The 57671-nt window shown below is 30.3% G+C and carries 51 protein-coding genes and 1 riboswitch (1 of these 52 running past the window's edge); of the genes, 14 read left to right on the top strand and 37 right to left on the bottom strand.

The genetic code is table 11. The annotated features are described in order from the left end of the window. The 8 genes from JMO20_RS11260 to JMO20_RS11225 all read right to left on the bottom strand — a co-directional run. On the bottom strand, window positions 1–518 hold the 5' portion of the coding sequence (locus JMO20_RS11260) for a zinc dependent phospholipase C family protein (protein WP_202709769.1). 193 nt of this gene lie to the left of the window's left edge; 518 of the gene's 711 nt are visible here — the first part of the coding sequence; its start codon is at window positions 516–518; the stop codon falls past the left edge of the window. Between the two features lie 391 nt (window positions 519–909). Next, window positions 910–1518, bottom strand: a complete 609-nt coding sequence (locus JMO20_RS11255; RefSeq protein ID WP_202709768.1) for an FMN-dependent NADH-azoreductase — start codon at window positions 1516–1518, stop codon at window positions 910–912. A 245-nt stretch (window positions 1519–1763) separates the two neighbouring features. After that, on the bottom strand, window positions 1764–2132 hold the full coding sequence (locus JMO20_RS11250) for a winged helix-turn-helix transcriptional regulator (protein WP_279380109.1): 369 nt from the start codon (window positions 2130–2132) through the stop codon (window positions 1764–1766). Between the two features lie 233 nt (window positions 2133–2365). Then, window positions 2366–3613 carry a DUF1015 domain-containing protein gene (locus JMO20_RS11245; RefSeq protein ID WP_202709767.1) on the bottom strand — a complete coding sequence of 416 codons (1248 nt, stop codon included), beginning with the start codon at window positions 3611–3613 and terminating at the stop codon, window positions 2366–2368. 11 nt (window positions 3614–3624) lie between these two features. Further along, window positions 3625–4536, bottom strand: a complete 912-nt coding sequence (locus JMO20_RS11240) for a D-2-hydroxyacid dehydrogenase (protein WP_202709766.1) — start codon at window positions 4534–4536, stop codon at window positions 3625–3627. Between the two features lie 15 nt (window positions 4537–4551). Beyond that, entirely contained in the window at window positions 4552–5625 is a 1074-nt protein-coding gene (locus tag JMO20_RS11235) for a pyridoxal-phosphate-dependent aminotransferase family protein (protein ID WP_202709765.1), read from the bottom strand. A 372-nt stretch (window positions 5626–5997) separates the two neighbouring features. Continuing rightward, window positions 5998–6567, bottom strand: a complete 570-nt coding sequence (locus JMO20_RS11230) for a hypothetical protein (RefSeq protein WP_202709764.1) — start codon at window positions 6565–6567, stop codon at window positions 5998–6000. A gap of 25 nt (window positions 6568–6592) precedes the next feature. Continuing rightward, entirely contained in the window at window positions 6593–7033 is a 441-nt protein-coding gene (locus JMO20_RS11225) for a cell wall hydrolase (protein ID WP_202709763.1), read from the bottom strand. 214 nt (window positions 7034–7247) lie between these two features. On the opposite strand from JMO20_RS11225, the gene lplA reads away from it, so the two are divergent. Beyond that, complete coding sequence (lplA, locus tag JMO20_RS11220; protein ID WP_202709762.1) at window positions 7248–8240, top strand: lipoate--protein ligase; 993 nt, start codon at window positions 7248–7250, stop codon at window positions 8238–8240. A gap of 106 nt (window positions 8241–8346) precedes the next feature. Here the strand turns inward: lplA and lpdA are convergent, their stop codons facing one another. Genes lpdA through pdhA form a run of 4 tightly spaced genes read right to left on the bottom strand, consistent with a single transcriptional unit; the run spans window position 8347 to window position 13182 of the window. Further along, window positions 8347–9741, bottom strand: a complete 1395-nt coding sequence (gene lpdA, locus JMO20_RS11215) for a dihydrolipoyl dehydrogenase (RefSeq protein ID WP_202709761.1) — start codon at window positions 9739–9741, stop codon at window positions 8347–8349. Between the two features lie 12 nt (window positions 9742–9753). Continuing rightward, a complete protein-coding gene (locus JMO20_RS11210; RefSeq protein WP_202709760.1) occupies window positions 9754–11103 on the bottom strand; it encodes a dihydrolipoamide acetyltransferase family protein in 1350 nt (449 codons plus the stop codon). A gap of 15 nt (window positions 11104–11118) precedes the next feature. Next, window positions 11119–12096 (bottom strand): alpha-ketoacid dehydrogenase subunit beta, encoded by a 978-nt coding sequence (locus tag JMO20_RS11205; protein ID WP_202709759.1) that lies wholly within the window; start codon window positions 12094–12096, stop codon window positions 11119–11121. Beyond that, on the bottom strand, window positions 12097–13182 hold the full coding sequence (gene pdhA, locus JMO20_RS11200) for a pyruvate dehydrogenase (acetyl-transferring) E1 component subunit alpha (protein WP_202709758.1): 1086 nt from the start codon (window positions 13180–13182) through the stop codon (window positions 12097–12099). A gap of 222 nt (window positions 13183–13404) precedes the next feature. Between pdhA and JMO20_RS11195 the strand changes: the two genes are divergently transcribed. Both JMO20_RS11195 and JMO20_RS11190 read left to right on the top strand, forming a co-directional pair. Next, on the top strand, window positions 13405–13836 hold the full coding sequence (locus tag JMO20_RS11195) for a PspC domain-containing protein (protein WP_202709757.1): 432 nt from the start codon (window positions 13405–13407) through the stop codon (window positions 13834–13836). 95 nt (window positions 13837–13931) lie between these two features. Then, the gene (locus JMO20_RS11190; RefSeq protein WP_202709756.1) at window positions 13932–14570 is read left to right on the top strand and encodes an undecaprenyl diphosphate synthase family protein; all 639 of its coding nucleotides are present in this window, start codon (window positions 13932–13934) and stop codon (window positions 14568–14570) included. Between the two features lie 33 nt (window positions 14571–14603). On the opposite strand, the gene JMO20_RS11185 is transcribed toward JMO20_RS11190, so the two are convergent. Continuing rightward, complete coding sequence (locus JMO20_RS11185; RefSeq protein ID WP_202709755.1) at window positions 14604–15416, bottom strand: metallophosphoesterase; 813 nt, start codon at window positions 15414–15416, stop codon at window positions 14604–14606. A gap of 355 nt (window positions 15417–15771) precedes the next feature. On the opposite strand from JMO20_RS11185, the gene JMO20_RS11180 reads away from it, so the two are divergent. From JMO20_RS11180 to JMO20_RS11165, 4 genes are all read left to right on the top strand, one after another. Next, on the top strand, window positions 15772–20667 hold the full coding sequence (locus tag JMO20_RS11180; protein ID WP_202709754.1) for a nicotinate-nicotinamide nucleotide adenylyltransferase: 4896 nt from the start codon (window positions 15772–15774) through the stop codon (window positions 20665–20667). Beyond that, on the top strand, window positions 20664–21935 hold the full coding sequence (locus JMO20_RS11175; RefSeq protein ID WP_341534022.1) for a lactate/malate family dehydrogenase: 1272 nt from the start codon (window positions 20664–20666) through the stop codon (window positions 21933–21935). The genes JMO20_RS11180 and JMO20_RS11175 overlap by 4 nt, the downstream gene beginning before the upstream one ends. After that, a complete protein-coding gene (locus JMO20_RS11170; RefSeq protein ID WP_202709753.1) occupies window positions 21932–22993 on the top strand; it encodes a flavodoxin family protein in 1062 nt (353 codons plus the stop codon). The genes JMO20_RS11175 and JMO20_RS11170 overlap by 4 nt, the downstream gene beginning before the upstream one ends. 301 nt (window positions 22994–23294) lie before the next feature. After that, window positions 23295–24956 carry a flavin monoamine oxidase family protein gene (locus JMO20_RS11165; protein WP_279380108.1) on the top strand — a complete coding sequence of 554 codons (1662 nt, stop codon included), beginning with the start codon at window positions 23295–23297 and terminating at the stop codon, window positions 24954–24956. 139 nt (window positions 24957–25095) lie between these two features. On the opposite strand, the gene yjbM is transcribed toward JMO20_RS11165, so the two are convergent. Further along, entirely contained in the window at window positions 25096–25902 is an 807-nt protein-coding gene (gene yjbM, locus JMO20_RS11160; protein ID WP_202709751.1) for a GTP diphosphokinase, read from the bottom strand. Between the two features lie 688 nt (window positions 25903–26590). Between yjbM and JMO20_RS11155 the strand changes: the two genes are divergently transcribed. Beyond that, window positions 26591–29809, top strand: a complete 3219-nt coding sequence (locus tag JMO20_RS11155; RefSeq protein ID WP_202709750.1) for an SNF2-related protein — start codon at window positions 26591–26593, stop codon at window positions 29807–29809. A gap of 14 nt (window positions 29810–29823) precedes the next feature. Here JMO20_RS11155 and JMO20_RS11150 read toward each other — a convergent pair whose 3' ends face one another. The 14 genes from JMO20_RS11150 to JMO20_RS11085 form a co-directional block, all read right to left on the bottom strand. Then, window positions 29824–31548, bottom strand: a complete 1725-nt coding sequence (locus JMO20_RS11150) for a phospho-sugar mutase (protein ID WP_202709749.1) — start codon at window positions 31546–31548, stop codon at window positions 29824–29826. Between the two features lie 142 nt (window positions 31549–31690). Next, window positions 31691–33709, bottom strand: coding sequence for a complex I subunit 5 family protein (locus tag JMO20_RS11145; protein ID WP_202709748.1), 2019 nt, complete (start codon window positions 33707–33709; stop codon window positions 31691–31693). Between the two features lie 20 nt (window positions 33710–33729). Then, window positions 33730–35184, bottom strand: a complete 1455-nt coding sequence (locus JMO20_RS11140) for a proton-conducting transporter transmembrane domain-containing protein (protein WP_202709747.1) — start codon at window positions 35182–35184, stop codon at window positions 33730–33732. A gap of 11 nt (window positions 35185–35195) precedes the next feature. Further along, window positions 35196–36662, bottom strand: a complete 1467-nt coding sequence (locus tag JMO20_RS11135) for a complex I subunit 5 family protein (RefSeq protein WP_202709746.1) — start codon at window positions 36660–36662, stop codon at window positions 35196–35198. A 3-nt stretch (window positions 36663–36665) separates the two neighbouring features. Then, window positions 36666–37028: a sodium:proton antiporter gene (locus JMO20_RS11130; RefSeq protein WP_202709745.1), complete on the bottom strand. Its 363-nt coding sequence runs from the start codon at window positions 37026–37028 to the stop codon at window positions 36666–36668. Beyond that, entirely contained in the window at window positions 37028–37447 is a 420-nt protein-coding gene (locus JMO20_RS11125) for an MnhB domain-containing protein (protein WP_202709744.1), read from the bottom strand. The genes JMO20_RS11130 and JMO20_RS11125 overlap by 1 nt, the downstream gene beginning before the upstream one ends. Before the next feature lie 4 nt (window positions 37448–37451). Next, a complete protein-coding gene (gene mbhE / locus JMO20_RS11120) occupies window positions 37452–37727 on the bottom strand; it encodes a hydrogen gas-evolving membrane-bound hydrogenase subunit E (protein ID WP_202709743.1) in 276 nt (91 codons plus the stop codon). Then, the gene (locus JMO20_RS11115; protein WP_202709742.1) at window positions 37724–37963 is read right to left on the bottom strand and encodes a hydrogenase subunit MbhD domain-containing protein; all 240 of its coding nucleotides are present in this window, start codon (window positions 37961–37963) and stop codon (window positions 37724–37726) included. The genes mbhE and JMO20_RS11115 overlap by 4 nt, the downstream gene beginning before the upstream one ends. Window positions 37964–37968: 5 nt before the next feature. Next, window positions 37969–38265, bottom strand: a complete 297-nt coding sequence (gene mnhG / locus JMO20_RS11110) for a monovalent cation/H(+) antiporter subunit G (RefSeq protein ID WP_202709741.1) — start codon at window positions 38263–38265, stop codon at window positions 37969–37971. 4 nt (window positions 38266–38269) lie between these two features. Further along, entirely contained in the window at window positions 38270–38533 is a 264-nt protein-coding gene (locus JMO20_RS11105) for an MrpF/PhaF family protein (RefSeq protein ID WP_202709740.1), read from the bottom strand. Beyond that, complete coding sequence (locus JMO20_RS11100) at window positions 38530–39015, bottom strand: Na+/H+ antiporter subunit E (RefSeq protein WP_202709739.1); 486 nt, start codon at window positions 39013–39015, stop codon at window positions 38530–38532. The genes JMO20_RS11105 and JMO20_RS11100 overlap by 4 nt, the downstream gene beginning before the upstream one ends. A gap of 231 nt (window positions 39016–39246) precedes the next feature. Then, entirely contained in the window at window positions 39247–39831 is a 585-nt protein-coding gene (locus tag JMO20_RS11095) for a zinc dependent phospholipase C family protein (RefSeq protein WP_202709738.1), read from the bottom strand. A 102-nt stretch (window positions 39832–39933) separates the two neighbouring features. Further along, window positions 39934–40443, bottom strand: a complete 510-nt coding sequence (locus tag JMO20_RS11090; protein WP_202709737.1) for a hypothetical protein — start codon at window positions 40441–40443, stop codon at window positions 39934–39936. Window positions 40444–40593: 150 nt separating this feature from the next. Then, a complete protein-coding gene (locus tag JMO20_RS11085; protein WP_202709736.1) occupies window positions 40594–41775 on the bottom strand; it encodes a MalY/PatB family protein in 1182 nt (393 codons plus the stop codon). Between the two features lie 526 nt (window positions 41776–42301). Here JMO20_RS11085 and JMO20_RS11080 point away from each other — a divergent pair. Both JMO20_RS11080 and JMO20_RS11075 read left to right on the top strand, forming a co-directional pair. Further along, window positions 42302–42907 (top strand): DNA-3-methyladenine glycosylase, encoded by a 606-nt coding sequence (locus tag JMO20_RS11080; protein ID WP_202709735.1) that lies wholly within the window; start codon window positions 42302–42304, stop codon window positions 42905–42907. Window positions 42908–42926: 19 nt separating this feature from the next. Next, window positions 42927–44036 (top strand): DUF3810 domain-containing protein, encoded by a 1110-nt coding sequence (locus tag JMO20_RS11075; protein WP_202709770.1) that lies wholly within the window; start codon window positions 42927–42929, stop codon window positions 44034–44036. A 14-nt stretch (window positions 44037–44050) separates the two neighbouring features. Here JMO20_RS11075 and aroF read toward each other — a convergent pair whose 3' ends face one another. The 6 genes from aroF to JMO20_RS11045 form a co-directional block, all read right to left on the bottom strand. Further along, on the bottom strand, window positions 44051–44854 hold the full coding sequence (gene aroF, locus JMO20_RS11070; protein WP_202709734.1) for a 3-deoxy-7-phosphoheptulonate synthase: 804 nt from the start codon (window positions 44852–44854) through the stop codon (window positions 44051–44053). Window positions 44855–45019: 165 nt separating this feature from the next. Beyond that, window positions 45020–46309, bottom strand: coding sequence for a beta-N-acetylhexosaminidase (gene nagZ, locus JMO20_RS11065; RefSeq protein ID WP_202709733.1), 1290 nt, complete (start codon window positions 46307–46309; stop codon window positions 45020–45022). Between the two features lie 148 nt (window positions 46310–46457). Further along, a complete protein-coding gene (locus tag JMO20_RS11060) occupies window positions 46458–47354 on the bottom strand; it encodes a DMT family transporter (RefSeq protein WP_202709732.1) in 897 nt (298 codons plus the stop codon). Window positions 47355–47539: 185 nt separating this feature from the next. Next, on the bottom strand, window positions 47540–47707 hold the full coding sequence (locus tag JMO20_RS11055; protein ID WP_202709731.1) for a S41 family peptidase: 168 nt from the start codon (window positions 47705–47707) through the stop codon (window positions 47540–47542). Between the two features lie 31 nt (window positions 47708–47738). Then, the gene (gene msrB, locus JMO20_RS11050; RefSeq protein WP_202709730.1) at window positions 47739–48203 is read right to left on the bottom strand and encodes a peptide-methionine (R)-S-oxide reductase MsrB; all 465 of its coding nucleotides are present in this window, start codon (window positions 48201–48203) and stop codon (window positions 47739–47741) included. A 140-nt stretch (window positions 48204–48343) separates the two neighbouring features. Then, the gene (locus JMO20_RS11045) at window positions 48344–50092 is read right to left on the bottom strand and encodes a putative bifunctional diguanylate cyclase/phosphodiesterase (RefSeq protein ID WP_202709729.1); all 1749 of its coding nucleotides are present in this window, start codon (window positions 50090–50092) and stop codon (window positions 48344–48346) included. A gap of 466 nt (window positions 50093–50558) precedes the next feature. On the opposite strand from JMO20_RS11045, the gene JMO20_RS11040 reads away from it, so the two are divergent. Beyond that, window positions 50559–50816: a helix-turn-helix transcriptional regulator gene (locus tag JMO20_RS11040; RefSeq protein ID WP_202709728.1), complete on the top strand. Its 258-nt coding sequence runs from the start codon at window positions 50559–50561 to the stop codon at window positions 50814–50816. A gap of 15 nt (window positions 50817–50831) precedes the next feature. Here JMO20_RS11040 and JMO20_RS11035 read toward each other — a convergent pair whose 3' ends face one another. The 3 genes from JMO20_RS11035 to JMO20_RS11025 all read right to left on the bottom strand — a co-directional run bounded on the left by JMO20_RS11035 (window position 50832) and on the right by JMO20_RS11025 (window position 53818). Further along, window positions 50832–51314 (bottom strand): hypothetical protein, encoded by a 483-nt coding sequence (locus JMO20_RS11035; protein ID WP_202709727.1) that lies wholly within the window; start codon window positions 51312–51314, stop codon window positions 50832–50834. Window positions 51315–51378: 64 nt separating this feature from the next. Further along, window positions 51379–52005 (bottom strand): RecX family transcriptional regulator, encoded by a 627-nt coding sequence (locus JMO20_RS11030; RefSeq protein ID WP_202709726.1) that lies wholly within the window; start codon window positions 52003–52005, stop codon window positions 51379–51381. 205 nt (window positions 52006–52210) lie between these two features. Beyond that, a complete protein-coding gene (locus JMO20_RS11025) occupies window positions 52211–53818 on the bottom strand; it encodes a sensor domain-containing diguanylate cyclase (protein WP_202709725.1) in 1608 nt (535 codons plus the stop codon). Window positions 53819–54059: 241 nt separating this feature from the next. Next, window positions 54060–54194: riboswitch (cyclic di-AMP (ydaO/yuaA leader) on the top strand. Window positions 54195–54202: 8 nt separating this feature from the next. Between JMO20_RS11025 and JMO20_RS20385 the strand changes: the two genes are divergently transcribed. The 3 genes from JMO20_RS20385 to speB all read left to right on the top strand — a co-directional run bounded on the left by JMO20_RS20385 (window position 54203) and on the right by speB (window position 57619). Further along, window positions 54203–55126 carry a peptidoglycan-binding protein gene (locus JMO20_RS20385; RefSeq protein ID WP_202709724.1) on the top strand — a complete coding sequence of 308 codons (924 nt, stop codon included), beginning with the start codon at window positions 54203–54205 and terminating at the stop codon, window positions 55124–55126. Between the two features lie 253 nt (window positions 55127–55379). Continuing rightward, window positions 55380–56462 carry an NAD(P)H-dependent flavin oxidoreductase gene (locus JMO20_RS11015; protein ID WP_202709723.1) on the top strand — a complete coding sequence of 361 codons (1083 nt, stop codon included), beginning with the start codon at window positions 55380–55382 and terminating at the stop codon, window positions 56460–56462. 245 nt (window positions 56463–56707) lie between these two features. Beyond that, window positions 56708–57619 carry an agmatinase gene (gene speB / locus JMO20_RS11010; protein ID WP_202709722.1) on the top strand — a complete coding sequence of 304 codons (912 nt, stop codon included), beginning with the start codon at window positions 56708–56710 and terminating at the stop codon, window positions 57617–57619. The last annotated feature ends 52 nt before the right edge of the window (window positions 57620–57671 follow it).

The raw sequence follows: 57671 nt of genomic DNA, 5'->3' as shown, positions 1-57671 counted from the left end.
AATTTAATTGGTTTTTCATAGGATACATATTCTGCAACTATATCATAGGTTACCTTTACAAAATTTTCATATTTTCTATGACTATCTAACAGTCTAATATTCACATGTTGAGGAACTGTTATATCTTGAATAATATGTACACAAGCCCCTAAATAAAACATAGCATTTTCGATATCTTCATTTTTCCAAAATTCTAATGCATTATTGTAGTATTTCATAGTTAATGTTAAAGCATTACTATGACCGTATAAGCCTCTTTTCTTCGATGGGCTATAAAAATGATTTATACTTTTAAAATCTTGATCAGCCCAGACAACTCCTTTATTCAACTCTTCTAAATAATAATTAAATAACTCAAACTCTTTGTCAAAATCAAATTTTTTTAAGAGCTTTATAGATTTATAATTTATGAATCTATGAACTTGACACTCAGTCTCAATTACTTGCTTTTTCAAGGGATTTATCGCCCACAATAATGACTTGAAGACTTTACCATAATACCTTTCAAAGAAAGCCATAAACTTTTCCTCACTTTCTTTACCATATTTAGTTACTTAAATCTTTTAGTTAATGATCTAAATAACTACTTTGTTAATAATCCTATGTTAGTATAATACCCAATATAGCCCTATTTAAATATATAGTTGAAAATTAAGATCTAAAGAACAGGTTTGTTTCTAGAGGAAAAGAATAATTGAAAAATAAGTATAAATTAGAAAGGTTTAAAAACATATACGTAAGAATAAAAACAACTAATAAAACCTTTTAGTGTAAAATATAACTTACCCGTAAACTTATATCCTAAACGTTAAAAGTCTACGGGTATTCTACATTGTTTTAGAAATTCTTTAAAATAGTTTATCAAAACCAATAGTATTCACTAATATATCTCAATTTTAGTATTACTATTTAGAAATTTTCAGCTTTTTCCTCTGCATCCTTAATTGCATCTGTTACAACAGCTTCAACATCAGTATCACTACGATCCATGTTTTCAATAGCAAAGGTATCAACATCGTAAACTCCAAATAGACCAAAGATTGTCCTTACATATTTATCTCCCATCTCGAATTCTGAAAGTGGTGGTGTGGAATATTCCCCACCTCTTGTAACGATATGTATTGCCTTTTTACCTTCTAATAAGCCTGATACTCCGCCACCTGAAACATATTTAAATGTAATTCCTACAACACTTACATAATCAAAGTATAATTTCACAATTCCTGGAAGTCCTAAGTTCCATAATGGTGCAGCAATAATATATTTATCTGCTTCTGCAAATTGATAAGCATATTTTAAAACTGGGTGATTTTTACTATCTTCTGTCTTAGGTCCAAAAACAGTGTCTAAATCATCTCCAGTTAATGGTTTTATGTCTTCTTTATACAAATCTAAAATTACAATTTCATCATCAGGATGGCTTTCTTTGTAGGATTCAACAAAAGCATCTGATATTCTAAAAGTTCTTGATACTCCCTCTGGTTTAGCATTTGCTTTGATATAAAGCACTTTACTCATCTTAAGCATCCCCTTTTATATTAATTTCTTATACAAAATTGTTACATTAATTTCTTATTTAACCCTATGATATAATGTTATCAACATAACAATCTTTCAACAAGTACGCACTTTTTAGTAATATAGTTACTAAAAAGATACTATTAATAAAATCAGTGGTACATTAAACAGAAAAAGCTAAAAACAATATGACATGTTTTTAGCTTATGTTATCTAATACCAATTAGTATTTTATGTTATAATCTTTAAAAACCTTCTAAACTCAAGTGCTCTGTCCCAAAACCATGCATCATCTCTAATATAGGAATTATTTTCTTACCCATATCAGTTAATCCATACTCTACTTTAGGTGGTACAACGGGATATACCTTTCTAAAAATCATTTTATCTTTTTCTAAACTTCTTAATTGCTGTGTAAGCATTTTTTGAGTTACTCCTGGTAGTTTCCTCTTTAATTCACTAAATCTGAGTATATTATAGCTTAAGTACCATAAAATCAGTATTTTCCACTTTCCTGCAACCAAATGCTGTACCCTAAGCATTGGACATATATCATATTTTATACATTGATCTTTCATATGACACTCTTCATGTTTCTTTAATTCTTCATCCATTTTATTCATCTCCTCTTTAGTATTATTATAAATACTATAGTATAAAAAAGTAACTACTAGCCAAAAAGATATTTAGTAACTATTATATAGTATCATAAAATATGAAGAAAATGAATTAAAATACTTAACGAGCCAGTTATAAAACTTATATTTAATTGTATATAAACCTAAAAAAATGAGATATTCCTATTTAAATAGGAATATCTCATTTGGTAAAATACAATTATCTTCTATTAAAATAATCTGTGAACGAATAGCCCACTTCTTAGTTTTGGTTCGAACCAAGTTGACTTAGGTGGCATAACATCTCCAGCATCAGCAACTCCCATTAAATCTTCTATAGTAGTTGGATACATTGAGAAAGCTACCTTCATACCATTCTCAACTCTTTTTTCTAATTCTTTAAGTCCTCTAATTCCTCCAACAAAATCAATTCTTTCATTTGTTCTTGGATTGTCAATTCCTAATAGAGGATTTAATAGATTATTTTGAAGTATAGCTGCATCTAAACTATTAACTGGATGGTCCTTGTCATAAGTTCCTTCCTTAGCATTTATCTTATACCATTTGCCATCTAAGTACATACCAAACTCATGCTTCATTTGTGGTCTGTATTGTCCTTCTTCTTTGTACTCTTCTACATCAAATTTTTCTTTAACCTTTGTCATGAATTCCTCTTCTGACAATCCATTTAAGTCTTGAACAATTCTGTTGTAGTCCATTATAAATAGATCTTCATCTGGGAATATTACTGACATAAAATAGTTAAACTCTTCATCACCTGTGTAGTTTGGATCTTCTTCTCTTCTCTTTAATCCAACCTTAGCTGAAGAAGCTGATCTATGATGTCCATCAGCAATATATAAGTAATCAATTCCATCGAAGATTTCACCAATTCTATTAACTATCTTATCATCATCAATTACCCACGCTATATGAGTAATATCATCTTCACTAATGAAATTGTATACTGGAAGATTGAATTTAATCCAATCATTTATTATTGTGTTAAGCTCATCATTCTTTCTATAAGTTAAGAATATTGGAGCTGTATTTGCGTCGCAATGATCGAAGTTATTGATTCTGTCTTGTTCTTTAGCTGGTCTAGTAAACTCATGCTTCTTGATTGTATTATTCATATACTCATCTATTGAAGTACAAGCAACAAGTCCTGTTTGAACTCTTCCATTCATTAATTGTCTATATATATAGTATTTAGGTTTTTCATCTTGAACTAAGATTTCATCCTTAATCATATTATCAAGATTTTCTCTAGCCTTTTCGTATACTGACTTGTCATATTGGCTTAAGGAATCATCCATATCTATTTCAGATCTTACAACATGTAAGAAAGAATGTTCATTTCCCTTTGCCATTTCCTTTGCTTCTTCTCTGTTCATTACGTCATATGGTAATGAAGCCACCTTTTCAACTAATTCTTTTTTTGGTCTAATGCCTTTAAATGGTCTAACTACTGCCATTATTCAACCTCCTATGCAAAAAAGTTTTTTACTATATCAACTATTTCCTCACCAATTCTAGCTTGAGCTTCCTTAGTAGACGCTCCTATGTGAGGAGTAAGAGATACCTTTTCATGAGTATATAGCTTCTGATTCTTAGTAGGTTCTTCTTCAAAAACATCTACTGCTGCAGCTGCAACCTTACCTGAATCTAAAGCTTCTATTAATGCTTCTTCATCTACAACGCCACCTCTAGCGCAGTTCACAAGATAAACTCCATCCTTCATCATTTCAAATTCCTTAGTACTTAATACAGCACCTGCTTCTTTATTGAAAGGAATATGAAGTGATATAAAGTCTGATTTCTTAAGTAATTCATCCATAGAAACAAAAGTGTATTGATCGTAGCCTTCCTTTGCTCCAGATCTATTTGTATAAAGCACTTTCATTCCTAATGCATGAGCTTTCTTAGCTGTTTCTTTAGCAATTCTACCAAATCCAATTAATCCTAAAGTTTTTCCAGCTAACTCAATACCTTTATATGCTTTCTTGTTCCACTCACCATTTCTCATAGTAACATTAGAAATGTGAATATATCTTGAAATAGCAAACATATGACCAATTGCTAATTCTGCAACTGATGCACTACTTGCATTTGGAGTATTATTTACTTGTATACCATTTTCCATTGCATATGGAACATCAATATTGTCAAGTCCTACTCCTGCTCTTATAATAAGCTTAAGTTGCTTAGTTTCTAAAGCTGCATCTATTATTTCTTGTCTAACCTTTGTAGCAGACCTTACAATTACTGCATCAAAGCTCTTTAACTCTTCTTTAAGTTCTTCAGGTGCATAATGTTGTTCAACAAGCTCATGACCCATTTCCTTAAGCTGAGCAGCAGCTTTTTTATCCATTCCATCAGTAACTAAAATTCTTGCCATTATATATTCACCTCTCTATAAACCTAAGATATCTTCAATATTCTCAAGTAACTCTTTGATTTCTAGTAAAGTAGTTTCACCCATATGAGCAATTCTAAATGTTTTTTCCTTTAATTTGCCATAACCATTAGAGATTGTAAATCCTCTCATAGCTAATTTTTTATTTAAGTCTGAAACACTAATCTCTTTAGTATTTTTAATATTTGTTAAAGTGTTTGAAGCATGCTCTTCAACTGGGAATAATTCAAAATGCTTATTAGCCCAATCTCTAACATATTTAGCCATCTCTTCATGTCTCGCAAAACGATTATCTAAACCTTCTTCAAGAATTCTATCTAATTGATAATCTAATGCAAACATGTGTGGTAATGAAGGTGTTGAAGGATATTGATGATCCTTCTTTTGTATGTAATCATACAGTCTCACTAAGTCTAGATAGAATCCTCTATTTTCTACTTGTCTAGCAGCATCTAGAGCTTTTTGAGAAATAGTACAAATTGCTAATCCTGGAGGTAATGCTAAAGCCTTTTGAGTAGATGTTATACAAACATCAATTCCCCATTCATCTACCTGGATTTTTGCTCCTGCCGCTGAACTAACTGTATCAACACAGAAAACAACCTCTGGGTATTTTTCTTTTAACATCTTTCCTATCTCTCCAACAGGATTCATAATACCAGTAGATGTCTCATTGTGAGTCACCGTAATTAAATCATATTTGCCAGTAGATAGAACTTCGTCTACTTGTTCTGGAGTAGTTGGTGTTCCCCATTCAACTTCAAATAAATCAGCTTCTACATTGTTAGCAACAGCCATTTCATGCCATCTCTTTCCGAAAGCTCCAACTGCAAATACAGCTGCTCTCTTTCTTGTACAAGATCTTATTGCTGCTTCCATTAATCCACTTCCTGATGTTGTGGATAATAAAACTTGATTTTCAGTATAGAAAAGCTTCATCATTTTCTCACTGATATCTCTCTGTAATTTTGATGCCTCTTTAGTTCTGTGTCCTATCATAGGAGTAGCCATTTTTTGTAACACATCTTCCTTTACCTCTACAGGTCCTGGAATAAATAATTTTTTATGCATTAGAAAACCTCCTTTAAATAATTGATTTATTTTTACTACTTTATAAACCTTGAAAACGCTTACATGTGCAAAATATAAAACATGTCCGTATATAGAATAACACATAGAATATTTAACTACAAGATTAATAAAAATATTTAATACAATGGTTGAAAGTAGCATGTTACTAGTTTGTGAAAATATGTCTATTATATGTATTTTTCTTGTATTGTCGATAGATATATTTGATAGAAATACCATTAGGCATAAGTATGCTTAATCTTAATTGTAACTCATTCAAGAACTTTTGGGAACTAATCTCTCATCTGATAGCATTTTTAATACAATGAAAAAGGCACATATCTGTGCCTTTAAAACATTAATAAATTTTACTTAATAGAATATCTTTACAAATTTGATAGAATATAAGTCACATACATCATGGTCATCAGTTTCTGTTTCTCTTAATACTACAAAATCAATACCTACATCTAATAATTCTCCTGCTCTATCAATTAATGTATTTGTGCCAATCAAAAAGTCAATCCTTACGTACCTTCCTATATTTTTAATAAGATAACCTTGTAGATAATTTGGATCAACCATTACTGGAGCTCCTGGTTGTCTTGGCATATCAACCACTGGTATTTGACCTGGCGCTGCTGGAGTCTCTGGCTGACCTGGAACAGATGGAGTCCTTGGTTGTGCTGGAGAAGTTGGCATTTGACCTGGTTGCATTGGTGTTGTCGGCATTTGACCTGGTTGATTAGCCCAAGGTGGAACACCAATAGGATTATATGCAGTACCAGGTGGATACCATCCTGAAGGCATATTATATGGCTGATAAGGCTGCATCGGTCTTTGAGGTACTTGAGGCATTCTCGGTTGTTGTGGATCTGCAATTGGCCTCTTTGGCTTATTAATACTACCGTTATCGGTTTTATCAATATCTTTCTTTTTCACAATATCACTCCTTATTTATATAATTTTAAGTTTCTGCATAATAGGAAGTTGGATCATAAAAACAATGTTCTCGAATCCTATTTTGAATAACTCCAACCTCAGATGGAAAATAAGTTTGGCAGGTTGGTATAAAGGGGTTAAAATACCACAGGGTTTCATCTAAAGTATACAGTTTATTTCCAGCTAAAGCCCAATCAGCAATTTCATAGTGAATACCCTCTGGTGGACTTGCCCATATTGTTTGAGGATTAGTACGTCCTCCTAAGATTGAAGTGGCACAATCAAATTGTCCCTCCTGAAATATTATCTTTCTAAGATCACCTTGACCCACTCTTTGATATTCACCATAAGGTACATGAACTCTATTCATCACTGTTGTTGCTACGGCTTTCATTCCCCTTTCTCCTTCTCCGCCTGCTTCACATTTAATTATTCTCGCCAATAACTCACGAGCACTATAGGCCATAACAACACCTCCTCACATCTATAGCTACTATTAATATATTAATAAAGGGGTAAAACTGATACACTAGATAGATAATATCTGCCTATAATAATCTAAAAAAGTTATAGTAATCCTATTAACTTATAAATAGTAACAATTTATATTAATATTTTTTTGTTTTCTCTCCTTGTTATTAGGTATAATATATATAAATTATATAAAAGAGGTGGTATAGATGATAAGTATTAAAAATAACGCTAAAGATCCTCATTTTAACCTAGCCCTTGAGGAATATGCCTTAAAGCACCTAGAGTTAGACGATGATATTATTATTCTATGGCAAAATGAGCCATCGGTTATTATTGGAAGAAACCAAAATACCATAGAAGAAATTAATTATTCCTATATTAACGAAAACAATATTAACGTTGTTAGAAGACTTTCTGGTGGAGGTGCAGTTTATCATGACTTAGGTAATTTAAACTTCACTTTTATAACTAAAAATAAAAAAGACAATGTTAGTAATTTTAAAAAATTTACTGAACCAGTTATTAATGCATTAAATAAGCTAGGTGTAAAAGCTGAGTTTACTGGAAGAAATGATATAACAATTGACGGTAAGAAATTCTCAGGTAATGCTCAATACTATTACAGAGATAAGCTATTACATCATGGTACTATTCTATTTAACTCTGATTTGTCAGTTGTAAAAGATGCCTTGAATGTTAAAATAGATAAAATTGAGTCTAAGGGTATTAAATCTGTAAGAAGTAGAGTAACAAATGTTTATCCATATTTAAAAGAAAAAGTTTCAATAGATAAGTTTAAAGATTACTTATTGAAATCAATGATAGCGGATAGCAAAACAGAGGAAAGTCAATATGTATTAACTGATAAAGATATGAAAAAAATTAACGAAATGATGGAAAGTAGATACTTAACTTGGGAATGGAACTATGGTGAGTCTCCAGATTTTGATATTCAAAAAGCTAAAAGATTTGAAGGCGGTAATATAGATATTAGGTTAAATGTTAAAAATGGTATAATAAGTGATTGTAAGATTTTCGGTGATTTCTTTGGAAATAGGGATAAGGGAGAACTAGAAAACCTATTAATAAACAAAAGATATGAAGAAAATTCTATTAAAGATGAATTAAATTCTATAGCCTTTGAAGAATATATATTTAAAATTAATATTGATGATTTTATTAATTGTATGTTTTATTAGCTCTAATTTAAAGCATAGTAATAATAATAAAACACTTTAAATATCAGCTAGCTGATATTTAAAGTGTTTTTATTATATTATAATTATCTCTTAGCAATTATAGAGATTATTTATCTCCTACATAAATATGAATTGGTTTATCCACTGCTCCATGGGCTGCTTCCATAACAATTTCTGATAATGTGGGATGAGGATGAATCGCTTTAGCTAATTCATGTACTGTACCCTCTAATTCCATTGTAGTTACTGCTTCAGCAATCATATCAGTAGCATTAGGAGCTAGTATATGGGTTCCTAAAACCTCACCATATTTTTTATCTGCTACAATTTTAATAAATCCATGACTTTCTCCTTCAGCTAATGCTTTGCCATTTGCACTAATAGGAAATGTACTCACGATAACATCATGACCTCTTTCCCTCGCCATTTGTTCAGTTAGTCCTGCCGTTCCTATTTCTGGGAATCCATAAATGCAAGATGGAGCCTTATCATAGTCAATAGTTGTCTCTTTACCCATGATATTCTCAACAGCTACAATACCCTCAGCCGAGGCTACATGGGCTAACATGAATTTACCATTTATATCTCCTATTGCATAAACTCCTTCAATATTAGTCTGTAGCTTTTCATTTGTAATTACGTTTCCCCTTTTATCTAGCTCTATACTTAGCTTATCTAAGCCTTTACTATTAGCTTTTCTACCAATGCTAACTAATACTTTTTCAGCTTTGAATTCTCTTTTTTCTCCATCAACAGTTGCCATTAAACTATTGTCCTGAAACTTTTCTACATCTACATTGTAAATTATTTCAATACCACTCTTTGTTAATATATCAGCCATTGTATCTCTAATATCTATATCTATATTACCTAAAATCTTATCACTTCTTTGGAAAATGGTAACCTTTGATCCTAGAGCATTAAATAGAGTAGCAAATTCAACTCCAACTACACCGCCACCTACGACTATTAAATTCTTAGGAATGTTATCCAAAGCTAATATTTCCTTACTTGTTACTACTAAACCATCTTCATTAGCTTCGTTTATTCCATCTATTGAAGGTAGTTTAGGAGATGAGCCCGTTGCAATAATAAGATTTTTAGTTTTAATAGTTTCACTATTAACCTTAATGGTATTTCTATCAACTATCTCACCATAACCTTTATATACTTTAATACTATTTTTCTTTAAAAGAAATTCAACTCCACCTGTCAACTTCTTAACCACTTTATCCTTTCTTTTTTGCATATTTGGCCAATTCACCGATATTACACTTTTATCGGATATATCTATACCATATTTCTCAGAGTTCATTATATTATCAAATACTTTTGCACTTTTTAAAAGTGTTTTTGTAGGTATACAACCCCAGTTCAAGCAAACTCCACCTATGTCCTCTTTTTCAATTATAGCGGTTTTTGCTCCCATTTGAGCTGCCTTAATTGCAGCCACATAACCTCCTGGACCTGCACCTATTACTGTAATATCATAGTTTTCCATATTCTATACCTCCTAGCTTAAAACCAAGAGCATTGGGTCATTTAATAATTCTTTAAGCCTCATTAAGAACCTTCCTGCATCTCCACCATCTATAACCCTATGATCAATGCAAAGAGTTATTGGCATTATATCTCTAATAGTTATTTCTCCATTCACTACTACAGGTCTTTTTTCTATTGCTCCCACTCCTAGAATAGCTACCTCAGGATATTTAATAACAGGAATACCATATTTAGCTCCAACAGCTCCATAATTAGTAATTGTAAAAGTACCATTTTGAAGCTTATCTAAGGAAATAGTTCTATTTCTGGCTTCTTCTTTAATTTCATCCATTTCTTTAGCTATCTGTAATATCCCCTTCTTATTGGCATCCTTAATGTTCGGTACCATTAATCCGTCAGGAGTATCGACAGCAGTCCCTATGTTATAATACTTTTTCAAGATTATTTCTTCATTTTTATAATCATAGCTTGAATTAAATACAGGATAATCCTGTAAAGCTATGGTTACAGCTTTAACTATAAAAGGCATAAATGTTAAATAAACATCTTGCTTTTCAGCTAAAGGCTTCTGCTCTTTTCTAAATTCAACTAACTTAGTTACATCAATATCATCCATTGTAGAGGCATGGGGAATCATTGATTTAGATAATACCATGTTCTTAGCAATGGTCTTTCTCATCATGGATACTGGAACACGCTCGACTTCTCCACTAATATCTATTTCAGGTATCTTAACTGGTGATGTGTATGCTAATGCATTATCTCGGTTTTCTTGGTTATTTCTAGTCTCAGAGCCTACATCTTTCTCACTAGATTTTTGAGTTTCATTAGCTTTATAGATATCATCCTTCATAACTCTTCCTGCTGGACCAGAACCTTCAATAGCATTTATATCTATACCTAAATCCTTAGCTAGCTTTCTCGCAACAGGTGTTGCTAACACTTTTTTCTTACTACTTTTCTTTGTTTGATGTGTTTCACTGCTACTTTCAATAACCTCAGAAGATACCTCAATTTCACCTACAACTCCAGCTGTTTCTTCTTCATCTTCAGATAAAGATTCCTTCTTATCCTTACTATCCACTTCTCTGCTTTCAGCTTCATTTTCTTCTACTGCTTCTCCACTTCCATCATCTATTTTAGCAATTACTTGCCCAACTTCTATTATATCTCCGACACTAGCCATTTTCTTAACTACCTTACCACTTACAGGTGACGGTATTTCTGCATTCACTTTATCAGTCTCCACTAAAAACAAGTCCTGACCTTCTTTTATTTCATCACCTTCTTCAAAAAACCATTTCAATAATTTACCTTCGTGTATTCCTTCTCCTATATCTGCAAATTTGAATTCAAACAAATTATTCACCTCCAGTTAAAAGCTTACGATTTCTCTAATCTTGTCTGCTATTTGTTTCGGCTCTATTATAAAGTGGTGTTCTCCCTTTGGTAATGGAATAGTAATATCAAATCCAGTAAGTCTTGTTGGCGGTGCTTCTAAATATAAAAATGCACCTTCATTAACTGTAGATATTAACTCTGCTCCTGGTCCAAATGATTTAAATGCTTCATGAACTACTAAAAATCTACCTGTCTTTTGCACTGATTCAATAATAGTCTCTTTATCCAAAGGAGATATAGTCCTTAAATCTATAAGTTCAACACTAATGCCTTCATCTTCTATTTCCTTTATCGCCTTTTGAGCTTCTCTTACTAATGCTCCCCAAACAACTACTGTTATATCTTCACCCTCTTGGACTATCTTAGCTTTTCCAATTGGTAGTGTATAATCTTCCTCTGGTACATCTTGCTTAAATGCTCTATAAATCCTCTTAGGTTCTAAGAAAATTACAGGGTCTGGATCTCTTATTGCTGCCAATAATAATCCTTTAGTATCGTATGGTGTTGATGGTATAACTACCTTTAATCCCGGAGTTTGAGCAAATATATCCTCCATACTCTCTGAATGATGCTCTAGAGCTCTAACACCTCCACCATAAGGCATTCTTATCACCATAGGCAAATTATATCTACCTCTAGTTCTATTTCTATATCTAGCTACATGACCTAATATCTGATTCATAGCTGGTAAAACAAATCCTGAGAATTGCATTTCTACTACTGGTTTCATCCCATTAACAGCCATACCAACTGCTGAACCAACTATTCCAGACTCAGCTAATGGAGTATCAAAGCATCTATCTACACCATGTTTCTTTTGAAGTCCAGCAGTAGCTCTAAATACTCCTCCTTCGAAGCCAACATCCTCACCATAAACTACAACCGATTTATCTCTTTCCATCTCTTTATCTAAGGCATGGTTAATGGCAGAAATATTATTTAGTAATGGCATCTATTTCACTCCCTTTTCTATATAATTCTTATATTCTTCATATTGTTCAATTAATTCAGGCGTCATTTCCTCATAATTATATTTGAAAATTTTTTCTAATGATATTTTTCCAGATTCTTCAACCTTTTTAAAATTACTATTAACTATATTCTCAAATTCTTCTTTTTGTTTTTCATCCTTCTCTTCATCCCAAAGATTTTTATCTATTAAATATTTTCTAAATCTAATTAATGGATCTTTTTCCTTCCACTCTTCCACTTCTACATCTTCACGATAAATTTTAGGATCATCAGAAGTGGTATGAGGCCCAAGTCTATAGGTTACAGTCTCAATAAGAGTTGGGCCTTCACCTTTTCTAGCCCTATCTACAGCCTCTTTAGTAGCTGCATATACAGCTAATACATCATTCCCATCAACCTGTATCCCAGGAATTCCAAAACCTATTGATTTCTGTGCTAAGGTTTTTGCCTTAGTTTGAAATTTCCTTGGAACTGATATAGCAAATTGGTTATTGGAAATTATAAATACTGTTGGTGTATTAAAAACTCCTGCAAAGTTTAAAGCTTCAGAAAATTCTCCTTGAGATGTTCCTCCATCTCCTACATAAGCTAAGGTAACTTCGTCTTCACCCTTAATATTAGTTGCCATCCCTATCCCTACTGCATGATTCAACTGAGATGCAATAGGTACTGATATCGGTAGCATTTTTACATTTTCAGGAAAATCACTTCCTGATTCATTTCCGTACCAATATAAAAATATTTGCTCTAAAGGCACTCCTTTATAAAGCCAAGCTCCCAATTCTCTAAAGGCTGGGACCAACCAATCTTTCTCTTCTGATGCCGCAATTGAACCTACTTGAGTAGCTTCTTGACCTTGATTAGGGGCATAAGTTAACATCCTACCCTGCCTTTGGTATTGTAAGGCTTTAATGTCAGCAACTCTTGTTAATAACATTGTCTTATAAATTTCAATTAATTTCTCATCTTCAATTTTAGGAACTAATTTTTTATCCTTTACATTCCCATCTTTATCTAATATAGATAGCATTTTACCCTCTAAAGGATTAAATTGATCTACTAGCATATTTTACCCTCCTAACTTTTTTGAAAGTGATTCTCATTTAATTATTTTATATATACCCCTATAAGTTTTGTCCATAACAAAAAAATAATTAAACCAAAAGCTTAGAAACAGGACCCTTGAATAATAAATATTAAGACTTTATATTTTTTCAATTATTTATAGAAGGATTTTTGACTTATGCATGTTATAATATTAACTAAGATCTATCAAGGGAGTGATTTCGTGAGCAAACAATTATATCGTTCTGAAAAGGATAATGTTATTAGTGGAGTTTGTGGTGGAATAGGAAAATATCTAAGCATTGATCCTACCCTAATAAGAGTTCTCTGGGTTTTATTAACCTTGTCCGAGTTTGGCATAGGGGTTTTTGCTTATATAGTATGTGCTATAATAATCCCCAGTAAATCTGATGTAGTGACTACTAATAGTGAGGGCTATGATTCACAGAATTTTGATTCTACATATGAATCTACTTCGGATTCACCTAAAAGTAAAAGGCATTCTAATGGGTCATATTCTTTAGGTATTGTTCTCATAGCTATAGGTGCTGTCTTAATACTAAAAAGATTTTATTCTTGGATTAATTTTGATTATCTATGGCCCGTACTCTTCATTATTGCTGGACTTATAATTATTTTTAAAAGAAATAGATAAACTTAGAAACCTTCTACTGTTGAAGGTTTTTCTTTTTGACTATTTTTAATATTATGTGGTTATAATATTAACCATAATCTAATAGGAGGTTGAATATGAGAGTTCCTAATCACATTGGAATAATCCCAGATGGGAACCGTAGATGGGCTTTAGAAAAAGGTTTTAGTAAAGAGAAGGGTTACAAGCACGGGTTATCCCCTGGGATTTCAGCATTTAGAATTTGTAAGAAAATAGGGGTAAAAGAGATTACATATTATGGCTTTACAATGGATAATACTAAAAGGCCAACTATTCAAACTATAGCTTTCACACAAGCTTGTATAGATGCAGTTGAAATGCTTTTAAAAGAAGATGCTTCTTTGCTAGTAATTGGAAATTCTAGTTCACCTATGTTTCCTAAGGAACTTTTACCTTATACAGAAAGAAGAGTCATAGGCAAAGGTGACATTAAGGTTAATTTCTTAGTAAATTATGGTTGGCAATGGGATTTAAAGAATTTTATGGAAAGTAAAAATAAAAGTGATATTTATAATCAACTAAAATCAAACGATATTTCAAGAGTAGATTTGATTATACGTTGGGGTGGAAGGAGAAGACTTAGTGGATTTCTACCAGTACAGTCGGTTTATTCTGATTTCTATGTGGTAGATGATTATTGGCCAGACTTTAAACCACAAAATATCCATGATGCATTAGATTGGTATGATAAGCAAGACATCACTTTAGGAGGATAAAAGCTCTATTTAAGAACTTTTATCCTTTTCTGTCTATCTAGAAATTGTTATCAAACTAATTTGACTTCTATTCCAAAATCTTATTGGTATTGTACTTGTACCTAGACCACTGTCTAGATATAATTTTGTTTCACTTCCTAAATCAAACACGCCTTTATCATATTTAGGAAAAAAACCTTGCCCTGGGGCTACTAAGGCACCTATTATAGGAAGTCTTATTTGTCCACCGTGGGTATGTCCCGATAAGATTAAGTCTACGAAAGAAGTATTTTCCCTACTTATAAGATCAGGAGAATGGGATAATAAAACTGTATATAAATCATTATTAACCCCTTTGATTGCCTCTTCAAAATTATCATGTCTTGTATATGAATCATCTACACCACAAATATTTACTATAAAATTCTCTTTTTTGAATACTTCACTTCTATTATTCAGTACCTTTACACCTTTTCCCTTTAACCCTTCTACCAATTCAGTATTTCTTCCTGTTCTCCATTCGTGATTCCCAGATACAAAGTATATCTGCGGGTTAATCTTTACTAATTTATCAACAAATGAATATATATAAGTAAAATCTTTTGTTTTTCCATCTATAAAATCTCCCGTGATTACAATTAGATCAGCTTCAGATTGTCTTATTAATTTAAAAAGTTTTTTATTAGCATTTGGAAATTTTTTATTATGCATATCAGAAACTTGAAGTATCTTTAGAGATTCGCCTTTCGGTATTTTGTCTGATTCCAGGTTCAAATAGTTTATTTTTGTATAGTTAACATCAAAGAAAATATAACCTATAGTTAAAGCTAATAGTAATAATACAGATATTGCTACTTTTTTAATCATCGTATCTCCCCTAACATTTCTTAATATCAGCATCCACTCTAATATTCTATCAGATTCTATAAACTTAGGTAACACCTTTTATTAATAATAAAAACCTGCAATGCTTTTTTTAGCAAAACAAGTCTACATGTTGTATAGTATCTTGAGCATTAATTTCTTTGCAAAATAAATTGTAAAGGATAAAATTTGGGTATAATTTAATAAAGTATAAACTAATACTAAATTGATATTAGAGGAAATTGAATAGTAAATATGCAATTTCCTAAATAAAATAATGTAGCATATATGTGCTACAACTAAAATTTACTGATATAATGGTAAATGTTATTATAGTTTAAAGAAGGAGGAACTATTTATGGACAACTTGCTCTATTCAAAATTATATAGCAAAATTTTAGCTACTTTAACTGAACCTAATTATCTCAAAAGGTTTAATATTGAAGAATCCTTTATAGTTAGGCATGTGGAGAGTGTGGCATTCTTAGCCAGACTTGAAAGCTTAATTGAAAATGAAGACTTTAGTTGTGATGGTACTTTAAATTTATGTAAGGATATTTTAGACGAGTTGGGTGGAGATGACTCTCCCGATAGTTGGCTTGAATACATATATCAATTTGCACTTAATAATTCTTTTCCCCACGCTGTTAGGATAAATTTCCATGAAAACTTAAATAAAGGTGCTATTATCTATCTTAGTATATTAAGGATCTTTTCATCGATTGAACGTAACACAGAAGATTTCAGGAATCAAGTGAAATATCCTCTTACTTTTTTAACTGGTAAAGAAGAAAAGGATTATAATGCTTCAAATGAGTACAGAAAATTTAAAAGAGTTTTTTATAGAGACTATATATATGAAATGATGAAGCTACACAGAGCAGTTACCGGTCATAATACTATTGACCACATTAGTGGTGTTCATCTTGTAGCCATGCACGTTGGTAAACAATTATATAATACTGGATTACCGGTTGATTTGGGTTGGGTTTCAGGTGCAGCTGCAGGACATGATATAGGTAAATTTGGGTGTGTTGGAAAAGAACTTAAAAGAGTTCCTTATTTTCATTACTACTACACTGAATTATGGTTTAAGAAACATAAAATGACATACATAGGGCATATTGCTGCTAACCACTCTACCTGGGATTTAGAACTTGAAAATCTTCCAATTGAGTCTTTAATACTGATTTACTCTGATTTTAGGGTGAAAAATAGGGTGACTGAAAACAATAAAAAGGATATGTATATCTATTCTTTGGAGGACTCATTTAATATTGTATTAGATAAATTAGACAATCTTGATGAAGCCAAAGAGAAGAGATATCGAAGGGTATATGCCAAGCTTAGAGACTTTGAAAATTATATGATTAGCCTTGGTATTAATGTAGATCCTTTTACAGAAGTAAGTCCTCCAGTTGAGACAAATTATTATCCACTAATGCAGAATCAACAAGTGATAGAGCATCTTAAGTATTTATCCATAAGTCATAATATAGATCTCATGGATAAGCTTAGAAATGAAGCATCACTTAGTTCTATTTTAGAGCTAGCCCGCAGTGAAAATGATTGGAAAGACTTAAGAGCTTATTTAACAATTTTTGAAGAATACTCTACATATTTAACTCAAAAACAGAAACTCATAACCCTAAATTTCTTATATGAATTATTAATTCATAAGGAAGAGGATGTTAGAAAGCAAGCTGCTGATTTAATTGGAATCCTAATAGCCACTTTTGATGAAGAATATAGAAAAGAGATTCCTGAAGGAGCAAAAAGAGAGTCTATCGAAATAACAAGTTTCGATTTATTAGATAAATATATACATTTATTTTTATTTCCTGACCATAAAATTTTAGAGGCCCATAGAGAATGGATAGGTTATAACCTAAGAGGCATGATTTCCTCTCTTTGCAATCGATGTAGTAGCGAAAAAAGAAAAAAATATAGAGATGTTTTATTAAAGTATTATGAAGAAGCTATTGATGGAGAAAAAAACATTCAATTTTACTTAATTCAAACTGTTAAATATGTGCCTTATATAAATCTTGATGATAAAATTTCTCAAAAGCTATTTGCCTTTATGCTAAAAATGTTGAGACATGATGATGTAGATATTCGTTTAGCTGCTTTAGATAGGATCTATAACTTACTTTATAGAATAAATAAAAACAACTCATTAGTGCGAAAGTTAATAGATATGTTTAAAGGAGACGTCTATTATTCAAAGGTTGCTGCCGAAAATTTCTTAAGATTAAAAATTGCAACAAAACTAAATTTAGATGATAATATTCTGAAACAATATAGACAGTTCTTTGAAGAAGATAACAAAAATACTTCTGACATTTTCTTGAAAAATCTTAAAAGTGCAACAAACTGGGTAAGCAAGAAGATTCATATTGAATTATTACTGGAGCAAGTAATTAAAAATCCTAAAAAACAAGGACTTCATACAGCCATGCATTTTTGTAATCTAATAAAAGTTAGTGCTGTAGAAAACGTTAGAAACCATGCTGGAGATGCTTTATTAAAAATATTCCCTATGCTTCCAATGGACCAAAGAAATGATGTAACTGTAGAATTATTAAGGGCTTTAGAGATTCAAGGCTATCATTTTACTAAGTATATTCCTAATTATTTAGGACAATTAATACTTTATTTGCAACCAGTGGAATTAGATGAATTAATTGATGATTTTATTGACAAAATGAAGCATTCAAATACTCAGATCAATTTATTGTTACTTAAAACTACTGGTGTAGCCCTAAAGAATTATCCCAAATATAAAAGCTTTTTTTCAGAACTAGAAGATGAAAATGCCTATAAGGAACGTCAAATTAGAATGCTAGGTATATTATTAAATGGCTTAGTTCATTTTGACACTCAAGTTAAGCAAGAGGCTTTCAGAATCATCGGTAAAGAAATATTTGGTTCCTTTGAATTGAATTTATATGAAAAAAGAGATGTCTTTCATCTAATCGCAAAAAAAATACTAACTTTATTACCTAAAAAAGAAGAGAATGAACTGTTATTCTTAAATGATGCAGCTTCTTTAAATCACATATATAGATTTATATCCGATTATGTGTTTTTTGAGGATGATTTATCACTAGATACAGTGAAAAAAATAGCATTTTTCCCAGGCACCTTCGATCCCTTCTCATTAAGTCATAAGGAAATAGCTAAGGCGATTAGAGATAAAGGATTTGAGGTATACTTAGCAGTAGATGAATTCTCTTGGTCTAAGAGAACTCAACCCCATAAGCTTAGGAGACGTATTATTAGCATGTCAATTGCAAATGAGCTAAATATATACCTTTATCCTCAGGATCTGCAAATTAACATTGCTAATCCTACAGATTTGACAGCCCTTAGAGATAATTTTCCTAATTCTAAGGTTCACATAGTAGTAGGAAGTGATGTTATAGTAAATGCTTCATCATATAAGGCAGATAAATCTGAAAATTCAATACATGACTTTCCTCATATTATCTTTGAAAGAAAAAGCTCTTTCTATTCTACTGAAGATGATATTGACTTTGAGAACGCCTTAAAAAGAATAAATAGAGATTCTATTGTTTTAACACTACCTCTGCAATATGAAGACATTAGTTCGACTCAAATTAGAAATTATATTGATGAAAACAGGGATATTTCACAATTAATTGATCCATTGGCTCAAAACTTCATTTATGAATTTGGCTTATACAGACGAGAACCGCAGTACAAATCCCTAATACAAACTAAATCTATTAATATAGAAATTTATGATGATGTAGATGATTATATTATTAAAGAATTATATGATAACTTTTTTGAAGGCAATGAAAGAGCTATTGAAAAGTTCAAAGAGCTAAAAACCAAACTTAGTCCAAGGGTTTTAATAATTAGAGATATCCATGATACTAATAAAATATTAGCTTTTTCAGCCTTCCATTGGGTAAGATCTAGTATGCTCTTCAATCAATTTAAAGATAATAATGTATCGGAATTCGTTAGGGAAAATGCTGTTGGTAGAATTATTGTTATAGACGGAATCTTTACTAATTCTTCTCCAAGACTGAAGGATTTAGAACAAATTACTTTAACGGAGACATTGGCCTTTTGTTTGGCAAAAGACTATACTTATGCTATCTTCAATGATTTTTTTCAAGAAGGTACTTCATCGTCCTTGCACGAAACCTTAAAATTACAAGGATTTGAACAGTTACCTTATGGAGATGAAAGTGATTCTATTTTCTCAGTTAGTATGACAAATCCATGTACCCTCAATTTAGATATTGAAACTGTTATAAAGGAGCCTTTTAGAAGTAATGAAAATGTTCAGAAAGCATTATTAAGATCAAGAAAAAGATTGCAAAAATCTCTTACTAAATTGTATCCTGGGCAATTGATTATATCCTTTGATAGAGATATATTATATGAAAAGCTCGTTGAAAAGATCTGTGACGTAAATAAAGTATCTACTGAACAAACTTTCCCTAGAAAACTAGGAAATAAAATGTGTGTCCCCTTTGGCTCTATATTAAGCGGCTATACTATTCCGAATACAGTAACTAAGTCAATGCACACAGAAAAAATGTTCGAACCAGATATTAAAAGCTTTGATATAGGTCCATTTCCAAATTATATGAATTTGGAAAACCAAATCAAGATGCTTAAGTCCTTCGGTAAGCCAGTTATCTTAGTTGATGACCTATTAAATAAAGGCTATAGGATTAAAGCCATAGATCCAATTATAAAAAATGAAGATTTAAAAGTTGAGAAAATCATTGTCGGTATTCTAAGTGGACGAGGTAAGGAATTAATGGATATTCAAGGAAGAGACGTAGACAGCGCATATTTTATACCAAATTTAAAGGTATGGTTTAATGAAAATTCACTATACCCTTTTATAGGAGGAGATACTGTATGGAGAGGATATTTTCCTGAAAGAAATCTATTATCCTCAATTAACTTTGTTTTGCCCTATGCTTCTCCAACCTTTATTAAAAATACTAAAAATGATTCAGTATATGAATTGTCAGAAACTTGTTTGAGAAACTCACTAGAAATAATTTCGACATTAGAAAAAGAATATCGTATGATACATGAAAGAAACTTAACACTAAAACACTTAGGTGATGTTTTCACCACACCTAGATGTCCTGATCATGGTAAAAGCATTGATTACGATTTGAACTTAAAACCAACCCAATATCTAAAAAATGATTTAGAGCATCTTAAAAGAATCGAAGATATTATTAGGAGGTGATTAGGATTTATTACTATAAACTTAAGAATAAAATATTATTTTCATTTAATGAATACAAAAATCTAGACTCTATTAATGATAAAGACGCTAAAGAAAATACCAAAGATAATAATATAATATATTTCCTGGGTGAATTAAATCCTGAAAAATCTAGAAGAAGTTTTGCATTGTCAGATCCATCCCTTATATTTCTTGAATATGAAGGAATCAACTTAATTAATAAAAATAAAACATATAAAACTAATATAAACATTATTCCACAATGGATTCAGTCAAAGATTGATGCTAAGGAAGTAACTTTTATTAATACTAATTATCCCAATTGGGAGTCAGCCTTAGATATATATAAACCCAAGAAATGGAAAGTGAATGTCTTAGGTCTTGGTGACGTTGGAACTACTTTGTTAACAGGACTGAGGCTGTTAGGGGATGATTCTATATCTGAAATTGGTATATATGCTAGGTCTAAAAATAAAGTTAAGCGGTGGGTATTAGAGATGAATCAAGTACTTTCGCCCTTTAATTCAAAATCATTCCCAACTGTAGTAGGTGTATCGAAGGAAGAATTATTTGATTGTGACATGTTTGTTTTCTGTGCATCAAAAGGAGTTCCTCCCGTTGGAAGTGATATTGATGATGTTCGAATGTTCCAGTTTAAAGAGAATTCAAAAATCATCACTGAATATGGAAAAATGGCTAGAGAAAAAGACTTTAAAGGAATATTTGCGGTTGTATCCGACCCAGTAGACCTACTATGTAAAGTGTCTTTCTTAGAGAGTAACAGAAATGAATCTGGAGAGCTTGACTTTAAGGGCTTAGCCCCTGAACAAATTAGAGGTTATGGCTTGGGAGTTATGAATGCCCGCGCCTCTTATTATGCACAGCAAGAGGAAGAAACAATTGCCTATCTAAACGAAGGTCGAGCTTTTGGTCCCCATGGTGACGGACTAATTATTGCTAATAGTATTGCAAACTATGATGATGCTATTTCTAATTATTTAACTGAAAAAGCTCAAACAGCAAATCTTGAGGTTAGAGAAATAGGATTCAAGCCATATATAGCTCCTGCTCTTTCCTCTGGTACTTTATCAATTCTTGCAACAATAAGAGGACAATGGCACTACAGTGCTACTTATATGGGTGGTGTTTTCATTGGAGCAAACAATAGATATATAAATTCAGGTATAGAATTAGAACAACTAAAATTACCTGAATTGCTAATAAATAAATTGAAAAATACCTATAGAAAATTGGAGGATATAATATGAAAGAGTTATACCTAATTATTCCTGAAAAACCAAGTAATATTCTTTCTCAGATGGTTGATCAAGCAATTTCTTCTTTAACTTCAGATAATCAAGTTACTATTATTAATAATGAAATAAATCTACCAGATTTAAAAAACAAAAAAATATTATTTGCTATCGAAACTAACGAGGCCGGATATAATATTGGAATTTCCAAGATATTTACAGAATTATATAAACGTGGGAAGGATTCATTGTATGGGTCCCATGGTGGTATACTCATTCATAGTGATAATGAATTATTTACTAAGTCGATATCTCAGGATATATTGTTCCATGCAAATCAATTGGGGTGTCGATTCCCTGGAAGACCTATTATTGAGGCAACAGGGTCATTAGGTAATTTACTCACTCTTCAAAAGGTCATAAAAAAGCCTTTAGAAGAGGTTTGCTTAACTCTTTCAGAAAAGCTTGGTAATACAATAATAAGTGATAATCCAAAATTAATTGAAAATCCAAATATTCTTGTTTTACATGCCAGTAACCGTAAAACATCAAATACTCTCAACCTTTGGGATATGGTGAAAAAGCATTTAAAAGGACATAACATAAAGGAGATACATATTGAGAATGGCACAGTCAGGGACTGTTTTGGATGTCCATATAAAACATGTAAGCACTATGGAGAGCAAACAAGTTGTTTTTATGGTGGAATTATGGTTGAAGAGGTGTATCCTGCTATATTAGAAGCAGACGCTGTAGTTTGGATATGTCCTAATTATAACGATTCTCTATCAGCAAATATGTCCGCAGTTATTAATAGATTAACTGCTTTATTTAGAAAAACTAAATTCTATGATAAGAGTATTTTTGGAGTTATAGTTTCAGGTAACTCTGGAAGTGATGTTTTATCTAAGCAATTAATTAGCGCATTAAATGTAAATAAAACCTTTAGACTTCCACCCTATTTTAGTATAATGGCTACTGCTAATGATAAAGGGGCCATTTTTAGGATTCCAGATATTGAAAGGGAAGCCGAAAGGTTTGCTAAAAATATGATTAGAGAGATTAAAGCATAACAAATAATAAAAAAATAGTAATAAAAAAGCTTGAGAAGTGAACTTTCACTTCTCAAGCTTTTTTATTATTTCAATTCTCTTTCCATTAGATTCTTAGAAGAATATTACTCTCATAACTTAATAAAAATTTATTATGTAATATCCTGAATTACCTAAAATCTATTCTAAATTTATTTTAAAACAATATATTATTAGTAAAGCATATATTACACATTTACTTATTTTAAAATTAATCTTTATTGCTTTGTGCATATTTATAATTTCAATTCGTATTTAAATATTCTAATAGGAGATGATTTTTATGGATAACCTCCCACCCCAACCCAATAATCCTACTAGAGATCAAAGATACAATCTAATTAAATATAGTCTTATGGAGCAAAATAGATTAGAGGATTTCCCCTACATTATTAACAATCTAAGTCCACCAGAAGATATAACTAGAATAGCTAATCCTGGAGAGTTCAAGAATATTAAAATAGGAATCATTGGCGGTGGCATGGCTGGCCTGTCAGCAGCTTTTGAGCTTAGAAAATTAGGTTTTGACATTACTATATTCGAAGCTTTAAAGGATAGAATTGGCGGTAGAATATATACATATTATTTTAATGAAGAAAAAACCTTATATAGTGAACTCGGAGCCATGAGACTACCAGTATGTCATGAGACCACATGGCATTATATCGACCTCTTCAACCTTGATACTCGACCCTTTGTACAGTCCGTTGAAAACGGACTTATTTATGCTAATGATATTAGAGTTAGAAACGACTCATCAGGTATAAATGTAATGGAGAAAATCTATCCTAAGTACAATTTGACCCCTTGGGAACGTATAACTCCTTGGATGGATTTATTAGACTATGGATATAAGATGCAACTTTTTTCAATGCCAACAAGAGTAAGAGCTGAGCTAGTAAAAGTGCTCGCTAAGTATAGTCCTCAAATCTTATATTGGGATTCTCTTAATAATCGACAACTTTATGAGCTAGTGGGTTTGAGTGAAAGTGCAATAATGATGTTATCTAATATATCTAGCTTTGGTAGTTCCTTTAACTATTATAATACAATGGATATCTTATATGAGTATTACACACTTACTTTTACATATCTTTATGAAATAATAGGAGGACTTGTTAAGCTTCCTGAAGCCCTATATGATTCTCTAGTTAATGATACCCCTAGTGAATATCCTAATATACCTAATGAATTATTAGGAAAAGTCAACTGGCAAAGTGGAACTACTGTTAATGGTGTCTTCTATAACTACACTAATGACAAAGTAGTTTTAAGATATAAAAATGATGCAAATACCATTGATGAAATGGAAGAGTTTGATTATATTGTTTGTGCCATACCATTCTCGGTTCTTAGAACTATTGAAATATATCCTCAGTTTAGTAATACTAAAATGCAAGCAATTAAAGAACTAGGATATGCAGGTGCACAAAAAACTCTATTATTATGTAAGGAAAGGTTTTGGGAACAGGGCGGACCAAATGAAAGAATCTTAGGAGGTGGCTCATTTACTGACCTTCCAATATTGTCTATATGGTATCCTTCTGATTTTAAAGAGAATAAACAAAAAGGAGTTCTTATTGCATCATATAACTTTACATCGGATTCACTCAGACTAGGTAATATTCCTAAGCCTACAAGAGTAGATATGATTAAAAATCAAGTGGCAGAGGTACATGGTTTAACCTTTGAATATATAGATTCTATAGTTGAAGATTATGCTTCTATACAATGGTATAATCATCCTCAGTCCTTAGGAGCATTTTCGTATTTTCTACCTGGACAGAAAAGATTATTCTCATACCCAGTTACACAACCAGAATATAATAATAAGGTCTTTTTTGCAGGTGAGCATATTTCTGTATCCCATGGTTGGATTAATGGAGCTGCATTAACAGGAATGAAAGCTGCGAACAGCATAGCTAAGGCAGCTAAATTTAAATAGAAGGTTTAAGTAAAACGCTTCAAAATAGTATATACTATTTTGAAGCGCTCTATTTTTCACTTTAATTTTCCATAAACTTAATTGTTACTTATCCTAAAACTTAATTGTTACTTATCCTACATACTTTCTTACTTTAAATCTAAGAATAATATTTTAGCTCATACCTGGCCATTAATTCATCTAGTTCACGATTCAATTCTCTTAGTTCAGGTACATTACCTTTTTCTTGTAAGATTGTAAACTTCTCTCTTATTCTTTCTACCTGTTGATTTCTACCAATAAAGTATAAGTTCTGCATTTTTTTCACTATATCTTCTACTAATGATGATTTTGCCTGAAAAACTTCTTGAGCTTCCATTACCTCTTCCCTTATTTCTGACATTTCTTTATCTAGTTTGAAAGCCGCCTCTGCAGCATTTCTTAATCTATTCTTTATATTATCAGGTATATTATGTTGGAATTTATAATTTAAAGAATGCTCAATAGTAGCCCAGAAATTCATGGCAAGAGTTCTAATTTGTATCTCAGCAAGTATTTCCTTTTCACCAAAAGCCGTATGTACTGGATATTTAATTATAATATGATAACTTCTATATCCACTGCCTTTATTATTAGTTATGTAATCTCTCTCTTCAACAATAGTTAAGTCCTTACCACTTCTATCTCTTATCAGCTGAGTGACTCTATCTATATCTTCAACGAATTGACACATGATACGTATACCTGCTATATCCTCTATTTTTTCTTCTATCTCATCTAAAGAGATTTCTCTTAACTTTGCTTTATTTATAATACTCGTTATTCTTTTAGTCCTACCTGTAACAAATTCTATAGGAGAATATTCATCCAGTCTTCTAAATTCATTTCTAATACTCTTAAATTTAACCTTAAGCTCTTCTACTGCTTGCTCATAAGGAATTAGTAGGTTTTTCCAGTCTTTTATCATGCTCTACCCCTCCTAAGCTTAATTATATCCATCATTAACTATTCTAGTACATTACAATAATTAAATTATCATCCTAAATTCCCCCCAAGTAATCTACACAAAATATATTATATCATTTTTTCTAAATATTAATAGGGGTATGCAGACTCATAATAATATATTTTTTTAGATTAAATTGGTTATACTCTTTCAAAATCTCTTTTACTTAAAATAGTAGTATTTGATGAACAATAATACATATGAAAACCCTGCTACAGACCTGTAGCAGGGTTTTATATAAGCTATTCTAAATACCAATTTAGCATCCATAATATGGATAGCAGAACAACACAACTAACAACAAGAAGAAAAACAATAATTCACTGCTATATCCGTAACATCCATCAGCCATACTTTTCACCCTTTCATATATCATTTACACTAAACTAAATTCCTACCTTGAGAAATATGGGAAGCACCATATAATAACTAATAGCAAGAAGAAAAATAGTAATGAATCACCTTCATTCTGAGCTCCTCCACCAAACCCATATCCCATGATTTCACCTCACTTTAAAATTCAGATAGGATAATTTCTATCCTACTATAATATATGCTTATCACTATATTTTGTGAAAGTTATGTTTAATAGCTGTATATAAATGATATAATTAGTATATTGACCTTTTATTTTGGAGTTGATTATTTTATGAATATAACAAAACTTGAGAAATATATAAGTAATAAAATGTATAATAGAGGATATGAATACTATGAAGATAATAAAATCATAGGTGCATATTATGATGAAAATAAAAATAGGATTGTAAGTTCTGTTATAGGGACAGATATATATGATGCAATATTTAATTTTGATGACTATAATGAGCTGAAAAGTGTCTCTTGCACTTGTCCATATTTTAAAAAAGAAAAGGATGTTTGTAAGCATTTAGCAGCTTTATATTTCTATCTTTCAAATGGAAATCTCAAGAAAATTGTAAAAAATAGTAATAAATATGAGAATAGCAAGATCACCAGCACCTTTGCTAAGAAAAATATGGAGTCGCTTTTCCTCAATAAATATCTAACTAATAACTCTCCAATTTTTAAAACTCCATTAAAAACATACTATAGAATACATTATCAACCGTATAGCTTTTATAACTTTACTCAACTATCTCTTAAATTAGGTGTTGACCAGTTATATGTAGTAAATAATTTAGAAGATTTACTAACATCTATAGAAAGTAATACTCCTTTATTTTTTGGTAAAAAATTCACTTTTGATCCAAAAATACATAAATTTTCCGATGAAGATAGAAAAATTTTTGATTTTATATTTGATTTATACTCAACACAAAAATTAATATCAATGGGGAGTCACTATTCTCCAGACAAAATAATAACTAATAAAGGTCTAAGTCTGGATAAAAAACTTTTTATAAGATTCCTAAAACTACTAGGCAATTCTCCATTTGAGTTAAAAATTGAAGATACAAAAATTTCCGATGTAACTACAGAATTTAAAAGTACCCCTTTTAATTTAGCTTTAGATTCTATTAAAACTAGAACCGTCGCAAAGATAAATTCTCCTAAACCCTATAATATTTTATCAAATGACGATGATATAATAGTTTATTCTGATAAAAAGTTGTTTGTGATAAATGATAAAAGTGATATTTTTCCTTTTATAAAATTTAGTTTAGATAATAATTCAAAGCAAATATTTTTCTCTAAAGAAAATGAAGAAAAAATAATCAGCTTTATTTCCACAATAAAAGATAAAAATAATGTTTATCTTTCTAAAGAAATTAAAGAAAGGTTTATTCACGAAGAGCTTAAAACATCTTTATATATAGATAAGTTCAAGAGTGGTATTTCGGTTGAGATAAAATTTAACTATGGAGACGAATATATCAATCCCTACTCACAAGAGAAACTAAATCCTTATGTTATAAGAGACTACGACGGAGAAGAAGAAATTCATAACATATTTGAAAGTTCTTATTTTATAGTTTCTAATGGAAAGCTCTATTTATCGGGTACAAATAAAATTTTTAGATTTTTTAAAGAAACTCTTTCTGATCTTAGAGATTTATGTGATGTATACTATACTGATGCTGTGAAGAACTATTATACGCCAAGAATCAATTCAGCCAAAGTAACAATAAACTCACTGCTTAATGGTAATTTATTTGATATTTCAATTGACATGGATGATTTTGACAAAGATGAAATTTATGAAATACTTCAAGCAATCAAAGAGAAAAAGAAATTTCATAAACTAAAGTCTGATAGACTAGTTAATCTTGAAGAAGATGTGCCACAAGAAATTTCTTCTTTATTAGAAAATATAGATACATCAGAAATTAAAGGAAATACAATTAGTCTAGATAAATATAGAATAGTCAATGTATTTAATAATATTGATGAAAATATTAGCTATGATGAAATAGAAAATAGTGATTATATCTTCAACATAGTAGATAAAATTAAGAATTTTAATCCTAAAGATATAAAAATCCCTAACCCTTTCGAGACTATACTAAGAGACTATCAGAAAATTGGTTATAAGTGGCTGAGTAACTTAGCAAATGTTGATTTTGGTGGGATATTAGCCGATGATATGGGACTAGGAAAAACTATCCAAGCAATTACATTTATGTATGCTATTAAGAATCAAGGAACTTCATTAGTAGTAGCTCCTTCATCTCTTTTATATAATTGGAAAGAGGAAATAGAAAAATTTGCTCCTGAACTTAAAACATTAGTAGTAGCTGGTCCAAAATCAACACGTGAGGAGGCAATTGCTGAGTTAAGTAAATATGATGTTTTAATTACATCTTATCCTCTAATTAGAAGGGATGTTGAGTTATATGGGAATTTTAATTTTAATTGTTTTATTTTAGATGAAGCTCAACATATAAAGAATCCTGATTCATTAAATGCAAAGTCTGTAAAATCTATTAAAAGTAATTATAGATTTGCTTTGACCGGTACTCCAATTGAGAATTCCTTAACAGAATTATGGTCTATCTTTGATTTCATACTTCCAGGTTTTCTATTGTCTCAAGGGAAGTTTTCTAATCAATTCGAAAAACCCATTGTCAAGGATAAAAATAGGAAAAGCTTAGATAAACTAACAAATACCATTTCTCCTTTTATTTTAAGGAGAAAAAAGGCAGATGTTCTTAAAGAACTTCCAGAAAAAATTGAAAGTAAATTACTATGTGATTTGACTAAGAAACAAAGGCAGCTTTATGATGCTTATCTTTTTGATATGAAAGTAAAAATTGACCAGAAGATAACAAAGGATGGTTTTGATAAAAGTAGATTTGAAATTTTATCTTATATCACTAGACTTAGACAAATATGTTGTCATCCAAGTGTCTTTATGGACAATTATGAAGGTAAAAGTGGCAAAATAGAACTCTTAAATGAACTGCTAGAAGAGCTTATAGATTCTGGACACAAAATTCTTTTATTTTCTCAGTTCACTTCCCTATTAAGCCTTATTAAATCTGAGTTGGATAGAAGAAATATAAGCTATAGTTATCTAGATGGTCAAACCAAGGTGTCTGAAAGAATGAACTTAGTTAAAGATTTTAATAATAGTGATAAAGATGTTTTTCTTATTTCTTTAAAGGCAGGTGGAACTGGATTAAATCTTACCTCTGCAGATACTGTTATCCATTTTGATCCTTGGTGGAATCCTGCTGTTGAAGACCAAGCTACAGATAGGGCCCATAGAATTGGACAATTGAACTCTGTAAATGTATATAAATTAATTGCTAAAGATACAATTGAAGAGAAGATTTACCAACTTCAATTAAAGAAAAAGGAATTGATAGACTCTGTTATTAAAAAAGGAGAAAGCTTTGTAACAGCATTAAGTGAAAAAGAAATCAGGGAATTATTTGAGATATAATTCCCTGATTTTTTTTATTCTATTGAATTTAATTTCCCCATCACTGCTTCTTCAATATTTTCTATCTTAGATTCAGCTTCTTCTAAACTTTTTCCCTTAGAATAAATATAAATCTTTATTTTAGGTTCAGTTCCTGAAGGCCTAATAGCATACCATGACTCATCATCTAATATAAATTTCATAGCATTTTGTTTTGGAATATCTATTGGCTCTTTATCTCCTGTTTTTATGTCTAATACACTTTCATCTAAGAAATCAATAAATTTAACTAAATTTGATCCTTTAATATCTTTTAAATATCCAACTCTATACTCTTTCATCATTCTTTGTATTCTCTCTTGTCCTTCTATTCCTTCTAATACTAATGAAAAAAGTTTTTCTGAATAATATCCATACTCACTAAATATACTCTCTAATATATCTAATAACGTCTTATTTTTAGTCTTATAATAAGCTGCTGCTTCACATAATAGCATTGATGCACTCACTGCATCTTTATCCCTTACTTCAGTTCCATAAGTATATCCAATGCTTTCCTCGTATCCGAAAATAAAATCATATTCATTTGTTCTTTCAAATTCATTTGCCTTACCACAAATGTTTTTAAACCCAGTTAGTGTATCAACTGTTTCCACATTATAGCTTTTAGCTATAACCTTTCCTAAATCCCCAGTTACAATAGACTTAACGATGGCGCCATTATTTGGTATACTATTTTGTTCTTCACGTGCTTCCAATATATAATTTATTAAGATTGCACCTATTTGATTACCATTTAAAGCCTCATAATTACCATCACCATTCTTAACCATGCATCTAACTCTATCACAATCAGGATCAGTGGCTATTAGTAAGTCTGCATTTTTTTCTTGACCTAATTTAATAGCATATTCAAAGGAATTTAAATCCTCTGGATTTGGATATCCTACAGTTGTAAAATCTGGATCAGGATTTTCTTGCTCAGGAACTACAAATATGTTATTAAATTCTTGTTCTCTTAACACTCTTCTTACAGGCACATTTCCTGTACCATTTAATGGAGTATAAACAATTTTTATATTTTTGTCTACCTCATTACGTAGAGACAGGTTTCTCACCATTTCTATATAGTCATCATCTATATCCTTACCTATTATTTCTAACAATTCCTTATCAAGTGCTTCCTTTTCATCCATTATTTTTACATCAGAATAGTTTTTAATATCTCCTATTTCATCAGTAATCTCATTTGCTATATCAGAAAGTATCTGAGAGCCTTCTTCCCAATAGACCTTATATCCATTGTAGTCCTTTGGATTATGACTTGCAGTTACTACTATTCCAGATATTGCATTAAGCTTTCTTATAGTATATGATAGCTCTGGAGTAGGCCTTATCCCTTCAAAAAGATAAGCTTTAATGCCATTTTGAGCTAAGACTAATGCAGCAGTTTTAGCAAACTCATCTGAATAGTGCCTAACATCATATGCAATGGCTACTCCTCTAGCCATAGCTTCCTTACCTCTTTTTTTGATCACCTCAGCAAGTCCTTGAGTTGTAGTAGAAATTATGTATTTGTTCATTCTATTTGTTCCTGCCCCAATTTTCCCTCTAAGACCAGCAGTCCCAAATGCAAGTTCTTTATAAAACCTGTCCTCAATTTCCTCTTTATCATTCTCAATAGATTTTAGTTCTTCTCTAGTTATTTCATCAAAAAACTCATTATTTAACCATTCTAGGTACTTTTTATTATAATCCAAACTAATCCTCCTCACCAATTTTGTTTGCCATTTATATTTTAACATAATATTATTTTACCATTAAGAATTTCTTAGTAAAAAATACCTACTTTTATTTTACCCTTTAGTATGTAGATTATAATTTGTAAATTTGTTACTAACTTTATCTATTCAATAAAACAAGACTTACCAAAAATATTACTAGAATTAAGGCAAATATAAAGATTGAATAAATAATACTATTCATTTTATTTCTAACGCTAATTAAGAAATTTGTTAATTCTCCCTTAGCTTTCTCACTGCCTTGATCTCTTATATTTCCATAAGCATCTTTTATGCCTTCTATCTTACTCATTCCTACAGATACTTCTTTATTTATCTTTTTATTTTTCTCTTCCTCAAAATCAAACTCGCTTAGCTTTTTTATTCCTATGGTTAAATTTTTAATAACATTAATAGCCGAATTATCTATTATATGAAAAAAATCTGAGCTAGTTCTATAAATTGCTTTAAGAACGGGTAGATATATATCTTTCTCTAGGCTAATCCAATTCAAAGATGGATTAACATACATTTTCTTTCCATCTATTATTTTTAATAAATACTTTTTCACAAATCCAAAATATATAGATAGTCCAATTACTAATACTATCATTGTAGATTTCAAACTATCAAATGAATAAAAGTCAATATGAAAACTACTTGTGACCCCAAAAGTAGATTCTATTCCTGTCATAAATTTTAATACTAAATTAGGATTAATCCCTATATAGAAGACCATTATGCTCAAAATAACCATTGGTAAAATTGCTCTTTTTCTTATATGATCCTTATATTGTCCTATATATTTTTCGCTACTATCAACAAAAACTGCTACAAATATTTTCATTAAATATGCTACTGTTAAACTACTACCCAGAACAAATAGTACTTCTGCTACCACAAACCAATAACTATCGTACTGATGATGTGCTTCAGATAGAGCATCATGTAATATGGTTTTGCTTATAAATCCGTTAGTTCCAGGAATCCCCATTATAGCCAAGGCTCCAACAATAAAAACTGCTTTTAATAGCCCTTTATGCTTTCCAAAGCCTCTAACAACATTAATACTTACATCATGTATTATCATATAAATAATACCCACCACCAAGAATAGTAAAACTTTAAATATGGCGTGATTGAAAATATGCATTACAACACCATATATGGCTATTATCTTATGTTCTTTCAATAAGCCAATTAATCCTATTCCTAATAGTATATATCCTATTTGACTCATACTACTATAAGCTAGAATTCTTTTAATGTTTCTCTGAAATAATGCAAGGAATCCTCCCAATATCATATTCACAAATCCTATCCCCATAATTATGGAAGAAAGAATAAAATCACCATTCATTATTATGTTAACTGTAATAATAATACCAAATATTCCTGTCTTTACTAATATACCCGATAATACAGCACTAGCTGGAGCTGGAGCTGCTGGATGAGCCTTTGGTAACCAAATATGCAATGGCACTATACTGGCCTTTACTCCAAACCCTATAATCATTAATGAACTTATTAAATACTTAATATTCCCAATGTCATTAATGGCATCGGGGATTTCAGATATATTCAAAGTAGCAGTATAATCGAATAATAGAAATAATCCCATTAATAATATTAAACCACCACCTATTGCCATTCCTATGTAAGTCCTACCAGCCTCATGAGTATACCTATCTTCATCATGTATAACAAGAATATACGAGGTTATAGACATAATTTCAAAAAAAGTAAAGAGATTCAAAATATTTTCTGAAATAAATATTCCTATTGTACTGGCGAAAGTCAGAATAAAGAATGTATAATATCTGTTTCTATTTTTATATTTAAGAATATACTGAGTAGAATAAATTGTAGTTAGAAACCATATCAAGCTTGTAATCCATACAAAAACATATCTAAAGACATCAAGTTTAAGATATAGTCCTGTACCCATGATATCTGGAACATATAATTCCATACCACCAGACTGTACCCTTCCCCAAATTAAGGTTAAAAGCAACAGTTCACAGGCTGTTAATATAACGGTAAAAATATCTCTAAGTCTTTCATTGCTCAAGCCTATTAAAAAGCTTATAAGCGCACCAACAAAAGGTAAGATTATAAGCAGTATAAGTACATTTTCCATTATTTCACCTCCATATCCACTTAGACGATGGTTTTTGCTATACTCTCAATATAATTAAGAACATGATTAGGAAATAGTCCTAAGAGTACCACTATTGCTGTTAATAAGATTATTGGAAGGAGCATACTCAAGGGAGGCTCATTTTCGGTATTATTTATATCTTTATCCCCTTGAAAAAATGCTGCTATTACTATAGGTAATAGATATGCAGCTGTAAGAAAAGCACTTACTAAAAGAATAATTACAAATAAAACATTGTTAGAATTCAATCCCCCTGCAGCCAAGTACCATTTGCTTACAAATCCATTGGCAGGAGGAATACCAATGAGAGAAAACGTTGCGATTGCAAAGCACCACATGGTAATAGGCATCTTTTTACCTATCCCCTTAATTTCTCCAATTGTCTTTTTACCAGTAGTAAAATATATTGCACCGGCACAGAAAAATAGTAAAATTTTAATAAATGCATGATTCACTAGATGTAATATGCCACCAATAAGGGCATTCTCATTTAACAATACAACTCCTAATAGAATATATCCTAACTGGCTAACAGTTGAATATGCAAGTCTTTTTTTTAAGTTTTCCTGATGCAATGCAAGTAATGAACCTAGTAATATAGTAAAAATTATTAAGAAACTTATGTAAAGATTTCCGTTAATGTTTTCTAATGTTTTCGATCCAAATATATAATAACTAACCCTAATTATGGCAAAAACTCCTGCTTTAACAACAGCAACAGCATGAAGAAGTGCACTTACTGGCGTAGGAGCTACCATGGCCGAAGGTAACCACGAATGGAATGGTACTAAAGCGGCTTTAACTCCAAAACCAATAAACAAAATCATATATATTGATAATAATAGCTTAGAATTATCTATAAATATATTTCTGAAAACCCCATTTGGAATAAAAGTCATATCTTGACTTATGGAAAACAAAAGAATCATCCCTAATAGGACAAGAGTTGCCCCACCAAAGGAATATATTAAATATTTTTTTCCACTTTCCAATGCTTCTCTAGTCCCTGAATGAATAACTAGCGGAAAGGTAGAGAGAGTTAATAGCTCATAGAATACATAAAAGGTAAAAAGGTTACCAGCAAAGGCTATACTTATGGTGATTCCAAGAGTAAAAGTAAAAAACACAAAAAACCTTTTTTCCTTTCCTTCGTGTGTCATGTATGAAAATGAATAAAACGCTGTAAATATCCACAAAGTAGAAGCTAACATAGCAAATAGTATTCCTAATTTATCAATTTTGAAATATAAATCAAGAAAATTATTAACCATGAATAAATGAACATCAATAGTACCTTTTAAATATATTATTAATAATAAAAATAGAAAATTAGCTATTATAATTGATGCTACAAAAATATTTCTCTTCTCTTTTGTAGCAAATTTTATCATTCCTAACAAAGTCGATGCTAGAAATGGAAAAAACATAGGAATAAGCATAACTGTATTACTCATATATCTACCCCCTAAAACAAGTCTAATCGAATTGCATCTATTATTCCTTTATTAAATATTCCAATTAGAAAAACTAACAAGGTTAAAACTAATACTGGAACTAATTCCTTTAAAGGCTTGTTCTTAGACATATATACTCTACCTTTCAAGTTCTCTTCTCCAAAAAAACTATTTATAACTATTGGGAAGTAATATAATGCATTTAATAAGCTACTGGCTAAAATCACACCTAGATAAAGTAGTTTCCCAGCCTCTATACTAGCCAATGCAAAATACCATTTACTAATAAAACCTGGTAAAATTGGTATTCCGACCATAGAAAATGCACCAATTGTAAAAATAGATAATGTTACTGGCATCTCTTTCCCTACACCTCTAAGATCAGTTAATTTGTGATTCCCGGTTTGTTCAATAATTGAACCAACGGAAAGAAAGAGAGTTGATTTGGTCAAGGCATGACCAATAATATGGTATATAGCCATGGCTAATCCTAGCTCATTACCTAATCCTATCCCATAGAATATATATCCCATTTGAGCCACACTTGAATATGCAATTACTCTTTTTATATTTCTTTGTAAAATAGCAAGGACTGACCCCATTATCATGCCTGCACTGCCTAATATTAGTATCAAATCTAAAAGTGGATATTGACTAATAATTTCAAGTCCAAAAACTCTAAATAATATTTTAATTAACAGAAAAACATATGCCTTTAAGACAAGTCCGGAGAGAATTGCACTTGCCGATGCAGGCGAATTTGAATGGGCATCGGGTAACCATGTATGTAGGGGAAACATTGCACTCTTTACCCCTAAACCAATGGTAAATAAGACGAGAGTTATTAAAACTGTACTTTGATACTGCCCATGTATCTTTATCAACTCATTATGTATAAATGTCATGTTCAAATTTCCCGTTATAGAATAAATAAATGCTATTCCCATTAATACTAGACCTGAGCCTAAAATACTAAGTATGAGATATTTTAATGCAGCCTTTATATTTTCTTTTTTATTTTTTATCACAACAATCCCACATGCTGCTATTGTACTAACCTCGATAAAAACAAACGCATTAAACAGATCATTGGTATAAACTATTCCTAAAAGTGAGCCTATTAAAATATTAATTAAAAGATAGTAAAATCCAATCCTTTCCTTCATAGATCTCTCTAGACTAAACATTGAGTACCAAATGGCCAGAGTAGCCACTGAAGTAAATACCAAGCCAATTATTCCTTCAATAATGCCAACATGAAGTTCTATACCCCACGGAGCATCCCAGTGTCCAACACGATAGTATATTTCACCATTGAACTTTATATAAATAACACTGATTAGTGATATTACTGATGAAATACTTAAAGTTATAAAACTTAATCTCTTACTTATTACATCCTTTTTGAATAAAGGCATAGTAAAGGATGTAATGAAAAGAAATATAATTGTCAATAATGGGAAGCTTTTAATTATCATTTACTAATCACTCCTCATCTTCATTATTTCGTTAAGCTCAATAGTTCCATATTTCTCATATAGCTTTATAGTTAAAGCTAAGGCAAATGCTGTCATACTAACTGCCACTACTATCCCTGTCAGCATTAACCCAGTTGGTAATGGATTTACAAAACCTTCTTTTGTAGCATTAATTTCTTTGACAATTGGAGCTTCTCTACCTTCTATATATCCCTTTGATATAAAAAATAAGAATATAGCTGTATCCATTATATTCATTCCAATTATTTTCTTTATTAAATTATTATGTAGTAGCAAAGTCACAAACCCTACTCCAAATAAGATAATAGCACCTGTTTCAAAATAATTTGTTATAATACCTTGCATTATATTTCTCCTTCATAAAACAATTTAAATAAAAAGTAAATCACTACACTAACCACTATTCCTATACAAATATTAAGAGGTAATATTAATCCACCACTTAATAGTTTTCCAGGTGTTCCAATAGGTATATTAAAGACTTCTAAATGACTTCCACCAGTTATGAAGCTATATCCTTTAAGAATTCCATATGCTATTAAAGAAATACACATTAGTGATAATAGTTTACTATAGGTAAGCCTCTCTTCTGCTTCAGTCTTTCCATAAATAACTCTATATAGTATAAGGCTAGCCCCTATAATTGTGCCTCCAGCAAATCCTCCTCCTGGAGATAGGTGCCCATGTAAAATAACATATGCTCCAAAAACCTGTATGAAAGGGATAACCAACCTACTAACTTCAAAAAGAATTTTACTATTCATATATTCATTCACCTACATTTCTAAGGACAATAATAACTGAAATTATTGCCGTAAATAATACAATAGCCTCAACGAATGTATCAAAAGCCCTATATTCTAATATTATTGCTGATACTATATTTAAGGCTCCTGTCTCCTGTGGTCCTTTTTCAATATATCTTTTAGTTATGTAATTATTTGCTGGATTATCGGATTTTCCAAATTGAGGTAATTCATTCACTCCCAAAAGCAAAATGAAAATTATAAGTACTGTTAATGTAATAGCGAGTATTTTTCTCATTTTTTCACTCCCTTAATTTTTTTAAGGGTAAGAACAAATAATACAGTAGTAATTCCTGCTCCAACAGCCGCTTCAGTTATAGCTAGATCTGGAGCATTTAGTTGTTGCCATAATATAGCCATTATAAGACTATATACCATAAAAACAATAATAGCGCTGAATAAATTTTTAATTGCTGAAACTGAAATTGATAAGCCTATTAGAAACATAAGCATTAGTATACTAAATATTTTCATGTCATTCACTCCATTAGAGTTTTTTTATCCTTTTTTTTATATGAAACCTTTGCTATTAGATGTGTCGCTGTGGGTGCAGTTATCCAAAGAAATATTATTATCAATAATATCTTCAAGGTAGAAGCACTATATCCACTATAAATCATTAGAGCAGTCAAACAAAGAACTGCTCCCAAAGTATCACATTTAGCAGCACTATGTACTCTTGTAATAAAATCGGGAAGTCGTAAAATTCCTATAGTTCCTACTGCAAAGAAAAACAATCCACCAAATAATGTAATTATTATTAATATTTCTTTCATTCAATCACCCCTTACTCTTTTCAATAACATTAGTTATTATCACAGTAGAAATAAAGCTTATAAGAGCATAAACTAGAACAACATCAATAAAAAACTCTTCTTTTAGTATAAATGAAACTAATGAAATCAAAACGACTGTTTTAGTGCTAATAACGTTAACAGCCATTAATCTATCTTCCAAAGTGGGTCCCTTAATTGCTCTAATAATACAAAGAATCATTGTAATAGCTAGGACTATTATTGATATGATTAAAACATTTTCTATCATAAAGATAACTCCTCAACTTTCAAAAGAATCTTCTCAAACCTTAAGTTAAAAACTTCATTTATTCGGTCTTTTTCAAGACAATGAATCTTGAAAATATTCCCCGTATAGGAAACAGTTATTGTACCAGGTGTAAGGGTTATAGAATTTGCAAGTATTGTCTTATTAAGATCTGATTTTAAGTTTGTTTTAAAGGTTATTGTTTCTGGTGAAATGTTCATTTTAGGACTTAGCACTATCTTGGCTACATGAAAGTTAGCTATGAAAATTTCTTTTATTAATATTATTAAATAGATAGATAAATAATATGTCTTTCTTAAAATATGTAATCCATAAGGAGTCTTGGAAATTTTCCTTGGCATGTTAAACCTAAAAACTACATAACAAACAACCAGACCTATAACTAATCGTTCTAAAGTAATTTGCTCAGTGAGTATAAGCCAAAATATAATGAGAATAAATATTTGAATGTATTTTTTTAGCATATATTCCTCCAGACTAAAATGATTTCTTGTATATATTTTAATATGATTATGTTAAACAATTCATAAAGAAGGGAAAATTAAGAAGTGAATTTCCAAAATAAAAAAGTGATGGTGAAATTGACGTACGTTATTGTTATAATTATAACAGAGTTTTCTGAAAATTGATATATTAAATTGTTACAAAAAAATAAAAAACTGACTCTTTATAAGTCAGAACTAAATATTTATAAATCATGCAACTAACTCTCCCTTTAATTTAACCATTAAATTACTAGCCAAATAGGCTGCCATTAAAATTGACGCCTTTAATGCAAAATATATATCCATTTCCATATTCCCTACTGATTCTAAATGTTCTTTTTCCATAGCTAGTATTGTATCTATTATGTTACCAAACATAATATCTGGTACATCTTTACATAGGGTTTCTAATTTTATATTACTTTTTATTTTTTTAAATTTCCTGTGCAAACTAATCTCATACTTTAAATGCTTAAATAAATCTAAAATATTTGTTATATCATTATTATGCACACTACAAAAGAAATCTGATAGAAAGTGATTAATTATCCCTATTTCTAAAGACAGTGATTTAATAGTCATATCATTATTTTGTTGTGATTCTATTGTATCTATCTGTTCTATTATAAAAGTCAAAGCATCAGGCTTTGTATGAGACTGTTTAATTGAAGACTTATCAATATCTGGTTTTATATTTCCATAAGTAAAAGAGCCCTTATCTAATTTAATATTAAACATATTTTCTAATGAATCTAACACTACCTTTGCCATTAATCTATGGGTAAAAACTATCATCAATAACAGCCCCTTTTCTCTATTTAATGATAGTTTACCTCTATATTGTTAAATCCCTAATAAATCAAAGTAAATTTTAAGAAATAAAATAAACTCTGTTTATTAAGAATTTAACTCAGTATATACAAACCTTATTTCTGTATCTAAGAATCTTCTATAGGTTTTTAGCTTTTTGCGTAAATCATTATTGGTAAAGAAAAATAATGAAAAAGCTTCCCATAAAAATACCCATCCACCTATAAACTGGCCTTCAAGTAAGATTGATAGAAAAACATTCATGTTTAACTTCCCTTTTAAAAAGTAAGCTGAAAATAAAAATACAAAGGAAATCAAAATATATAAAAAAGTCCTCTTATTAGTTCTTCTTACCTCTTTCATAATAGTATGAATCATAAAAATAAAGTTGTTTTCTAATCCTGATTTTACTTGTTCCTCTGACCTAGCACTATAACGAGATCTTGGTATATGAAATTCTAAACAAATAGGAAGTTCAAGGGGAATATCTGTAGAACTATCCTCTAAAAATGTTTTCAAATCTGGATCTATGTCCCTATTCTTAAAGGGAGCTGGATCCCATTCATTAAATACATCGCTATACTTATTTAAAGACACCTCTATTATAAGACAATTAGTAATGGGATCCCTTCTATATATTTGAGTTAATAAATTTTTTCTTTTCCTTAGCATACATTCACCTATACTTATTAGATTTTAGTTTTTTATATTATTTAACATATTAGAACAAATATACTTTTATGTAGTTTATATGTTCACATTTTGAGAAATTGCTTCTTCTATCCTTCTTAAGCCTTCCTCAAGAATTCCCCTTGGACAAGCAAAATTTATTCGCATGAATCCTTTCCCTTCTTCTCCAAACCAATACCCATCATCTAGTGCAACCTTAGCTTTATTAATCATAAAGTGACTTAAAAGTTCTGCATTCATTTCGAGATTTCTACAATCAAGCCAAGCTAAGAATGTTCCTTCTGGCCTATGCACTTTTATTTGCGGGATTTTTTCTTCTATATATTTTATTAAAAACTCAACATTACCTTCTAAATAATCTAAAAGCTGTTCTAACCACTCTTCTCCATATTTGTATCCAGCTTCTACTGCAGCTATGCTAAAGCAGTTATTGTTTTTAAAGTGATGCTTATCTAGTGCTTCATTATATCTTACATAGTCCCCTTCATTAGAAAATGAAACGACAGAGGCTTGCAACCCTGCTATATTAAAAGTTTTACTAGGTGCAAAGCAAGTTATTAGATTATCTGATAGATTATTTGGTAATGTTCCAAAAGGTGTATGTTTATATCCTTTAAGTACTAAATCACAATGGATTTCATCTGACACTATACGTACATTATTTTCTCTACATATTTCTCCTAACTTAACTAGCTCTTCCCTTGACCAAACCCTTCCTATAGGATTATGTGGACTACACAAAATTAGCATTTTTACATTTTCATCTATTTTTCTCTCAAGATCATCATAATCCATGACATATTTTCCATTTAAATTTTTAAGGGGATTAAGTACTACTTTTCTATCGTTATTTTCTATAATTGAATAAAATGGATAATATACAGGAGGCTGAACAATAATTTTATCTCCTGGTTCAGTAAATTCTTGTACTATAGTACTTAATGAAAATACTACTCCTGGACTATGAACAAGTAATTCTTCTGGTGGATTCCAATTATGTCTTCTTTCCATCCATTCAGCTATAGTTTTAAAATATGATTCAGTTCTTGTAGTATACCCAAATACTCCATGTAATGCTCTGTTACAAATTGCATCTATGATGGGTTGTGGACTCTTAAAGTCCATATCTGCCACCCACATAGGTAAAATATCATCTCTTCCAAACTTTGAATCTAATTCTAGCCATTTCAAAGAATTGTATTTACTCCTATCAATTATTTCATCAAAATTATATTTCATAATTAATCCCTCCAACTTTAGTTATACTAAATCAATATAACTTATGTAAAAATTAAATATCTTATGACCCTTTTAAAAATATATCGTTTAAAAACCTTTTTTACAGATTGTATAAAATTTTATAAACAATTTTCTGAAATATTAAATATAGAACATAAAATAAAGTAGAAATTTGTTTAAAATTGTATATATATATTATATCACACTAATTATTCCTACTATAATCACTAAAATTTAATTTTAGTATAAATTTAAAATAATATGTATATTATCCTTTAATCCTGTCCATAATAATAGTGTCGGGAACATAACATATACACATCACTGCTATAAGTGGGGACTATCAAGTCATTCTAGTAGGAATAGACTTGTAAAAAGCTCTTTTCAGTGGTGCCAGTGGACTGTTATGTTCTCGATAATTTTTTGTGCTTCAAAATAAATATGTATATTACTTAATGTCATCTATTTTTAATATAATTATACCTTGTACCAATGTTATAATTTATACATAGGAGTGATTAAAAATATGAAGCTTACAAGAGATTTTTATAATCAAGAAACCTTGATTGTTGCTAAAGAATTACTTGGTAAAACACTAGTTCATTATGTTGGCGGAAATAAAATTTCGGGAAGAATCATTGAAGTCGAAGCATACAAAGGTCTAAAAGATAAAGCAGCTCATTCATATGGTGGAAAAATAACTAAGAGAGTTGAAACTATGTATGGTCCTTCAGGCTATGCTTACGTCTATCTTATTTATGGCATGTATAATTGTATGAATGTTGTCACCCGTGAAGAAGGTATACCAGAAGCTATTCTTATTCGCGGAATTGAACCACTGGAAGGTCTAGACTGTATGAGCCTAAATAGATTTAATAAAAATTTCACTTCCCTTACTAAAAGCGAATCAATAAGATTAACCAATGGGCCTGGAAAGCTTTCTATTGCATTTTCTATTAATAGAAGTAATAATGGTCAAGATTTATGTGGTGAAAATTTGTATATAGAAGATTCAAACTATAAACCCAAAAATATTATAGCGTCAAAAAGAATTGGTATAGATTATGCTAAAGAAGCTAAAGACTATCTATGGAGATTTTATATTGAGGGAAACCCTTTTGTATCAAAATAATATTAAGGCTGGTATTTCTATGAAAAAAGTTAAACTCTCAAAAAATAATAAATTATTTCTATTATTTCCAATAGGTATTGTTCTAACCGCGTTAGGATCCCATAATCCAGATTTAATTGAGAAGGTTTATTCTAATGGTATATATAAGTTTATCTCTCAACCCATAAGTAAACTTACTGGATTATTTCCATTCTCTTTAGGAGAATTACTTTTTATATCAACTATTTTTTTCATTATTTTAAAATTATTTGTTTTTGTGAAAAGATTTATTGAGAATCCTAATCAGAGAAAAAAAACTTTTTTTAGATTCTTGCGTAATGTTCTAGCTTTCATAAGTGTTCTCTATTTTATATTTATCACTATTTGGGGAATGAATTATCATAGGCAACCCTTTTGGGAGATTGCTAATCTAGGAAATACTAAGTCTTCAGTTAAAGATTTAGAAAATTTATGTGAGAGCTTAATAAAGGATGGGAATAGGTTAAGATTATTAATTCACGAAGATCCTAATGGAGTAATGTATCTTCCCAAAGGGCATGATGATATTTTAAATAGAGCTTATAAGGGGTATAGGAAAATATCTACTACATATCCTCAATTTAATGGAAGTTATGGCAAACCAAAAAAGGTTTTTATATCAGAATTAATGTCTTATATGGGGATATCAGGTATTTTTTCTCCATTTACTATTGAAGCCAACATAAATACTACTATTTCATCATCTATGTTTCCAGTAACTGTCTGTCATGAAATGGCTCATCAATATGGGTTTGCCAGAGAGGATGAAGCTAATTTTATAGCTTATCTTGCTAGTAAATCTAACCCTGATGCAGATTTTCAATACTCTGGAACCCTGTTGGCTATAATCCATTCAATGAATGTCTTATACGAATATGATAATGATAAGTATTGGGAACTATCTGAGACATATAGCGATGGTGTAAAAAGGGATTTGCTAGATATCTCAGAGCATTGGGATAAATATGAAGGAATCATATCTAGAACCTCTTCAAAGGTTAATGATACATATTTAAAAGCTAATTATCAAGAAGATGGTGTTGCCAGCTATGGAAGAATGGTTGATTTGCTCCTAGCCTATTATAAAAGAACTGAAATAATTACTCAGTAATTATTTCAGTTCTTTTATAGATTGTCTACATTTACATACTTTTTACACCAATCATATATTCTTTTGTATTGCTCAATGGTAATAGATTGTTTACCATCACATAATGCTTTTTCTGGATTCAAATGAACTTCAATCATTAATCCATCTGCACCACATGCTATTCCAGCCTTTGACATGGGTTCAATAAGCCTTCTAATTCCTGTACCATGACTTGGATCCACTATTACTGGTAGTCCCGTTTTTTCTTTAATTAAAGGTACAGCCGATAGATCTAAAGTATTTCTAGTGATATTTTCAAAAGTCCTTATACCTCTTTCACATAAAATGATATTTTTATTTCCATATGCAGCAATGTATTCTGCAGCCATTATCCATTCATTTAATGTTGCACTCATTCCCCTTTTTAACAAAATGGGTTTATCTATTTCTCCTATTACTTTTAGTAAAGAATAATTATACATGTTTCTAGATCCAATTTGAACTATATCGGTATAATTTAAAAACTCATTAATATCACTTTCACCCATCAACTCAGTTACTACAGGTATCCCTGCTTTTTCTCCTGCTTCTTTAAGATACTCCAACCCTTTAAAACCTAGTCCTTGAAATGCATAAGGGCTAGTACGGGGTTTAAAAGCCCCTCCCCTTAGTACATCTACACCTATTTCTTTTAATTCTAATGCAGTTTCTATTATCTGATTTCTAGATTCTATTGAACAAGGTCCCGCCATAATTACTGGTTTATTACTTTCTCCAATATTTAATTTTCCAACCTTAACTGTGATTTTATCTCCATTAAGTATTTTTTCATTTAACATAATATATTCCTCGTTCCTATCAATTGCATCTGAGCTTAATTCTTATTATATTCTCTTACTTTATATACTATACTATAAGCCATTAATCATTTCAATGTATTAGTTTCCTTATATGTTAATTCCTATCTTAAAATTAATTACATCTAACAAATATATTTATTATTACTACTTCATATATGTGTTTAGAAGCTTGTTAATATTGTTGTTTATTGTTTCAATATCAACAGAGACAACTGGTCTATCTTCTAATTTATATTTATTTTTTAACTTTAATATCCTGTAAACACTTTCATCTATACGTTCTTCAGTAATAATTCCATTTACAACTGCTTCTTTTAATGAATCAATTGCAGTAATTTCATTTTCATATTCGTGACAAACTAACACTATATCTCCACCAGCTAGGATAGCCTTTACAGCTGCATCGTTTATTGAATAATTATCCTTTATAGCACCCATTGTCAAGTCATCGGTTATTACTACACCTTTATATCCCATTTCCTTCCTTAATAAATCGGTAACCAATCTTTCAGACAAAGATGCGGGGTAATTTGGATCTAACTCTGGAAATAAAATATGTGCAATCATTATTGTATCAACATCATTTTCAATAGCTTCTTTAAATGGAATTAATTCTAATTGCCTCAAACTACTTAAATCTTTATTTACTTTAGGTAATCCTAAATGGGAATCAACAGAAGTATCTCCGTGACCTGGAAAATGTTTAACAACTGGTATTATACCCTTTTCCTTTATTCCATTCATGATTTCCACACCTAACTCTCCTACTACTTGTGGATTGGAGCTTAATGACCTTACACCAATAACTGGATTATTAGGATTACTATTTACATCTAGCACTGGAGCAAAGTCTAAATTAAAGCCAAAGCTCTGTAATTGTTGACCAAGAATTCTTCCTAAGTTTATAGCAAATTCGTTATTCTTTGATTCACCGACAACGTTACTATTAGGTAAATCAATTAATTCATCTGGCATCCTGCTAACTTTTCCACCTTCTTCATCAACTGCTAAAAATAATGGTATTTTATTATCACTATTGGTTTCTTTAAGACTATTGAGTAGAGATAATAATTGATTTGAATTTTCAACATTTCTCTTGAATAATATAAACCCTCCAACTTTGTATTGATTTATTAATGATTTTACATCTTCATTTAAAGAGTCTCCTTCAAATCCAAGGATAACCATTTGCCCTATTTTTTCATCTAAAGTCATTGTCTTTATAAGCTCAGTGATTGTATCTTTTTCATCCTCTTTATCATTTTCATTGTTTTGACCATTATTTTCTTCATCCTTATTATCATCCTGATTAATTTGGTCCTCATTTTCTCCATCGTTATTATTTTTATCAGCATTTTTATTAATTACTCCACATCCTATAAACATAGGAATAATTAATAATAATAATACTAATATTTTAATTCTTTTGTTCATTTAATTTCACTCCGTTCTTTAGTTCAATAAGTAATAATTTTAACCTTGTAATTTAAAAACTTGTTATCAATATAATTACCCAACATAGCTAGTTTTTATTTCAAAATTACAAATCAATTATTATATGAGAAAATTGTATATTGTAATTTTATATAAATAATAATCCTACACCTAGTACTGTAACGATAGCACCAATTATCTCTTTAGTACTTACCTTTTCTTTAAATATAATTATTGAAGGTATGATAATTAGTACTGGAACGATTGAATTAATGGTTGAAGCAATTCCAGTTGCTGTATATTGAACAGCTAATAATGAAAAAGATACTCCTAAAAATGGTCCAAAAAAGGCACCGATTGAAACTCTCTTCATGGCATAGCTATTTGTAATAGCTTCTTTTAACTTATTCCATCTTTTCATAAATGTAAATACAATTATAAATCCTATGATGCCAAAGATAATTCTAATCTGTGTTGCTGCAAAAGCATTATAGCTTCCCATACCCATTTTACTAAAGATAAGTCCTAGAGATTGACCCAATGCTCCTATGAAAGCAAATAATAACCCCTTAATAGAATGATTAAATTCAAGTTTTTTATCTCCTGACTTTCTTACTAGGATAACCAAAGCTATACCTATTATTGTAACGAACATTCCTATCAATGCTTTAGGTGTCAAGACTTCTCCTAGAAAGAAAAAGCCTAATAAAGCTGTTATCGGTGGAACAGCTGACATAATTAACATTGAAATTCTAGATCCTATCTCAAGAAAAGCCTGAAATAAAAATAAATCCCCAAGTACAAATCCAATAATTCCTGATATGCTTAGCCATAACCAAGCGTTTGGTGTAGCATCAAGGGGTAAGAACATCCCTCTTGTAAAAAGTGTGAAAATACCAAGTAAAAAGAAAGCCATAACTAATCTTATAAAATTCACTGAAAGAGAGCCAATTTTACGGCCGGCCAGTTCAAAGGATATAGCTGTTATTGTCCAGCAAACCGCAGTAACTAGTGCTGCCATTTCTCCTAAATTTGATTGAACCATACTGTACCTCCATTCATTATGTATATTAATTGAAAATTTAGACACTCTAAATATCCATAATTATTATATCATTTTATTTATGTTTATTGCTTTAAGAATTATTAATAGATTAATATTAAATTCATAAAAGCTGCATTGATTAACAACTCAATCAATACAGCTCTCAATCTACCTATTTATTACGTCTAAATAATCTCTATACTATTTGAATCTACATAGATATCTGGAGTAATTCCCATTCCTATGATTGTAGCATTCTCTAAATACTCCTTAAGTTCTAAAGCTACAATTTCAGAACCACTAGCAGAGTGTCCATCTACCAAAACATACATATTTTTAAATTCTGTAAACATCTTATTATAAAAGAAAATCGTAGATATATATCTACGATCCAGTAAATAATCTTAAATACTCTCCGTAACCTTCTTTTTCTAAATCTTTTAATGGTATAAATTTTAGAGCTGCACTATTAATGCAATATCTTAATCCCCCTGATTCCTTTGGACCATCATTAAAAACATGACCAAGATGGGAATCAGAGTCTTTGCTTCTTACTTCTATTCTCTCCATATCATATGAAGTATCTCTTTTTTCTTTAATTATTTTTCTATCTATCGGTTTTGTAAAACTTGGCCATCCACATCCAGGATTATACTTATTTTTTGATGTAAATAAAGGCTTTCCAGTAATAATATCTACATATATTCCTTCTCTATCATTATCCCAATATTCATTATTAAAAGGTGGTTCTGTGCCATTTTCTTGTGTCACATTATATTGAGTGGAAGTCAATCTTTTCTTTAATTCCTCTTTATCTATTTCTTTACTTCTCTTTTTTCCTTCATTCATTATATCCCCTCCAAGGTACTTTATTATTAATATACCATGTTTTAATACTATCATTCATAAAAAAAGACTTCTTAAAGTCTTTTTCATCTAGTAAATATTCAAATATGTATATATAAAAACTTTATTTAATAAAATATGAATTACTTATCTATATAAGTTTTTTTCTCAAGCAAAAGATCATTAACTTCCATTATAGATATTGGCTTACTAAATAGATACCCTTGTAACCTATCACATTTCTCTCCTTTTAGAATCTGCAATTGTTCATTAGTTTCTACTCCTTCTGCAATTACAATCATATCCATAGTGTGGGCAAGGTTCACTATAGATTTAAAGATTTCATGTTCAATACAGTCCTTTGTAATATCATTAATAAAGCTTTTATCTATTTTTACAAAGTCTACAGGTAGCTTTTTTAGGTAATTAAGAGATGAATAGCCTGTACCAAAATCATCAAGAGCAATTTTAATGCCTAATTTTTTAATATTATTAAGAACTTCTATTGTAAAATCTAAATCACCTAAAGCCAGACTCTCAGTTATTTCAAACTCTAAATTTTCAGGATTAATATCTGTTTCTTTAATAATTTTAGATACTTTCTCAACAAAACTCTCATCTTCTAATTGCTTAGCTGAAACATTGACCGAAACTGTATGATTCAGAACATCCATATACTCCCAAAGCTTGATTTGATTGCAGACTTTTCTTAAAATCCATTCTCCTATTTGAATAATTAGTCCCGATTTTTCTGCTATAGGTATGAATTCTATTGGGGAAACCATACCAGCTGAAGGGTTATCCCATCTAATCAAGGCCTCTAATCCAACTATTTTGCCACTTATAGTTGATACCTGAGGCTGATATAATACCTTGAATTCATCATTAGAGACTGCATATCTTAATCTTCTTTCCAAATCTAAGTTCCTAAGAACTTCCTCTTTTATAGAAGGTGAATAAATACAATAGTTATTCTTGCCTAAGTTTTTAGCATAATGCATAGCAGTATTTACATTTTTCAGTAATACTTCGTCATCTTCCCCGTGATCAGGAAAAACAGCTATACCAATACTTGCTGTAACATAAAACTCCAGATTTCTTATTGTCCAGGGCTTTTGAAAAGCTTTATTTATTTCATTAGCTATTTTTTCAATATTATTAACTTGACTTATTTCGTAAATTATTATGGCGAACTCATCTTCACTTATCCTCGTAACCACACCATCATTACCTATTATTTTGATTAGTATATCACTTGAATCCTTAAGTAGATCATCTCCATAAGAATGTCCAAGGCTCTCATTAACAAAACCAAAATCATCTAGGTCGATATGCATCAATACTATCTTATTTGAGTTATTTTTAGCTTCCTTGATAAAATCCTTTAATTGCTTCTTTAGGTAACCTCTATTCGGTAATCCAGTGATTGAGTCATAATATGATATATTATATATCCTATTTTCTATTAAATTGTACTTTTCTTCTCTTTCTTTTAATAAGTCTTGTATTACCTTTAACTCTCTAACTTTAAGATTTAATTTTTCATCTATGTCATTTAATTCTTTATTCTTTTCTTTTATTTCTTCATTACTCTTAATCACCTTCCTTGCTAGCCGTTGATTCTTACTAATACTCTTGTCGATTAATATAAATATCATATAAGAAGTTATTATAATAAAAATACTTCCTTTAACTGTTTGTACCCATGTAAGTTTATCTTTATTAACTATAATTAATTTTAAAATATTATCTGATAAAAATATCCATAAAAAACTAACAATCAGATAAACTAATGTGACCCTGACAGCTATTATTCTAGGTACAAGTCCTTTTACTAAATGTAATTTATCATCTGGATTATGGTTTATTACTTTCTTTATCAATCTACACATTAAATACACCTCGTTATTTGAATATGTTATTTTAAAATTTTCAAGATTTATTTAATAGTAAAAAAACCAACATGACAATGGAGAATCATTGTTATGTTGGCCTTATATCTAGCTAAAAACTGATTTTTGTCCTTCTGTCTAATATTAGTTCTAATATGTCATCAAATTTATATCTTATTACATATTCTATTATCTTTAATTTTATCAAATTATTTACCAAAAATCAACACTTTTTTACATATTTTTTACAAGTTTGTTTTTTTTAGGGTTATTTAGAAAGGTAAAGTAAATATAATTACTTATATGTCGATTAGATAATTTACAAATAGAAATATTTCCAATATATAATATATTTGATGTGCATCATATTTTATATTTGCTATAATATCTATATAGTATTATAATTAGTAAATTTATCATTTTGATTTTATTCAAATAATGATTTTTATAAGTGGGGTGATATGATATGACCATTGGTAATCGCATAAGTTGTATTAGAAAAAATAACAACTTAACTCAAAGTGAATTTGCTCAAACTTTAGGCATATCCCAAGGAACACTCAGTGATCTTGAGAATGATAAATATAGACCTTCAGTCAAAACTATTATAGCACTTAAAGAAAAGTTTCATATTTGTACCACATGGATATTATTTGGTTCAGAGGTAGAGAATGACACTCTAGATGAAAGCTTTATTTTCTGTAAATCAAAAAGACTTGATTAAATGACAAGAAGATATCTATTTTTTCTCTACTCTTCGTATCAATATAGGTCTCAGTAATAACCCCAATACTAGAGTCACACTAATACTTATTATAGGTAAAAAAATGGGACCTATTTTAAATCCCATAAGTTCAAATGTTGAAGAATATATGACTGCTATTGTGCCAATATAAGCTGCCGATACGAAGGGAATAAATAAATATGGTTTATTCTCTTTTAATCTATCTCTATATGCATCCCATATTGCAAATATATAAACGCATGGATAAAACATCAACCACTGATAATTTACCTTTTCAATAGCTTCAGACATATTCCCATAAAAGCTATAAATAATTATAGTGTTTAAATTTGATTTCATATTAATTATAAATTCTAGCAAAATGAACAGAAAGCCTTTGAAATACCTTTTATTTAGTAGTTGACCAAGTCCAGGTAAAGCTACACTCCATAATGCAGATTCTAAAGCTTCATTCTTTTTGTTATTAATTTTATTCATGGAATACATCCTTTTCATTTAACTATTTATATAATTTGCTATTTTTATGGAATTTATGTTAACTTTATAAAACTTCTTCCAAAACTTTTTTTACAATATCAAAATCATATCCTTTTCTTTGTAAGAATCCACCTAGCTTTCTATACTGTGCTCTCTTTTCATCATTTTTATATGATGTTCTCAATTTCTTCTTAGCAATTTCTAAAGCTCTATTATATTCCTCTTCCTTATCTACCAGATTTTCAATTACCTCTCTAATAACTATCTTTTCAATTCCTTTTTTAATTAATTCAATCTCTAATCTCTTCTTGCCAAACTTTTTTAGTTTAACCTTATCTTTTACATATTCTATGGTAAATTGCTTATCATCAATATATCCTTTCTTCTCTAAATTATAAATTACATTATCTATTATGGACTTGTCATATCCTTTTAAATCCATCTTATTCTGTATTTCTTTTTTACTTCTAGACCTATATGATAAAAGCTTTAATGCATAATTATTCCCTTTACTTTGCTCTTTTGCCTTAATAACTTTGTCAATAAATTCGTTATCCAACTCTTTCCCCTTTAACAATTCATATTTTACTAATGTATCTTCATGTACTCCAAAAGCATATTCTCCATTAATGTATATTGAATATCTCTTGTTATTTCTTTTTTGTTTTTCAACCTTAGTTATTTTTTTCATAATTTCATCCCTTCTTCCCTTAATCCTATGATTATTATAGCATCTATTTCTTTTAACTTCATTCTTAATTACTACTATATAATTTTATTTACTTCTCTCTTATAATATTTTCTTCTAACTTAGTATTTAAAAAAAGCGACAAAAAAGTCCCTCAGCTTACCTCCTGAACGACTTTTTTATACATAAATCTATTTTAATTATACCATTATTTATCATTATCTCTTATGACTATATTGTTTTTATTATGATTTTTATAATTATCTTTGTTCTTATACATTCTTTTATCAGCTATCTCAATAAGTGCATCAGCTGATGGTCTCCCATCTTGCTCATATTCCGCTAACCCAATACTTGCACTTACTAAAAATGCTTTTTGATTTTCTTCATTATACTGATCTATTTCACTGTTTATTTTCTCTTTTATCTTCCGTGCACATTGAACAGAACATTCGGGTAGTATAACTAAAAATTCATCTCCTCCTAGTCTAGCTAAAGCATTCTCTTCGCCAATGCTTTTCCTTATAAATTCACATGCGGATATAATTAGCTTGTCTCCTTCTCTATGTCCCAAATAGTCATTTACAGTCTTCAGACCATTGATGTCAATAAACATTATACTAAGAGGAGTTTTATTTATCTGTGATTTTTCAATTTCTTTTTCTAAAAGCTTTATTCCTGCCCTTCTATTTAAAGTATTTGTCAATGTGTCAATGGTAGCATATCTATGAATTTCTTCTTCTCTTTTCTTCACAGCATCTTGCATTTCGTTGAAACTCTCTATTAATATATTAAGTTCATCACTTGTTTTTAAATCTATTTTACTTACATTACTGTTTTCTTTTAGTCTCTTTACAGACTCTACTAATTTGTTTATTGTCCTATATGTACGTCTACTAATAAAATAAGCAAAAATAGTAGTTAGAATACAAACTATTAAAATCAAAATATGAATATATCCAATTAATCTGTCTATTGGTTTAAGCATGTATTTCTCATCAAACTCGACAATAAGACCTACCTCTAACTCATCAATCCACCTATAAGATCCTATTACTTTATTCCCTTTAAAATTCTCGTATTTAGCTACGTTATTTTTTCTTTCTATAACATTTTTAACTCCTTCAGTCATCATATTTTCATGATAAAGGGCTACCTCATCTTTGTTATTTAAATCATATTCATTGCTAGTAATTATATCTCCTTTTTTATCTACAAGAAAGATTTGTTCACCATTCTTAAATTCAATGCTCTCAATTATGCTCTTGATTTCATCGAGTCCTATTACTCCTGCTAATACGTATTCAGGTTTTCCTTCTATTATTACTGGTTGTGAAATGGTCATAATGATAGTACCTCTCCTCTTGCCAGAATAAAGGCCAGTAACTGTCGACTTGCCTAATAGTCCATTTCTAACATAATCACGTTCCATTAGATTAGTCTCTGAAGGTCCTCCTTTTGAATTTACAACATTTCCTTCATTATCTACAAGTAATAAATCAATTAATGTAGAATTATTGCTTACTACCTTTCCTAATAATTTCTTCATCTTTTCAGAATTATAGATATCCAAATTCATATCTTGAAGATATAAAGATTGCGTTTTAATACAACTCTTAATATCTTTAACTTTCTCTCTAATTTCTATATAAATCTGCTTTTGATATTGTTCTACCAAATCCATCGATTGACTCTCTAAAGTTCGCGCTGCCGCCCAATATATTGATAATCCAACCCCTGAAAATATAACAACAATCATAATAATTAAAGCCAAAAACTGTTTTAAAAATATCCTATTTCTAAATAATGTTTTCATTACTTAATTTCCCCCATAATGCCATTAAGCTATCTTCAAAAAAATACCTAGTTGATTTAATAAAATCACTTTTTATTAATCCACTATAGAAAGATTTTTACATCTTTGTTAAATTTACGACATAAGAATTATATCACTTTTCTAATTAAGAGTAAACTATTGTTTGTTAGTTAAAAAAATAACTGTAATAATCTTCTAGTTGACATAATATTGTCAGGATTGTATAATATAATTCATGCATTATGGACACTTGCTGAATCCTAAATAATTAGGTACGGAGGAACCAACTAAGGGGTTAATCCATAAGTATTTATGGTAGGGAGCCTTCTATCCCGAACCCGTCAGCTAACTTCGGAAGCAAACATAGGAAGGAGTGTATTTATTGTGAAAAATAAGTCAAAGATTCTTGTTTCGTTATGTATAATATTCTTAGTACTTTCTTTTCTTTCTACTAATGTATTAGCTGCTGGAAACTACACTAATTCTTATGTCCCCTTGAAATTAGGGAGTAAGGGAAGTGAAGTAATAAAGCTGCAAAACGCTCTTAATACTAAAGGTTATTCGGCTGGACCCGTTGATGGTTCATATGGGCCAATGACTAGAGCTGCAGTAATCAGATATCAAAAAGCTAATAATTTAACTGTTGATGGTATGGCTGGACCAGAAACTCAAGCATCTTTATATAGCTTATCCTATACAGTCTTAAGAGAAGGAAGCAAAGGAAGTCTCGTATCAAAGCTCCAACAAAATTTAAATGCTAAAGGTTATTCACCTGGACCTGTTGATGGCATTTATGGATCATTAACTAAAAATGCAGTAATCCGTTTTCAAAAGGATAATGGATTAACTGTTGATGGTATTGCCGGTCCTCAAACTCAGTCTACATTATATAACTCTACAGTATCACGTGGGACAACCCTTGCTAGAAGTACAAGCTATAATTCAGATGATTTGTATTGGTTATCAAGAATAATCCACGCTGAGTCAAGTGGTGAACCTTATAGCGGTAAAGTAGCTGTAGGTAGTGTTATAATAAACAGAGTTGACTCAAAACTTTTCCCTAATACTATAAAGGGTGTAATATTTGAATATTATAAAGGTATTCCTCAATTTAGCCCAGTAGCTGATGGCACTATTTACAATAATCCATCTCAGGAGAGTATTCAAGCTGCAAAGGAAGCTTTAAATTATAACAGACCAGTTGGAAATGCAACTTACTTCTTCAATCCAAACAAAGCTGCAGCAAAGTGGATTGTTGAAAATAAAACATATGTGACTAGAATAGGAGACCATGTATTCTATAAATAGAATCTAAACATAAAGGTACGGACATAAATCCGTGCCTTTTATTTTTTTCTAAAAAAATGATTTTACAAGTTTTTTTAGTTAATACTTACATTATTTTCTATTATATGGATATACTAATGATTAAATATGAAATTTTTATTAAATATCAATAAATTTGTTGAAATTGCTATCTTTTTAAGTCTATAAAGTATATACTTAAATAGTACCTTTTGTTACCTGGTACTAATACTTTATTATAAATAAGGAGGAGTTTATGAACTTACCTAAATTAAGAATTGGGAATCTCATTGCAAAAGTTCCTATAGTTCAAGGTGGTATGGGCGTTGGTATATCCTTATCATCTTTAGCAGGAAATGTTGCACTAAATGGCGGAATTGGCGTTATTTCAGGTGTGGAAATAGGTTTTAATGAGCCTGATTATTATAAGAATAAAAAAGAGGCAAACATTAGAGCCTTAAAAAAACATATAAGAAAGGCAAGAGAAATTTGTCATGACGGAATTGTAGGAGTTAACCTCATGGTTGCCCTTAATAACTTTGAAGAAATGGTCAAAGAAGCCGTTAAAGAAAAAATTGATATAATATTCTCTGGTGCTGGACTTCCCCTTAAACTACCTAAATTAACTAAGGGAACTGACACAAAAATCTCACCTATAGTTTCTTCTGGTAGAACTGCTGCTTTAATATGTAAAAGCTGGGATAAACGTTATAATATAATTCCTGATGCGATTGTAGTAGAAGGCCCTAAAGCAGGAGGACATTTAGGCTTTTCCAAGGAAGATTTGGATAATCCCTCTATGGAGCTTGACAAATTACTTAAAGATGTATTAACTGCAATTAAACCCTTCGAAGAGAAGTACAACCAAAAGATTCCTGTTATAGCTGGTGGCGGAGTTTTTAATGGCAAAGATATAGCTCATCTATTAAAATCTGGTGCATCTGGAGTTCAATTAGGAAGTCGCTTTGCCGCTACCTATGAATGTGATGCTTCTGATGAGTTTAAAAGAGCATACGTAAACTCTAGTTCTGAAGATATAAAAATCATTAAAAGCCCTGTAGGAATGATAGGTAGAGCTATTAGTAATGATTACTTAAATAGTGTTAATCAAGGACTTGAGAAGCCTTTTAGATGTATAACCAATTGTTTAAAGCCTTGCAATCCAAAAGAAGCTCCTTATTGTATAGCTGAAGCCTTAATAAATGCTCAAAAAGGGAATTTAACCCATGGATTTGCTTTTGCTGGAGTTAATGCTTATAAAATAGATAAGATAGTATCTGTAAAGGATTTGATGGATGAACTAGTTACAAATACTAAAAAACATTTAATCTCTTTATAGTATATAAAATAATCTTAAGATAGAGTCCTATTGGGCTCTATTTTCTTATCTAATGAATATATTATAAATCAACCTATTATAATAGCTTATATGAGATTTTATATATTTAGAGTAAAATTTCCTTGCTTATCTCATAAGTAATAATTATAATTAATTCATTACTAGTAGAAAATAACTTTCACATATCTTTAAAAATAAATAAAGGAATTACTTGTTTGGTAGCAAGAAGGGAGTTGAATATTAAAATGACATTTAATAATACAAAATCATTTCACACACCTTGGAGAGAGCTTTTAACAGAGGATATTGACAAAGCTAGTGTGCTTATAAAGGGAATACCCTTTGATAGAGCAGCAAGCATCAGTAAGGGAACTTCTCAAGCTCCAAATCGTATACGTCATTTATCACGATTTGTTCCACCAATAACAGAAGAAGGAATAATTATAAAAAAACCTTTTATAAAAGATGAAGGAAACTTTGAAGTTAGTTTAAATTGGGAAAAATATTTCAATAAAATTGAAAAGGGAGCCAAAATTCTTTTTGATAGTGGCAAATTTTGCATATTTTTAGGTGGCGACCATTCTGTATCTATTCCTTTACAAGCTGCTTTCTCAAAGCATTATAGCAGCAAAAAAATTGGAGTAATACAGTTCGATGCCCACTGTGATTTATTAAATGAATATCAGGGACATATATGGTCTCATGCTTGTGTCGCAAGAAGGGGATTAGAAAACCCAAATCTAAAAGACGAGGGGTTGACTTTAGTAGGAATACGCTCCTTCGAAGAAGAGGAAATATCTTTTCTAAATAATCATAGTGATATCAAAATGATAACTTCACTAGAGATTTACGAGAAAGGAATAGATTATTTAATCAATGAATTAATCAAACGTTATAAAGATTATGATTCAATTTATATTTCTTTAGACATAGACGTTCTAGATCCTGCTTTTGCACCAGGCACAGGTACTCCAGAGGGCGGAGGAATATCTACTCGAGAAATTCTTCAAATAGTAAGAAAGTTAATAAATGAATTACCTATTAAGGGAATGGATATAGTTGAGATTTCTCCTCCCCTCGATAATTCAGATATTACATCTTGGGCTGCAATCAAAATTATATACGAAGTATTAGGACAAATACATCTAATCGAGTAGGAGGTAGATAATTATTTTATCTACCGACCTCTCACACCACCGTACGTACCGT

It is taken from the genome of Sporosalibacterium faouarense (assembly GCF_016765695.1).
GTDB classification, from domain to species: domain Bacteria; phylum Bacillota; class Clostridia; order Tissierellales; family VENL01; genus Sporosalibacterium; species Sporosalibacterium faouarense.
The sequence above is the reverse complement of the archived record's forward strand: the minus strand, read 5'-3'. Positions and strand labels throughout refer to the sequence as shown.

Coding starts and splice junctions, on each gene's coding strand:
- JMO20_RS11255 (WP_202709768.1), bottom strand. CDS start 1,518: ATGAGTAAAGTGCTTTATATCAAAGCAAATGCTAAACCAGAGGGAGTA.
- JMO20_RS11250 (WP_279380109.1), bottom strand. CDS start 2,132: ATGGATGAAGAATTAAAGAAACATGAAGAGTGTCATATGAAAGATCAA.
- JMO20_RS11245 (WP_202709767.1), bottom strand. CDS start 3,613: ATGGCAGTAGTTAGACCATTTAAAGGCATTAGACCAAAAAAAGAATTA.
- JMO20_RS11240 (WP_202709766.1), bottom strand. CDS start 4,536: ATGGCAAGAATTTTAGTTACTGATGGAATGGATAAAAAAGCTGCTGCT.
- JMO20_RS11235 (WP_202709765.1), bottom strand. CDS start 5,625: ATGCATAAAAAATTATTTATTCCAGGACCTGTAGAGGTAAAGGAAGAT.
- JMO20_RS11225 (WP_202709763.1), bottom strand. CDS start 7,033: ATGGCCTATAGTGCTCGTGAGTTATTGGCGAGAATAATTAAATGTGAA.
- lplA (WP_202709762.1), top strand. CDS start 7,248: ATGATAAGTATTAAAAATAACGCTAAAGATCCTCATTTTAACCTAGCC.
- lpdA (WP_202709761.1), bottom strand. CDS start 9,741: ATGGAAAACTATGATATTACAGTAATAGGTGCAGGTCCAGGAGGTTAT.
- JMO20_RS11205 (WP_202709759.1), bottom strand. CDS start 12,096: ATGCCATTACTAAATAATATTTCTGCCATTAACCATGCCTTAGATAAA.
- pdhA (WP_202709758.1), bottom strand. CDS start 13,182: ATGCTAGTAGATCAATTTAATCCTTTAGAGGGTAAAATGCTATCTATA.
- JMO20_RS11190 (WP_202709756.1), top strand. CDS start 13,932: ATGAGAGTTCCTAATCACATTGGAATAATCCCAGATGGGAACCGTAGA.
- JMO20_RS11185 (WP_202709755.1), bottom strand. CDS start 15,416: ATGATTAAAAAAGTAGCAATATCTGTATTATTACTATTAGCTTTAACT.
- JMO20_RS11180 (WP_202709754.1), top strand. CDS start 15,772: ATGGACAACTTGCTCTATTCAAAATTATATAGCAAAATTTTAGCTACT.
- JMO20_RS11170 (WP_202709753.1), top strand. CDS start 21,932: ATGAAAGAGTTATACCTAATTATTCCTGAAAAACCAAGTAATATTCTT.
- JMO20_RS11165 (WP_279380108.1), top strand. CDS start 23,295: ATGGATAACCTCCCACCCCAACCCAATAATCCTACTAGAGATCAAAGA.
- yjbM (WP_202709751.1), bottom strand. CDS start 25,902: ATGATAAAAGACTGGAAAAACCTACTAATTCCTTATGAGCAAGCAGTA.
- JMO20_RS11155 (WP_202709750.1), top strand. CDS start 26,591: ATGAATATAACAAAACTTGAGAAATATATAAGTAATAAAATGTATAAT.
- JMO20_RS11145 (WP_202709748.1), bottom strand. CDS start 33,709: ATGGAAAATGTACTTATACTGCTTATAATCTTACCTTTTGTTGGTGCG.
- JMO20_RS11140 (WP_202709747.1), bottom strand. CDS start 35,184: ATGAGTAATACAGTTATGCTTATTCCTATGTTTTTTCCATTTCTAGCA.
- JMO20_RS11135 (WP_202709746.1), bottom strand. CDS start 36,662: ATGATAATTAAAAGCTTCCCATTATTGACAATTATATTTCTTTTCATT.
- JMO20_RS11130 (WP_202709745.1), bottom strand. CDS start 37,028: ATGCAAGGTATTATAACAAATTATTTTGAAACAGGTGCTATTATCTTA.
- JMO20_RS11125 (WP_202709744.1), bottom strand. CDS start 37,447: ATGAATAGTAAAATTCTTTTTGAAGTTAGTAGGTTGGTTATCCCTTTC.
- mbhE (WP_202709743.1), bottom strand. CDS start 37,727: ATGAGAAAAATACTCGCTATTACATTAACAGTACTTATAATTTTCATT.
- JMO20_RS11115 (WP_202709742.1), bottom strand. CDS start 37,963: ATGAAAATATTTAGTATACTAATGCTTATGTTTCTAATAGGCTTATCA.
- mnhG (WP_202709741.1), bottom strand. CDS start 38,265: ATGAAAGAAATATTAATAATAATTACATTATTTGGTGGATTGTTTTTC.
- JMO20_RS11105 (WP_202709740.1), bottom strand. CDS start 38,533: ATGATAGAAAATGTTTTAATCATATCAATAATAGTCCTAGCTATTACA.
- JMO20_RS11100 (WP_202709739.1), bottom strand. CDS start 39,015: ATGCTAAAAAAATACATTCAAATATTTATTCTCATTATATTTTGGCTT.
- JMO20_RS11095 (WP_202709738.1), bottom strand. CDS start 39,831: ATGATAGTTTTTACCCATAGATTAATGGCAAAGGTAGTGTTAGATTCA.
- JMO20_RS11085 (WP_202709736.1), bottom strand. CDS start 41,775: ATGAAATATAATTTTGATGAAATAATTGATAGGAGTAAATACAATTCT.
- JMO20_RS11080 (WP_202709735.1), top strand. CDS start 42,302: ATGAAGCTTACAAGAGATTTTTATAATCAAGAAACCTTGATTGTTGCT.
- JMO20_RS11075 (WP_202709770.1), top strand. CDS start 42,927: ATGAAAAAAGTTAAACTCTCAAAAAATAATAAATTATTTCTATTATTT.
- aroF (WP_202709734.1), bottom strand. CDS start 44,854: ATGTTAAATGAAAAAATACTTAATGGAGATAAAATCACAGTTAAGGTT.
- nagZ (WP_202709733.1), bottom strand. CDS start 46,309: ATGAACAAAAGAATTAAAATATTAGTATTATTATTATTAATTATTCCT.
- JMO20_RS11060 (WP_202709732.1), bottom strand. CDS start 47,354: ATGGTTCAATCAAATTTAGGAGAAATGGCAGCACTAGTTACTGCGGTT.
- JMO20_RS11055 (WP_202709731.1), bottom strand. CDS start 47,707: ATGTTTACAGAATTTAAAAATATGTATGTTTTGGTAGATGGACACTCT.
- msrB (WP_202709730.1), bottom strand. CDS start 48,203: ATGAATGAAGGAAAAAAGAGAAGTAAAGAAATAGATAAAGAGGAATTA.
- JMO20_RS11045 (WP_202709729.1), bottom strand. CDS start 50,092: ATGTGTAGATTGATAAAGAAAGTAATAAACCATAATCCAGATGATAAA.
- JMO20_RS11040 (WP_202709728.1), top strand. CDS start 50,559: ATGACCATTGGTAATCGCATAAGTTGTATTAGAAAAAATAACAACTTA.
- JMO20_RS11035 (WP_202709727.1), bottom strand. CDS start 51,314: ATGAATAAAATTAATAACAAAAAGAATGAAGCTTTAGAATCTGCATTA.
- JMO20_RS11030 (WP_202709726.1), bottom strand. CDS start 52,005: ATGAAAAAAATAACTAAGGTTGAAAAACAAAAAAGAAATAACAAGAGA.
- JMO20_RS11025 (WP_202709725.1), bottom strand. CDS start 53,818: ATGAAAACATTATTTAGAAATAGGATATTTTTAAAACAGTTTTTGGCT.
- JMO20_RS11015 (WP_202709723.1), top strand. CDS start 55,380: ATGAACTTACCTAAATTAAGAATTGGGAATCTCATTGCAAAAGTTCCT.
- speB (WP_202709722.1), top strand. CDS start 56,708: ATGACATTTAATAATACAAAATCATTTCACACACCTTGGAGAGAGCTT.